General features: G+C 73.3%; 48 protein-coding genes (1 of these 48 only partly in view). 26 read left to right on the top strand and 22 right to left on the bottom strand.

Annotated features, from left to right (window positions below; all coding sequences use genetic code 11):
* Positions 1–481 precede the first annotated feature (481 nt).
* On the bottom strand, positions 482–1,756 hold the full coding sequence (locus tag AB0E02_RS30250; protein WP_362144960.1) for a helix-turn-helix transcriptional regulator: 1,275 nt from the start codon (positions 1,754–1,756) through the stop codon (positions 482–484).
* A 385-nt stretch (positions 1,757–2,141) separates the two neighbouring features.
* Between AB0E02_RS30250 and AB0E02_RS30255 the strand changes: the two genes are divergently transcribed.
* Together AB0E02_RS30255 and AB0E02_RS30260 are read left to right on the top strand one after the other, a co-directional pair.
* Positions 2,142–3,383 (top strand): aldehyde dehydrogenase family protein, encoded by a 1,242-nt coding sequence (locus tag AB0E02_RS30255; protein WP_362144963.1) that lies wholly within the window; start codon positions 2,142–2,144, stop codon positions 3,381–3,383.
* Positions 3,380–5,110, top strand: coding sequence for a thiamine pyrophosphate-binding protein (locus AB0E02_RS30260; RefSeq protein WP_362144965.1), 1,731 nt, complete (start codon positions 3,380–3,382; stop codon positions 5,108–5,110). Before AB0E02_RS30255 ends, AB0E02_RS30260 begins: the two co-directional genes overlap by 4 nt.
* Positions 5,111–5,524: 414 nt before the next feature.
* Here AB0E02_RS30260 and AB0E02_RS30265 read toward each other — a convergent pair whose 3' ends face one another.
* Together AB0E02_RS30265 and AB0E02_RS30270 are read right to left on the bottom strand one after the other, a co-directional pair.
* Positions 5,525–6,367, bottom strand: a complete 843-nt coding sequence (locus AB0E02_RS30265; protein ID WP_362144967.1) for an ABC transporter permease — start codon at positions 6,365–6,367, stop codon at positions 5,525–5,527.
* Positions 6,368–6,381: 14 nt separating this feature from the next.
* Positions 6,382–7,050 (bottom strand): DUF1707 domain-containing protein, encoded by a 669-nt coding sequence (locus tag AB0E02_RS30270; RefSeq protein WP_362144970.1) that lies wholly within the window; start codon positions 7,048–7,050, stop codon positions 6,382–6,384.
* 516 nt (positions 7,051–7,566) lie between these two features.
* On the opposite strand from AB0E02_RS30270, the gene AB0E02_RS30275 reads away from it, so the two are divergent.
* On the top strand, positions 7,567–8,871 hold the full coding sequence (locus tag AB0E02_RS30275; RefSeq protein WP_362144973.1) for a helix-turn-helix transcriptional regulator: 1,305 nt from the start codon (positions 7,567–7,569) through the stop codon (positions 8,869–8,871).
* Between the two features lie 565 nt (positions 8,872–9,436).
* Here AB0E02_RS30275 and AB0E02_RS30280 read toward each other — a convergent pair.
* A complete protein-coding gene (locus tag AB0E02_RS30280) occupies positions 9,437–9,616 on the bottom strand; it encodes a DUF5708 family protein (RefSeq protein ID WP_030411458.1) in 180 nt (59 codons plus the stop codon).
* A gap of 449 nt (positions 9,617–10,065) precedes the next feature.
* Here AB0E02_RS30280 and AB0E02_RS30285 point away from each other — a divergent pair, with 449 nt between their 5' ends.
* The 7 genes from AB0E02_RS30285 to AB0E02_RS30315 all read left to right on the top strand — a co-directional run bounded on the left by AB0E02_RS30285 (position 10,066) and on the right by AB0E02_RS30315 (position 17,146).
* Positions 10,066–11,331 (top strand): beta-ketoacyl-ACP synthase II, encoded by a 1,266-nt coding sequence (locus AB0E02_RS30285; protein WP_310724130.1) that lies wholly within the window; start codon positions 10,066–10,068, stop codon positions 11,329–11,331.
* 80 nt (positions 11,332–11,411) lie between these two features.
* Positions 11,412–12,113 (top strand): GNAT family protein, encoded by a 702-nt coding sequence (locus AB0E02_RS30290; protein WP_362144978.1) that lies wholly within the window; start codon positions 11,412–11,414, stop codon positions 12,111–12,113.
* The gene (gene lanKC, locus AB0E02_RS30295) at positions 12,110–14,791 is read left to right on the top strand and encodes a class III lanthionine synthetase LanKC (RefSeq protein ID WP_362144980.1); all 2,682 of its coding nucleotides are present in this window, start codon (positions 12,110–12,112) and stop codon (positions 14,789–14,791) included. The genes AB0E02_RS30290 and lanKC overlap by 4 nt, the downstream gene beginning before the upstream one ends.
* Before the next feature lie 9 nt (positions 14,792–14,800).
* Positions 14,801–14,878, top strand: coding sequence for a class III lanthipeptide (locus AB0E02_RS30300; protein ID WP_355782455.1), 78 nt, complete (start codon positions 14,801–14,803; stop codon positions 14,876–14,878).
* A gap of 132 nt (positions 14,879–15,010) precedes the next feature.
* Positions 15,011–15,088, top strand: a complete 78-nt coding sequence (locus AB0E02_RS30305) for a hypothetical protein (protein ID WP_236680023.1) — start codon at positions 15,011–15,013, stop codon at positions 15,086–15,088.
* Between the two features lie 11 nt (positions 15,089–15,099).
* Positions 15,100–15,243 carry a class III lanthipeptide gene (locus AB0E02_RS30310; RefSeq protein ID WP_362144983.1) on the top strand — a complete coding sequence of 48 codons (144 nt, stop codon included), beginning with the start codon at positions 15,100–15,102 and terminating at the stop codon, positions 15,241–15,243.
* 88 nt (positions 15,244–15,331) lie between these two features.
* Entirely contained in the window at positions 15,332–17,146 is a 1,815-nt protein-coding gene (locus AB0E02_RS30315; protein WP_362144986.1) for an FAD/NAD(P)-binding protein, read from the top strand.
* Between the two features lie 233 nt (positions 17,147–17,379).
* On the opposite strand, the gene AB0E02_RS30320 is transcribed toward AB0E02_RS30315, so the two are convergent.
* Entirely contained in the window at positions 17,380–18,564 is a 1,185-nt protein-coding gene (locus AB0E02_RS30320; protein WP_362144989.1) for an NAD(P)/FAD-dependent oxidoreductase, read from the bottom strand.
* Positions 18,565–18,751: 187 nt separating this feature from the next.
* On the opposite strand from AB0E02_RS30320, the gene AB0E02_RS30325 reads away from it, so the two are divergent.
* On the top strand, positions 18,752–19,372 hold the full coding sequence (locus tag AB0E02_RS30325) for a helix-turn-helix domain-containing protein (RefSeq protein ID WP_362144992.1): 621 nt from the start codon (positions 18,752–18,754) through the stop codon (positions 19,370–19,372).
* Between the two features lie 21 nt (positions 19,373–19,393).
* Here AB0E02_RS30325 and AB0E02_RS30330 read toward each other — a convergent pair whose 3' ends face one another.
* Positions 19,394–19,936, bottom strand: coding sequence for a flavoprotein (locus tag AB0E02_RS30330; RefSeq protein WP_362144995.1), 543 nt, complete (start codon positions 19,934–19,936; stop codon positions 19,394–19,396).
* A 116-nt stretch (positions 19,937–20,052) separates the two neighbouring features.
* Between AB0E02_RS30330 and AB0E02_RS30335 the strand changes: the two genes are divergently transcribed.
* The 5 genes from AB0E02_RS30335 (at position 20,053) to AB0E02_RS30355 (ending at position 23,811) form a co-directional block, all read left to right on the top strand.
* Positions 20,053–21,240: a helix-turn-helix transcriptional regulator gene (locus tag AB0E02_RS30335; protein WP_362144998.1), complete on the top strand. Its 1,188-nt coding sequence runs from the start codon at positions 20,053–20,055 to the stop codon at positions 21,238–21,240.
* A gap of 186 nt (positions 21,241–21,426) precedes the next feature.
* Positions 21,427–21,720, top strand: a complete 294-nt coding sequence (locus AB0E02_RS30340) for a DUF6415 family natural product biosynthesis protein (protein WP_362145097.1) — start codon at positions 21,427–21,429, stop codon at positions 21,718–21,720.
* On the top strand, positions 21,717–22,121 hold the full coding sequence (locus tag AB0E02_RS30345; protein WP_362145001.1) for a hypothetical protein: 405 nt from the start codon (positions 21,717–21,719) through the stop codon (positions 22,119–22,121). Before AB0E02_RS30340 ends, AB0E02_RS30345 begins: the two co-directional genes overlap by 4 nt.
* A 275-nt stretch (positions 22,122–22,396) precedes the next feature.
* On the top strand, positions 22,397–22,528 hold the full coding sequence (locus AB0E02_RS30350; protein WP_362145003.1) for a hypothetical protein: 132 nt from the start codon (positions 22,397–22,399) through the stop codon (positions 22,526–22,528).
* A gap of 182 nt (positions 22,529–22,710) precedes the next feature.
* A complete protein-coding gene (locus AB0E02_RS30355; protein WP_362145005.1) occupies positions 22,711–23,811 on the top strand; it encodes a methyltransferase in 1,101 nt (366 codons plus the stop codon).
* Positions 23,812–24,084: 273 nt separating this feature from the next.
* On the opposite strand, the gene AB0E02_RS30360 is transcribed toward AB0E02_RS30355, so the two are convergent.
* Both AB0E02_RS30360 and AB0E02_RS30365 read right to left on the bottom strand, forming a co-directional pair.
* The gene (locus AB0E02_RS30360) at positions 24,085–24,780 is read right to left on the bottom strand and encodes a response regulator transcription factor (RefSeq protein WP_362145008.1); all 696 of its coding nucleotides are present in this window, start codon (positions 24,778–24,780) and stop codon (positions 24,085–24,087) included.
* A 79-nt stretch (positions 24,781–24,859) separates the two neighbouring features.
* Complete coding sequence (locus tag AB0E02_RS30365; protein ID WP_362145011.1) at positions 24,860–26,143, bottom strand: histidine kinase; 1,284 nt, start codon at positions 26,141–26,143, stop codon at positions 24,860–24,862.
* A gap of 329 nt (positions 26,144–26,472) precedes the next feature.
* Between AB0E02_RS30365 and AB0E02_RS30370 the strand changes: the two genes are divergently transcribed.
* From AB0E02_RS30370 to AB0E02_RS30380, 3 genes are all read left to right on the top strand, one after another.
* Positions 26,473–27,282: a hypothetical protein gene (locus AB0E02_RS30370; RefSeq protein ID WP_362145014.1), complete on the top strand. Its 810-nt coding sequence runs from the start codon at positions 26,473–26,475 to the stop codon at positions 27,280–27,282.
* 278 nt (positions 27,283–27,560) lie between these two features.
* A complete protein-coding gene (locus tag AB0E02_RS30375) occupies positions 27,561–28,346 on the top strand; it encodes a transglycosylase family protein (RefSeq protein WP_362145017.1) in 786 nt (261 codons plus the stop codon).
* A 163-nt stretch (positions 28,347–28,509) separates the two neighbouring features.
* Positions 28,510–28,896, top strand: a complete 387-nt coding sequence (locus AB0E02_RS30380; RefSeq protein ID WP_362145020.1) for a hypothetical protein — start codon at positions 28,510–28,512, stop codon at positions 28,894–28,896.
* A 71-nt stretch (positions 28,897–28,967) separates the two neighbouring features.
* Here AB0E02_RS30380 and AB0E02_RS30385 read toward each other — a convergent pair whose 3' ends face one another.
* Both AB0E02_RS30385 and AB0E02_RS30390 read right to left on the bottom strand, forming a co-directional pair.
* The gene (locus AB0E02_RS30385) at positions 28,968–29,381 is read right to left on the bottom strand and encodes a hypothetical protein (protein ID WP_362145023.1); all 414 of its coding nucleotides are present in this window, start codon (positions 29,379–29,381) and stop codon (positions 28,968–28,970) included.
* Between the two features lie 254 nt (positions 29,382–29,635).
* Positions 29,636–29,923, bottom strand: a complete 288-nt coding sequence (locus tag AB0E02_RS30390) for a hypothetical protein (protein ID WP_030411441.1) — start codon at positions 29,921–29,923, stop codon at positions 29,636–29,638.
* Positions 29,924–30,060: 137 nt separating this feature from the next.
* Here AB0E02_RS30390 and AB0E02_RS30395 point away from each other — a divergent pair, with 137 nt between their 5' ends.
* From AB0E02_RS30395 to AB0E02_RS30405, 3 genes are all read left to right on the top strand, one after another.
* Positions 30,061–31,197 (top strand): site-2 protease family protein, encoded by a 1,137-nt coding sequence (locus AB0E02_RS30395; RefSeq protein WP_362145026.1) that lies wholly within the window; start codon positions 30,061–30,063, stop codon positions 31,195–31,197.
* Positions 31,198–31,239: 42 nt separating this feature from the next.
* The gene (locus tag AB0E02_RS30400; protein WP_362145028.1) at positions 31,240–31,980 is read left to right on the top strand and encodes a PP2C family serine/threonine-protein phosphatase; all 741 of its coding nucleotides are present in this window, start codon (positions 31,240–31,242) and stop codon (positions 31,978–31,980) included.
* Positions 31,981–32,162: 182 nt separating this feature from the next.
* Positions 32,163–33,689: a protein kinase gene (locus tag AB0E02_RS30405; RefSeq protein ID WP_362145031.1), complete on the top strand. Its 1,527-nt coding sequence runs from the start codon at positions 32,163–32,165 to the stop codon at positions 33,687–33,689.
* A 30-nt stretch (positions 33,690–33,719) separates the two neighbouring features.
* Here the strand turns inward: AB0E02_RS30405 and AB0E02_RS30410 are convergent, their stop codons facing one another.
* From AB0E02_RS30410 to AB0E02_RS30420, 3 genes are all read right to left on the bottom strand, one after another.
* A complete protein-coding gene (locus AB0E02_RS30410) occupies positions 33,720–34,109 on the bottom strand; it encodes a hypothetical protein (RefSeq protein ID WP_362145034.1) in 390 nt (129 codons plus the stop codon).
* Positions 34,106–34,489: a DUF6415 family natural product biosynthesis protein gene (locus AB0E02_RS30415; RefSeq protein ID WP_362145036.1), complete on the bottom strand. Its 384-nt coding sequence runs from the start codon at positions 34,487–34,489 to the stop codon at positions 34,106–34,108. Before AB0E02_RS30415 ends, AB0E02_RS30410 begins: the two co-directional genes overlap by 4 nt.
* Before the next feature lie 73 nt (positions 34,490–34,562).
* Positions 34,563–35,753, bottom strand: coding sequence for a helix-turn-helix transcriptional regulator (locus tag AB0E02_RS30420; protein WP_362145039.1), 1,191 nt, complete (start codon positions 35,751–35,753; stop codon positions 34,563–34,565).
* Between the two features lie 550 nt (positions 35,754–36,303).
* Between AB0E02_RS30420 and AB0E02_RS30425 the strand changes: the two genes are divergently transcribed.
* On the top strand, positions 36,304–37,827 hold the full coding sequence (locus AB0E02_RS30425) for a chitinase (RefSeq protein ID WP_362145041.1): 1,524 nt from the start codon (positions 36,304–36,306) through the stop codon (positions 37,825–37,827).
* A gap of 16 nt (positions 37,828–37,843) precedes the next feature.
* Here the strand turns inward: AB0E02_RS30425 and AB0E02_RS30430 are convergent, their stop codons facing one another.
* The gene (locus tag AB0E02_RS30430) at positions 37,844–38,755 is read right to left on the bottom strand and encodes a hypothetical protein (RefSeq protein WP_362145044.1); all 912 of its coding nucleotides are present in this window, start codon (positions 38,753–38,755) and stop codon (positions 37,844–37,846) included.
* A gap of 289 nt (positions 38,756–39,044) precedes the next feature.
* Here AB0E02_RS30430 and AB0E02_RS30435 point away from each other — a divergent pair, with 289 nt between their 5' ends.
* The gene (locus tag AB0E02_RS30435; protein WP_362145047.1) at positions 39,045–39,542 is read left to right on the top strand and encodes a DUF6153 family protein; all 498 of its coding nucleotides are present in this window, start codon (positions 39,045–39,047) and stop codon (positions 39,540–39,542) included.
* Positions 39,543–39,638: 96 nt separating this feature from the next.
* The gene (locus AB0E02_RS30440) at positions 39,639–40,340 is read left to right on the top strand and encodes a DUF305 domain-containing protein (protein ID WP_362145049.1); all 702 of its coding nucleotides are present in this window, start codon (positions 39,639–39,641) and stop codon (positions 40,338–40,340) included.
* 108 nt (positions 40,341–40,448) lie between these two features.
* On the opposite strand, the gene AB0E02_RS30445 is transcribed toward AB0E02_RS30440, so the two are convergent.
* Positions 40,449–41,555: a TerD family protein gene (locus AB0E02_RS30445; RefSeq protein WP_362145052.1), complete on the bottom strand. Its 1,107-nt coding sequence runs from the start codon at positions 41,553–41,555 to the stop codon at positions 40,449–40,451.
* 275 nt (positions 41,556–41,830) lie between these two features.
* On the opposite strand from AB0E02_RS30445, the gene AB0E02_RS30450 reads away from it, so the two are divergent.
* Positions 41,831–42,067 (top strand): chaplin, encoded by a 237-nt coding sequence (locus AB0E02_RS30450; protein WP_362145055.1) that lies wholly within the window; start codon positions 41,831–41,833, stop codon positions 42,065–42,067.
* A gap of 54 nt (positions 42,068–42,121) precedes the next feature.
* On the opposite strand, the gene AB0E02_RS30455 is transcribed toward AB0E02_RS30450, so the two are convergent.
* The 7 genes from AB0E02_RS30455 to AB0E02_RS30485 form a co-directional block, all read right to left on the bottom strand.
* Positions 42,122–44,443, bottom strand: coding sequence for a hypothetical protein (locus tag AB0E02_RS30455; RefSeq protein WP_362145058.1), 2,322 nt, complete (start codon positions 44,441–44,443; stop codon positions 42,122–42,124).
* Entirely contained in the window at positions 44,440–46,545 is a 2,106-nt protein-coding gene (locus AB0E02_RS30460) for a hypothetical protein (RefSeq protein ID WP_362145061.1), read from the bottom strand. The genes AB0E02_RS30455 and AB0E02_RS30460 overlap by 4 nt, the downstream gene beginning before the upstream one ends.
* Positions 46,542–49,208: a hypothetical protein gene (locus AB0E02_RS30465; RefSeq protein WP_362145064.1), complete on the bottom strand. Its 2,667-nt coding sequence runs from the start codon at positions 49,206–49,208 to the stop codon at positions 46,542–46,544. The genes AB0E02_RS30460 and AB0E02_RS30465 overlap by 4 nt, the downstream gene beginning before the upstream one ends.
* Positions 49,205–52,930, bottom strand: coding sequence for a tubulin-like doman-containing protein (locus AB0E02_RS30470; RefSeq protein ID WP_362145067.1), 3,726 nt, complete (start codon positions 52,928–52,930; stop codon positions 49,205–49,207). Before AB0E02_RS30470 ends, AB0E02_RS30465 begins: the two co-directional genes overlap by 4 nt.
* Before the next feature lie 121 nt (positions 52,931–53,051).
* Positions 53,052–55,385 carry a VWA domain-containing protein gene (locus AB0E02_RS30475; protein WP_362145070.1) on the bottom strand — a complete coding sequence of 778 codons (2,334 nt, stop codon included), beginning with the start codon at positions 55,383–55,385 and terminating at the stop codon, positions 53,052–53,054.
* 76 nt (positions 55,386–55,461) lie between these two features.
* Positions 55,462–56,025: a Pycsar system effector family protein gene (locus AB0E02_RS30480; RefSeq protein ID WP_362145073.1), complete on the bottom strand. Its 564-nt coding sequence runs from the start codon at positions 56,023–56,025 to the stop codon at positions 55,462–55,464.
* Positions 56,025–56,961: the 3' portion of a hypothetical protein gene (locus AB0E02_RS30485; RefSeq protein WP_362145076.1), read on the bottom strand. 143 nt of this gene lie beyond the right edge of the window; 937 of the gene's 1,080 nt are visible here — the last part of the coding sequence; its start codon lies off the right edge, out of view — the gene reads right to left on this strand; it ends in the stop codon at positions 56,025–56,027. Before AB0E02_RS30485 ends, AB0E02_RS30480 begins: the two co-directional genes overlap by 1 nt.

A 56,961-nucleotide genomic window follows, 5' to 3' on the forward strand; every position in this document is an offset into this window, starting at 1 on the left:
TCGTGGACGTAAAGCGTCAGCAGTCCACGAACAAGGCCCCGGAGGTCCGTCACCGCACCCGAAACACCACCCGCCCGCCGCAGGCGCAACGGCGAGAAACCCCACGGCGGGAGGGAGACGGGTACGTGCGGGGCGCCGCAAAGCGCAACGGCGAGCGAGCCCCGCGGCGCAGTAGACGAGTACGTGCGGCGGCGCCGCAAAGCGCAACGGCGAGCGAGCCCCGCGGCGCAGCAGACAAGTCCGTGCGGGGGCGCCGCAAGGCGCAACGGCGAGACGCCCCGCGACGCCGCAGACGGCTACGTGCGGGGGCGCCGCAAAGCGCACAACGGCAACCCCCACGCGGGACAGCCAGCTACGTGCGGGGGCGCCGCAAAGCGCAACGGCGAGACGCCCCGCGGCGGATCAGACGGCTACGTGCGGGGGCGCCGCAAAGCGCACAACGGCGAGCCCCGTGGCGGGACGGCCAAGTACGTGGGGAGGATTACGGCATCAGCACCGCATGCGGATCCGTGCCCTCCGTGCGGCCCGTGCCCGCGGTGAGTTCGCGCCAGGTTTCCAGGGCCAGGCGGAAGGCGCCGGCCTGTTCGTAGCCTTCGGCGGCCAGTTTGAAGTCGGCCTCGGCGGCCTCTTCGTGGTGGTCCGCGCGGTGGGCGCGGGCCAGGTGGAGCAGGCAGCGGGCCCGGTCGAGGGGCGACAGGTCTCCGGCCGTGAGGTCGATCTTCGCGGCGTGCTCGGCGGCCGCCGGCCCGTCGTCGTGGCGCAGTGCCGCGGCGGTCTCCAGCACGGCCAGCCAGGTCCGGGACGAAGGGGTGCCGACCAGTGCCGTGGCCTGCCGGGCGCGGGTGAGCAGGGCGTCCGCCTCGTCCGCCGGGCCCGCCGCGAGGGCGAGCAGCGTGCGGGCGCGGGCCAGCCGGAGGCGGAGCCGTACGCCGTCGGTGGTGGCGAGCTGGTCCTCGGCCTCGGTGAGGAGTTCCAGGGCCTCGTCCGGGTGACCGGACAGATATTGCGCACCGGCCACCGCCCACAGGGCGCCGGCCCGCAGTTCGCCGGCCGGGAGCGGTGTGGCCTCGGCGCGCAGCTCCGTGCCGAGCTGTTCGGCGCGGCTCCACTCGCCGCTGTCGACGGACGCGGACAGCAGCGCCATCCGGGCCTGGGCCCGCTCCGGGCGGCCGGGCTCCAGGTCGACGGTGACCCGTACGGCCTCCTCGGCGAAGCGGACGCCCTCGGGGAGGCGGCCCTCGGTGCGCAGCAGCTGGGCGAGTTCGATGGCGACCCGGGCGTGCAGCACCGGCGCGGTGCGGGTGAGCGGGTCGTCGAGCAGCCGGCGCAGTGCGACCTCATGGCGGGCCGGATCGTCCAGTCGCCCGAGGACGGTGGCCAGCTCCCAGTGCGCCTCCCAGCGCACCTCGTCCTGGTCGGCGCCGCCGGCCTGCTCCACCACGGCCTCCAGCTGGCGGCGCGCCGCCGCCCAGTCGCCGGCCAGCTGGCTGGCGCGGGCCGCCACCAACTGGCCGACCAGGCCGAGGCGTTCGGACAGCCGGGCGCCGGGCTCCTCGGTGGCGCTCAGCGCCTCGACGGTGGTGCCGAGCCGTTCGGCGATCGACCGGGCGATCTTGGCGCTCGGGATCCGGCGGCCGTTCTCGACCAGCGAGACGTAACTGGGCGAGAGATCGCCCCCGGCGAGGTCCCCCTGGGACAGGCCCTGCGCGCGGCGGACCTCCCGCACTCGCTTCCCGAAAACAGGCTGCTCAATCACCAAGGAATCGCTCGCAGTTGAGTTGGGTGGACGGACAGTGACGGTGTACGGACGGCGCCGGACGGTGGAACGTGATGACGGGGAGTCTACTCACCGGACGCCCGCCCGGGGGCCCCTGTGGACGACCTTCGTTCCGCCGGGGAGTCATTTTTTGTCACTTACGGAGGTAGGTATTCCTCTTGCTGGCGCGACGGGTATTGCGACAGTTCGGAGGCGTGTTCGGGCCCGTGGGGCGGGGATCGGCGGGTCCGTGGCAGGGGTTGCGGACGGGGTGTGGCGAGGGGCGCTTGTCACAATGGGCAGTCGAGTACAATGACTTTACTTGACAATAAATGACAATTGGCTGACGCTGACCCTCCATGGACTACGCCCCGAGGAGGGACATATGAGCTCCGCTCCCGCATGGCCGACCGTGGCCGCCGAGCCGGAGGACCGTGTCGACGGCCGACGCGCGGCGGCCGTGCACCGGGTCCGGGACTTTCTGGTGGACAACGCCGACACCGTGCACGCGCTGCTGTGCGAGATCTCCACCCACCGCGCCGCGCGCTACGAGATCGAGTCCACCATCGCCACCCTCGACGGGGCCCTGGACGAGGTGGCCACCCACCGGCCCGGTCGCGTCCCCCGGCTGGCCGCCTTCATGCCGTCGAACGTCATCCTCTACTCCTACGCCCTCTACCTCCTGGTCCCCGCCCTCTACACCGAGCGGCTGGTCTTCCGCCCCTCCAGCCGCGTCAAGGACCAGATGTGCCGGCTGCACGCCCTGCTCGCCGAGCAGCACCGCCTGCCCATCACCCTCAGCACCGCCAGCCAGCGCGAGTTCCTCCAGGACCACGTCAGCCCGGCCGATGTCGTCGTCTTCACCGGCGCCTACGCCAACGCCGAGCAGATCCGCGCCCGGCTCTCCCCCGGGCAGCTGTTCCTCTTCCTCGGCTCCGGCGTCAACCCGTTCGTGGTCGCCCCCGGCGCCGACGTCGAGCGGGCCGCCCGCGACGCGCTCGCCATCCGCGTGCTCAACACCGGCCAGGACTGCCTGGGTCCGGACCTCTTCAGCGTCCACGAGTCGCTGCTCGACCCGTTCGTGGACGCCCTGGTAGGCGAATTGAAGGGGCTGCGCTACGGCCCGTACACCGACCCGGACGCCGACTTCGGGCCGATCTTCTACGAGAACGCGCTGGAGGACGGCGCACAGTTCCTCGCCCGCAACCGGGGCGGCATCGTGCACGGCGGACATGTCGACTTCCGGGCCCGCCGCCTCGACCCCACCGTCGTCGTCGGTGACGAGGTCACCCCGCGTACCCACGTGCCGGAGTTCTTCGCCCCGATCTTCAACGTCGCCTCCTACCGCGACGAGGACGCGCTCGCCGCGACCCTGACCACCGGCACCTTCACCGAACGCGCCCTCGGCTCCAGCGTCTACGGCCACGCCCCCGCCCTCGTCCAGGCGCTGCGCCGCCGCACCACCGTCACCCTCGACACCACCCTGCTGTCCATCGACGACGGCAACGCCCCCTTCGGCGGCTACGGCCGGATGGCCAACTACATCTCCGACGGCCAGGAGGTGCGCGCCGAGCCCGTCCTGGTCTCCAAGGCCGTCGCCGCCTACCGCCCGGGCGGTGACCGATGAGCCAGGACACCGCGGCCCACCCGTCCGCCTGGGCGGCGATCGCCGACCACCTCCACCACCTGGGCACCACCGCGGTCTTCGGGCTGCCCGGTGACGACATGGCGCCGCTCGGCGCGCTGGAACACTCCGACATCCGGGTGGTGCTCTGCCGCGACCAGCGCAACGCCGTTTTCATGGCGACCGGTTACGCGCTCGCCTCGGGCCGCCCCGGGGTCTGCGTGATCGGCAAGGGCCCGGCGGTGACCAATGCGCTCACCGGCCTGCTGGAGGCGCGCTCCGCCGCCGTACCGCTGATCCTCATCGCCGACGGCACCCGGCTGGACCGGGTCGGCACCGGCGCCTTCCAGGAGCTGGACCAGCTGGCCGCGGTCCGCCCGTACGTGAAGTGGGCGGTCCGCGTCGACCACGCCGAGCGGCTGCCGGGCGCCCTGGAGAAGGCCGCCGCGCTCGCCGTCAACGGCACGCCCGGCCCGGTCTACGTCGAACTCGCCGAGCAGATCGCCGGCGAACCCGTCCCCCGTACCGGCGCCTGGCGCCCGGCCGTGCCCCAGCGGCCGGCCCCCGACCCCGCCGCGCTGGCCGCGACCGCCGCCCGGATCGCCGCGGCGGAACGGCCGTTGCTGCTGGTCGGCGGGGGCGCCCGGCACCGGAACGCGGACCGCCGGATCGAACGGTTCGCCGAGCGGCTGGGCGCCGGTATCTTCACCACCGCCTCCGGCCGCGGCACCGTCGCCGAGGACCACCCGCTGCACTGCGGCGTCAGCGGCCTCTACACCGTCGCGCCCGTGGACGCCCTGTGGCGCGAGGCGGACCTGGTCGTCGCGCTGGGCAGCCGCCTGGAGGAGACGGCAACCTTCGGCTGGCCGGAGGGCGCGGACCAACTCCCCGTCGTCCAGGCCGTCCTGGGCGAGGAGAGCCTGGTCCTGGACCGTCCGGGGAGTTACGTCCTGGCGGACGTGGCGGCGACCGTGGACGGCTGGGCCGGGCTGCTCGACGGGCACCGGCCGGACGGGGCCTGGGCCGAGCGGGTCCGCTCCGTGCGGGCGGCGTTGGCGCAGCGGGCCGCGGACCGGGCCGAGGAGGCCGGGAAGCGGGCGCCGGACGGCACCGTCCCGGTCGCCCGGGTGCTGGCCGAGCTGGAGCGGGCCGTCCCCGCCGGCCGGGTCCTCGTCCAGGAGAACGGCCTGCAGGACATGTGGTCGTACTTCTTCCCGCACTACGCGCTCGGTGCCGGCGGCGGTTCCGTCGTCCCCAGCGAGCAGACACCGCTGGGCTTCGGCGCGGCGGCCGCGGTGGGCGTACGGCTGGCCGAGCCGGCCGGGCGCCCCGTGGTCGCGGTGGTGGGCGACGGCGCCTTCCACCTCTTCCGCGCCGAACTGCCGACGGTCGCGGACGCCGGCGCGGCCGTGCTCTACGTCGTCCTGGACAACGGCGGCTACGGCTGGCTGCAGTCCAACCTCGACCGGATCTCCGGCCCGGACTCCCGCTTCGCCTTCACCCGCCCCCGGCCCACCGGCACCGACGGCCTGACCAGCGCCTACGGCCTGAACCACCGCCGGGTGACGGACCCCGACCGGCTGCCCGAGGCACTGGCCGCGGCCTGGCGCGAGGTCGCCGCCGGCACCACGTCCGTCGTCGAGGTGGCGGTCGCGCTGGCGGACACCCCACCGGGGATGACGGGCGCGGCGGGCGACTTCCCGGAACGGGCGGAGGAGGCGGAAGCCTAGCCACCGGCCGGAACCCGGCACCCGGTACGCATCTGGGGGCCGCGCTGCCATCGGCGGCGCGGCCCCTGCGTGCGTAACGGGGGCCTGTACGGGACGGCGCCCAGGCACCTACGGGCGAGCACCTACGGCCGGGCATCTACGGGCTGGGCACCTACAGCCGGGCATCTACGGCCGGGGGTCTACGGGGTGAGCATCCATGGCCCGGCATCTCCCGAGCGGGCATCTACGGCCGGGCATCCATGGAGCGGACATCTACGCCGGGCATCTACGGCGCGCAAGGCCGGAAGGGCGTGCGTGGGCCGGCCCCTTCCCCGGCTCGGGGGTTGCCGGGGGCGGGGCCGGTCCACGTCTTCTTCGTACGGGGAGCCACGCCGAGGCGTGACGGGGATGCGCTCCCTTTCGTACGGATCGGTGTCAGCTCGTGGTCTTGCGGCGGAACTTGGTGACGGCCAGCGGGGCGGTGAGCGCGGTCAGGCCCACCGACCACACCACCGTCCAGAGCACCGGGCCGGCCACCGGCCCCTCGCCCAGGGCGAGGCCGCGGGCCGCGTCGGCCATGTGGGTCAGGGGGTTGACGCGGGTGAAGGCGGCCAGCCAGTCCGGCATCGTCGTGGGCGAGACGAAGATCGAGGAGGCGAACTGCAGCGGGGTCAGCACGACCCCCGAGAGCCCCTGGATGGCCTGTGCGGTGCGCAGGGTCAGGCCGAGGAGCATGAAGATCCAGATCAGCGACGTGCCGAAGAGGGTGGTCAGACCGATGGCCGCGGCTATACCGGGCCAGCGGCCGGAGAAGTCGAACCCGAGCAGCGCGGCGACGATCAGCAGGACCGTGATGGCGACCAGCATCCGGCCCGTCTCCACCACGACCTTGGCCAGGAGTATCGAGGAGCGGGCGATCGGCATCGTACGGAAGCGGTCCATCACACCGCTGCGGAAGTCGTCGTTGACGCCGGTGCCGACGGCCATGGCGATGGTCATGCCGAGGATGACCATCAGGCCCGGCACGAGGAAGGCGGTGTACTGCGCGCGGCTGCCACCGCGGCCGATCACCCCGCCGAAGACGTAGACGAACAGCAGCGTCAGCACGATCGGCATCAGCAGGGCGTCGGTCATCGACTCCGGGTTCTGCCGGATCTGGAGGAGGTTGCGGCGGACCAGCGCGCCGGTGTGCCGGGCCGTCGCGCGCAGCCCGATCCGGCCCTCGTCGAGGAGGGCGGCGGGCGCCTCGGGACGGGGCGCGGCCTGAAGGGTCGTCACGGCTGCTCCTCCGGTCAGGCCCGGCCGCGGCGTTCGTCCAGCCACTTCTGCCAGTACGAGCGGCGGTCGCTGCTGGGGTGCGCGACGATGATGTCGCCGAAGACGGCGGAGCCGTTCACGCGGACGCGCGGGGTGACGGATTCGGGCCCGGAGTGCGCCCGGGTCAGATCGCGGAGGTCGCCGAAGACCTTGCTGCAGTTCATCTCCACCCGGACGCCCTCGGGGAGCAGCAGATGCACATCGCCGACCAGCGCCTTGGCGACGATGGTGAGCTCACCGGTCGGCGGTGCGGGGGAGGAGCACAGGTCGAGGGTGATGTCGCCGAGGACCGCGGTGGCCTCGATGCCGTGTTCCAGTGCGGGGCTCTGGTGGACGAGGTCGCCGACGAGGGCGCGGAAGGAGCGCTGTCCGGAGCCGGCGGTCGGCGGGGCCGTGACATGGGGGAGGTCCTCGCCCACGGACGCCAACTCCTCACGCGTCCGGGCGAGATACGCCGCCTCGGAGCGCTCGGCGAGCTCTTCGAGGGTTAACCGCCCTTCCGCGGTGGCTTCCCTGAGCCGCTCGACCATGGCCTCCCGCTCGGCGTCCGACGCCAGCACCGAGCGCGCGGCCGCGGAGGGGGCGGGGGAGGCGGATGCGGAGGCCACATCCTTGGTGAGGTCGGGACGATGGGGCTGGGTCATGGATGGTGCCTCCGCGGAGTCCGGCGGTGGTGGGGCGTGTGCGTGCTCATCGCACCACGTCGCGCGGGGCGCGGGCATCGCCGCGGGGTACTACATCGAAAGGTTGACCCGCGGACCCGGCCACACAGTTCGGCGTACGCGGCGGACCCGGGGCGTACTCGTGGCGTACCCATGGCGTACGCGCTGTACGCGGCATGCGCGGGTCGGCAGGGTTCCCCGGTGCAAGCGGCGGGGTCTCCCGTGAGGAGGGGCGGCCGGTCGCGGCGGTGCCGGGAGATCGGCGGACCGGCGGACGCGGACTTCCCCGGCTTTGCTGTACTCGGCGGCCGGTTTTCCGCTCCCGTAGTCACGCGGGAAATGATCTCGGTGACCCCCGGTGAAGAACGGTGAAGGAATCCGAATATCGGTCGACTTCTTCTTGACTACTTGGTAAAGTACCCAGCACTCATTGTGACTCGGCGATTTGATCCGACCGGCCGGAGTCATCCACTGTTCGAAATCCGGAGGGTTTGTCGAATGCCTGAGCTGGCGGACACCGGGCGGCGAATCAAAGAGCTTCGGGTCAGCGCGGGAATGACACAGCACGACCTCGCCGGGTCCGAAATGTCGTCCAGCTACATCTCGCTGGTCGAGCGCGGGAAGCGCATTCCCAGTGGCCGGGCGCTCAAGATCCTCGCGGCCCGCCTCGGCGTCGGCGTGGACGAAATCTCCAGCAGCCCCCAGCCGGCCGAAAGTCCGGGCCTGGCCCGCCGCCTGGACCTGGTCGGACGATTGGTCGCGGCCCGCCGGCAATGGGAGGGCGGCGACGCCGAGGGAGCGCTCTCAGAATTCCGCGCACTGGCCTCGATGGAGCCCGCCGGCCGGCAGGACGACGTATTTACCGAGGCGCAGCTCGCCATTGCCGAAATACTGGGCTCGCTCGGCCGCGCCGACGAGGGCGCCGACGTCCTGCTGCGGATGCTGGACACCCTCGCCCCCGCGCCGTACGCCGAGGCCCGGCTGCGCGCCCTGATCGCCCTCGCCGACCTGCTGGAATCGGCCGGCCGGGTGCAGGACGGACTGCGCTACGCCCTCACCGGCTACCTCGAATGCACCGACCGCCGGACCGCCCAGGGCCCCGGCACCGGCCCGGCCACCGGCCCCGGCACCGGCTTCCACCTGCTGCTCGTCCTCGACGTGCTCACCCGCTGCGCCTACTGGAGCGGCTGCCCGGACTGGGCCCCCGAGCCCGAGCACCCCCGCCCGCCGGCCGACGGCATCCTTCCCGGGCCGCGCGCCACCATCGATCTGCACCGGGCACTCGCGCTGCGCGACCGCGGCGAGTGGGAGCGCGCCGCCGAATTGCTGGGCGCCTGCGCGCGCCGGGTCACCCCGGCCGCCGGATTCCCGCTGTGGGAGAAGGTCAACGGCCAGTACGCCCTGCTCTTGCTGCACCGCGGTGAGCCGGCGGCGGCGCGCAGCATCGTCGAACGCGGGCTGGTGGTCGCCTCGGTGGCGCAAGAGCCGGAATTCCCGCTCTGGCTCACCACCGCGGACGCGGTCTGCGCGGAGGCGGCCGGCGACCGGGACCGGCTGATCGCCCTGGGCGAGGAGCTGGCCGCGCTACCCGAGACCGGCCGCAGCCATGAGAAGGCCGCCGCGCTCCAGGAGATCGCGGCGGCGTGCGAGCGGGTGGGGGACCGTGAGCGGGCGGCCGGGCACTACCGGCAGGCCGCCGACCTGTTCCGCCGGGCCCAGGCGTACCGGCACGCCGAGCGGGCCCGGGAACGGCTCGTCCAGCTCGCCGAAAGCCGTGACCGGCAGCCGCAAGAGCAGCTCTGAGAAGGCCCTGGAGCGGCCCTGAAGCAGCTCTGGATCAGCTCCGAAGCAGCCCTCGCGCGGCTCGCTCGGTGACTCTCTCCGTAGCCCTCACTCAGCTCTATCCGCCCGCCCTCGCACAGCTCTCTCCGTAGCCCTCTCCGCAGCCAAGCAGCTGGCCCCGTCGCCGGCTCTGCGGCAGCTGTGATGTCACTCAGGAGTCGCTCCGACGTCCTTCCGAAGCCGCTCTGACGTCGCTCCGAGGAGGGCGTGAGAGGGCCGGTCGAAGACGTCCGGCGAGGGCGAAAGCGGCCCGGCGCGGGCACCCGGCGAATGCGAAAGCAAACCCGGCAATCGCAGATGCGCGGCCGGCGGCCGGAAAAGCCCGGCGGACGGCCGCATCGGCACCACGGTGGTTGAGCGCAAAAGCAAGGCCGCGTCCCACATATGCGTGGCCGGTGAACGGAATTTGCGGTGCGACCGGTCGCAAAAGTGGCCCGGCGACCGCCGGGACGGAAAGACGCCGCGGCGGCGCTATGGGCCCTGGGCCGTTATGCCCTTATGTCGTTATTGCGGGTAATTGACGCATTCATTTATTAGCTTTCTTTCCCAATCCGAGCAGTGCGAACAGTGCCTCCGCGCCGCCCACGATCGCCAGGATGAGTCCCGCCTTGGACAGGGAGAAGATCGGCGTCTCGACTTCCTTTGTGGTCAGCCACAGGACCAGCCCGATGACCGCCAGAACAATGCCTACCGCAAAACCCTTCATCGGTTCCCTCGTCTCCTCGCCCGGTGATGGTCCGGTGTTGGCGCCCCGGCCGGTCGGCGCGGGGCGGTGGTAGTCACCAGCGTCCCGTCGCGAGGCAGCCTCCGGATCGTCCGCAGGTAGGCACTTTCCCGCCCGCGGTCTGTCACTTTCTATGTACGCCGGGCCCTACCCGGGGGCCGCGGGGCGTGCGCCCCCACGTAGCCCGCCCACCGCGACCCGGCCCCCTTCCGCCCCCTCGAACCGCCGCCCTAGTCAATTTTCCTGACTCGCTCTGTCATGACTCTGAGAGCGTTTCCGCTGGTGCGAGGCCTGATGGCCCGTCTCGCCCGCGAGTCATGACTGACCGCCTTCCGCGCAACCTGTTGACAAGCCGATGACTCGGCTGTCATGTTTCTGGTCATGAGGACGCCCCGAGCGTGACAACGGGGCAGAAAAACAGGAGGCGTTTCATGGAGTTACGCACGGATCGGCGGCGCGTCGTCGTCACCGGCTGCGGGGTGGTGTCCCCCGTGGGAAACACCACCGAAGACTTCTGGACCGCCCTCCTCGCCGGCCGTAGCGGTGTCACCGCGCTCACCCGCTTCGACACCTCCGGACTTCCGGTCCGGATCGGCGGCGACCTCACCGGTTTCGACCCGGCCGGCTCCGGCTTCCTCACCCCGCAGGAGGTCCGGCGCACCGACCTCTTCACGCAGTACGCGGTGGTCGCCGCCGGCCAGGCGATGCGGGCCGCCGGCCTCGAACCCAGGGCCGACGTCGACCCGTACCGCTTCGCCGCGGTGATCGGCTCCGGCTACGGCGCCGCCCACGCCATCCAGCAGCAGTACGACGTGCTCAAGAACCAGGGCGCGCGGCGGGTCTCCCCGTACCACTCGGTCCTCACCGCCATCGACCACCCGGCCGGCCTGCTGTCCATCAAGTACGGCATCAGCGGCCCCAGTTGCGCGGTCTCCGCGGCCTGCGCGACCGGCGCGGTGGCCCTCGGCGAGGCGGCCGAACTGATCCGCCACGGCCGGGCCGACGTGGTCCTGGCCGGCGGCACGGACGACTCCCTGACCGCCGCCGACCTGGCCGGTACCGCCAACGCCCGGGCGCTGTCCCGCCGCAACGACGATCCCGAAGGCGCCAGCCGGCCCTTCGACCGGGACCGCGACGGCTTCGTGATGGCCGTCGGCGCCACCGTCCTGACCCTGGAGGAGGCCGGCCACGCGGAACGCCGCGGTGCCACGATCCTCGCCGAGGTCGCCGGTTACGCCGCCACCACCGACGCCCACCACGCCACCGCCCCCGACCCGACCGGTGCCGGCGCGGTCCGCGCGATGCGCGGGGCGCTCACCGACGCGGGCCTGACCCCCGGCGACGTCGGGCAGGTCAGCGCCCACGGCACCGGCACCGTCCTCAACGACCGCATCGAAGCGGCCGCGCTGCGCGAAGTGCTCGGCCCCGACCAGCTGCGCCGTACGCCGGTCACCGCGGTCAAGAGCATGACCGGGCACATGCTCGGCGCGTCCGGGGCCGCCGAGGCAGCCGCCGCGGCGCTCTCGCTGCGGGACCGCACGATCCCACCGATCCGCAACTGCGACCACCCCGAGGACGACGACCTCGACCTGGTCGTCAAGGGCCCCCGGGAGTGGGACGGCGACGTGGTGCTGAGCAATTCGTTCGGCTTCGGCGGCCACAACGCCGTCCTCGTCCTGAAGCGCTACCGCACATGACCCCGTACGCGCCCCCGGGCACCGCACCCGTGACGACCGCACCCGCTGACCCACGAGACCACTGAAGGAGGAGACGCACCATGCAGGGACGACTGGTGACCTTGGAATGGCCCGGCGACGACGACTGGGCCGCGATCGCCTCCTGGCTGCGCCCCGGCTCGCCGGCGGCCGTGCTCAGCGGTGACTGGGAGCTGCTGGGCGCCACCGAGGTCGAGCAGGCCAACCGCTCCGGCCGGGTCCACCACCTGGTGATCCGCACCAAGGACGGCACCCGCATCGGCACCGTCAGCTACCAGCGCTCGGGCCGGATCGGCGGCTGGACCGTCGGCGGCGCGATCGGCTCGCCCGAACTGTGGCGCCGCGGCTACGGCGCGGAGGCCGTCGTCCTGCTCGTCGACTACCTCTTCCACCAGCTCGACGCCCACCGCGTGCAGGTCACCACCGCCGGCTACAACAAGGGCATCATCCGGCTGATGACCAAGACCCCGTTCGTGGTCGAAGGCATCCTGCGGGACCACTGTTACCTCGACGGCGAGTACCACGACGCCATCGTGTGGGGCCTGCTGCGCGAGGAGCACTACGCCTCGCTCAAGCCCAGCGAGGACAACCGCGTACTGGCCGTCGGGCTGGCGGACTTCGTGTCCGAGGACGACAAGGTGCAGGCCCGGGCGGTGCTCGCCGCGCACCTCGCCACGGCCGGCCGCACCGCGCTCACGCCCTACCTGGAACCGGACGCCGAAACCCTCGGCGAGGTCGTGCCGGCCGAGCGGGGTGCCGCATGAGAGACGGCGCCGAGAGCTTCGCCCTGGCCGACCGCACCTTCTTCGACTGGCCCGGCAACTGGGACCTGGAGGCCACCCGCTTCCCCGCCCCGCCGCTGCCCGACGGCTGGACCCGCGACGACAACGAGGCCTGGACCTTCTGCCGTCCGCCCCAGGACCGGCTCCCCGACCAGGGCTGGAAGATCCACGTCAGCGCGTCCCCCGACGACGCGCCCCGCACCATCGCCGACGTCGCCGACTACTGCGCCCGGCACGGCATCGCCTTCAAGTACCTCAAGAGCGCCAACGTCCTGCGCGCCCTGAGCCGCAAGTACGCCCAGCGCTCCTCCGCCGGCAAGCTGCTGACCGTCTACCCCGCGGACGACGCCGAACTGGCCCGCACGCTCGAAGGACTGGACGCGCTGATCGGCGGCCGCCCCGGCCCGTACGTCCTGACCGACCTGCGCTTCCGCCAGGGCCCGCTGTACGTCCGCTACGGCGGATTCCGCACCCGCTACGTGGAGGACGCCGACGGCGAGCTGGTCACGGCCTTCCGGCGCCCCGACGGGACGCTCGAACCGGACCGCCGCACCCCGGTCTTCCACACCCCCGACTGGGTCACCGTCCCCGACGTCCTCAAGGACTCGCTGGCCGCCCGGCAGGCCGTGGACGACTTCCCGTACCGGATCACCGGCGCGCTGCACTTCTCGCACGGCGGCGGCGTCTACCGCGCCGAACCGGTCGGCGAACAGGCCCTCGGCGCCGGACGGCGCAGCGTCGTCCTCAAGGAGGGCCGGCCGTACTCGGGCACCGACGGCGTCGGCCGGGACGCGATCGCCCGGCTCGCCCACGAGCACCGGATCCTGACCCGCCTGGCCGGACTGCCCGGCATCCCCCGCACCTTCGGCACCTTCCAGGCCGGCGAGCACCTCTTCCTGGTCCTGGAGGACATCGAGGGGCAGGACTTCCAGTCCTGGCTCGCCGGGATCTACCCGCTGACCGTCCCCGAACCCGACGAGGCGGCGGTGGCCGCCCACCGGGACCGCGCCCTGGCCCTCTTCGGCCGGATCGAGCAGCTGATCGCCTCGGTGCACGACCGCGGGGTCCGCATCGGTGACCTGCACCCGGGCAACTTCATCATCCAGCCCGGCGACGTCCCGGTCCTCCTGGACTTCGAGGTGGCCGACGGGATCGACCTGGCCACCCCCAGCAGCCTCGGCGCCCCCGGCTTCCACCGGGCCGACGCCACCGGCGCGGACGGCGACCACTACGCACTGGCCGCGATCGCCCTGTGGCTCTTCCTGCCGCTCGCCGCGCTCGGCGGTCTGGCCCCCGACAAGGCGTCGGCACTGCTCGACACCGCGGCCCGCAGGTTCGGCCTCCCCGGCCACCTGGTGTCCCGGCTCGCTCCCCAGCTCGCCCCCAACGACAACACCACGTCGCCGCTGCGCAGCCTGCCGGAGACCTTCCCGCCCTCCGACATCCTGACCTCGATCGGCCGGGGCCTGCGCGACAGCGCCACCCCGCACCGCACCGACCGGCTCCACCCCGGCGACTTCGCGCAGTTCGCCGAGGGCGGCGCGGGCTTCGCACACGGCGCCGCCGGCGTCCTGTGGGCCCGCCACACCGCCCTCGGGGAACGCGACGAGGAGGGCGCGGCCTGGCTGCGCGCCGCCGTCGACCGGGTCCCCGCCGAACGCATCGGCTTCTACGACGGCCTGCACGGAATCGCCTACGTACTAAGGGAGTTGGGCGACCACGAAGGAGCCCTCAAGGCCCTCGACCGGGCCGCCGACCGGCTCTCCGTACGCCACTGTCCCAGCCTCTACCGCGGTCTGTCCGGCGTCGGCCTGAACCTCCTGCACTTCGCCGACGCGCTGGACGACGACGCCCTGCGGCAGCAGGCCCTCGGCCTCGCCGACCGCGTCACCGCGCGGCTCGCCACGGCCCGCACCGAACCCGTCGAGCACAAGCGCCGGCGCGGCTCCACCCACGCCGCCGGCCTGATGTACGGCTGGTCGGGCCCCGCGCTCTTCCTGCTCCGCGCCCACCGGGCGACCGGCGATGCCGCCCTGCTCGACGAGGCGGTCCGCGCGGTCCACCGCGACCTCGACCGCTGTGGCACCGGCCCGCAGGACACCCTCCAGGTCGACGAGGGATTCCGCCTGCTGCCCTACCTCGACAACGGCAGCGCGGGCATCGCCCTGGTGGCGGCCGAACTCCTCCGCCACCGCGACGACGCCCGGCTCCGCGAGGCCCTACCGGGTCTGCTCCGGGCCTGCTCCTCCGACTTCGTCATCGAGTCGGGCCTGTGGGGCGGCCGCGCCGGTCTCATCGGCACCCTCGCCACCCTCCGCGCGCAGGCCCCCTGGCCGCCGGAGACCGCCGAGCGGTACCTGGGCCGCCATCTGACCAATCTCCACCAGCACGCCATGACGCTGAACGGCGCAACGGTCTTCCCCTGTGACGGCCGGGCCCGGATCTCCATGGACGTGGCCACCGGCGGGGCCGGCGTACTGCTGGCGCTCTCCGCCGCCGAACGGGGCACACCACTGCTCCCGTTCCTCCCTGACCCGCGGTCCGCCGCGGCCGGTTCACCGGCCGTCCCGGAGCGCGCCCGTGGTGCCCACGGCACCACGACCCCCACCGTCCCGACCGGGTCGGCGGGCACTGCGGACAACGGAAGGGAGGTGTCGTAAATGACCATCATGGATCTTCAGGGTCTGGAGGTGCCGGGCGAGCGTGAGGCCCAGGCGCTCGGCTCCACCGTCAGCACCGGCTGCTGAATGACGCCGACGGGCCGTGCACCGTCATTGCACGGCCCGTCGGGTCCAGGTGTCCCGCAATGGCACCTGATACGTCAGTAGCGCTGTCCACCACTCCTGCTCACCCCCCGGAGGGAGGTTCACATGTCGGTCATGGATCTTCAGGGTCTGGAGGTGCCGGGCGAGCGTGACGCTCAGGCGCTCGGCTCCACCGTCAGCGGCGGCTGCTGACACCGAGTTCGGTGTCGTCCTACGCACTGTACGCATCCGGAACGGACAACGGAAGGGAGGGGTTCGAGATGACTGTCATGGATCTTCAGGGTCTGGAGGTGCCGGGCGAGCGTGAGGCCCAGGCGCTCGGCTCCACCGTCAGCACCGGCTGCTGACCCGATGCCCGGTGGTCCCGTGCTCCCGGCACGGGGCCACCGGGTGTCCTTTTTCCGCGAAGCCCAACTCCTCGGGGGGAGAGCCGAGTTGAACGACCGCACGGGTCCGGCGGCCCGCTCCCTCTGCATCATCGGCTGCGGCCCCCGCGGCACCTCCCTCGTCGAGCGGATCCTCGCCAACGTCCCCGCCCTGTACGGCGACCGGCCCCTGGACCTGCACCTCGTCGACCCGTACCCGCCGGGCGCCGGCCGCACCTGGCGCACCGACCAGCCCGGCCTGCTGTGGATGAACTCCGCCGCCGAGCACGTCACCCTCTACCCCGACCCGAGCGTCTCCTGCGCCGGCCCGCCGCGCCCCGGCCCCACCACCGCCGACTGGCTGACCGGCCCGCTGCACGACGGCGGTTACGCCGCCCGCCGCGACCAGGGCCGCTATCTGCGCCACTTCTTCGAGACGGTGACGGCCGGGCGGCCCTCCTCGGTCCGCCTGTACGTCCACCGGGCGCGGGCGATCGACCTGCGCCGGACACCCGTGGACGGTGCGGCACCGGGCACCCGCCAGCAAGTGGTCCTCGACTCCGCCGAACCACCCTTCCTCGCCGACCGGGTGGTCCTCGCGCAAGGACATCCGGACGTGCGTACCGAGCCCGCACCGTCCGGGCTGACCCGCATCGGGCCGGGCCCCGCCGACCCCGCCGCCCTGGCCGCGATCCCGCCCGGCGCGCCGGTCGTCGTCCGCGGCCTCGGCCTGGTCTTCATCGACTGCCTGGCCCTGCTGACGGAGGGCCGCGGCGGCCGCTTCGACCGTACGCCGGACGGCCGGCTCCGCTACCTGCCCTCCGGTCGCGAGCCCCGCCTGTACGCGGGCTCCCGCCGCGGTGTCCCGCTCCCGCCGAAGCCGGCCCGCGCCGCCGCACCGGCCCGCCCCGCCGCGCCGCGCTTCGCCACTGCGGAGGCCTGCCGCGCCCGGCTGTCCCGGCCCGGCGCCACCTTCGGCCGCGACGTCTGGCCGCTGGTCCTGGCCGAGCTGGGCTGGTGCCACTACCGCGCGCTCTTCGCCGAACAGCCCGACCGCACCCGGATGACGTGGGACGACTTCGACGCCCAGTACGCGCTGCTGCTCACCGACGCCGACCGCCTCGCCAAGCTCGCCCGCGAGGCCGTTCCGGACCCCGCCGACCGCCTCGACCTCGACCGCCTGTCCGCCCCGCTCGCCGGCCGCCGCTTCCCCGACACCGACGGCCTCCAGCGCTGGCTGCACACGCACCTCGCCGAGACCCACCACCACCGCACCGGCCCGGCCCGGGCCGTCACCACCGCCCTGGTGGACGGCCTCCAGCGCACCGGCGCGGTCATCGAGGACCTGTGGCGCTCCGGCGACCTGGCCGGTGACCAGCTGACGGACGCGCTCACCCGGTTCGCCCTCGGCACATACCTCAGCTCCGGTCCGCCGCCCCTGCGCGCCGAGCAACTGCTCGCCCTGGCCGAGGCGGGGGTGGTGGTGTTCGTGGGCCCGGAGATGCGGGTGGAGACCACGACGTCGGCCACGGACGCCACCGTCCCGGTCTTCCGCGCCACCAGCCCCGCCGTGCCCGGCGCCGCCCACGAGGCCGCCCTCCTCCTCGACGCCCGGTTGTCGGCCCCCACCCCGGACCGCATCGCGGACCCCCTGCTCCGCGCCCTCCTCTCCCGCGGCGAACTCACCGAGGCCCGTGCGGAGGACGGCACCCCGACCGGCGAACTGCGCCTGTCCGGCCCCGACCTGCACCCGGTCGATGCCCACGGCACCACCCACCACGACCGCGTCATCGTCGGCCCGGCCCAGTTCCCCCGGCCGGGCACGGACGCGATCTTCTTCCGGCAGAACGATGCGGTGGCGCGGCGCTTGCTGGCGGATGCCTGATTCCCCACGTACCCGTCTGCGGCGCCGCGGGGCTCGCTCGCCGTTGCTCCCCCACTGCCTAAAGGGCGTGGGAGGTACCCCCAGCGGCGGGCTGGGTGGTGTCGGGTGCGGTGACGGGCCTCCGGGGCCGGTGGTGTGGACTGCTGACGCTTTACGTCCACACAACCGGCCCCTCCGGCCCGTCCCCTCCCGTTGAGGGGGAAGGTAAGACCGGTGGGGCGCCCGTGATCCGCTTACCGCGTGGGCGTGGAGCCGGTACCGGACGGCCATTGGGTGCCGGGGAAGGCGGCGTCGTCGGAGTCGGTGTCGGGCATGAGGCTGGTGAGCATCTGCTGGGCGGTCTTCGCTTCCTCGGCGGCGCGCGGCAGCATGACGTTCTCGTAGGCGTCGAGGGCCTGGTCGAGGGTGGGGTGGCCGATGACGGCCCCGGCGAGTTCGGCGCCGTCGAGCAGGGCGAGGTTGGCGCCGACGCCCGCGGGCGGCATCAGGTGGGCGGCGTCGCCGAGCAGGGTGATGCCGGGGACGCGCTGCCAGGTGTGGGGAACGGGAAGGACGAACATCGGGCGGTTGACGAAAGCGCCCTCGTTGTCGCGCAGGATGTCCAGCAAGCTCTCGTCCCAGCCCTGGTACTGGGCGAGGAGGCGGGCGCGTACGGCGTCGGCGTCGGCGAGGTCGAGGCCGGTGTGCCAGTCCTGGGGCCCGCGGAAGATGACGTAGCCGCGGACGTGCCCGTTGCTGTTGCGCTGCAGCACCAGACTGCGGCGGCCCGCCTTGGCCGACATCGTGCCGGCGCCGACCAGGCGGGCGATGCCGGGGTGCCGGTGGTCGACGTCGTCGAAGTGGAGCTCCACCATCGTGATCCCGGCGTAGGAGGGCTGGGCGCCGGAGAGCGCGGGGCGTACCCGGGACCAGGCGCCGTCGGCGCCGACGACCAGGTCGAAGTCCTCGGTGGTGTGGTCGTGGTGGTGCAGGCGGGCGGTGCCGTCGGGCAGCGGGGTGACGGCGCTTACCCCGTGGCCCCAGCGGACGGTGCCGGGGGCGAGGGAGGCCAACAGGAGGGCGCGCAGCCGGCCGCGGTCGATCTCGGGCCTGCTCAGATCGCCCTCGCCGGCCAGGTCGTGACGTATCAGCGCCGCGTGCCGGTCGTACAGCCGCCACCGCTGGCCTTCGGGCCGGGACAACGCGAGGAACCGGTCGAACAGTCCGGCTGAGCGCAGGGCGGCCTGGCCGGTCTCTTCGTGGATGTCGAGGGTGCCGCCCTGGGAGCGGGAGTGGGGGTCGTTCTCGCGCTCGAAGACCGTGACCGGCACGCCGTGTTGCTGCAGGACACGCGCGCAGACGAGACCACCGGGACCGGCGCCGACGATCGCGATGCGGGGGGTGGTGGACGTGGTGGACGTAGAGGACTTGCTGGACATGAGGGCCAAGCTCCGTTCCACGGATCGAGAGAGTGCGTGCTGCCAGCCCCGGGCTCCGGCAGTGAGGTGCGTTCCGGTGGCTCACCCCACCCACAGAAGCACAGCAACTACAAAAGTACAACCGATCCGATTTCCAATCGGAACGCCTTTCCAATCGAATCCCCTTAGGTGGGGTAGGGTGGGGGCCATGGCCGAGACGACGACCGGGCGCCGTGAGCGCAAGAAGGCCCGGACCAGGCAGGCGCTGGCGGATGCCGCACTGCGGCTGTTCACGGAACGCGGCTACGACAACGTCGGCGTCCGCGAGGTGGCCGAGGCGGCCGACGTCTCGCTGAGCACGCTCTTCAAGCACTTCCCCAGCAAGGAAGCCCTCGTCTTCGACCTGGACGCGGACATCGAGAGCGCCCTGGTCGCCGCGGTCCGCGACCGGGCCCCCGGCCGGCCCGCCCTGCACGCCCTGCGCGACCACCTGGTACAGACCCGTACGGCGCTGCGGACCGACGACCCCATGTTCGTCCTCGTCGAATCCACCCCCGCCTTGCGGGATGCCGCCCGGCGCATGTGGTCGCGCCACGAGAAGGCACTGGCCGCCGCTCTCGCCGACGCCACCGGGCTGCCCCCGGACGACCTCGCCATCACCGCCCTCGCCCGCTTCGCCCTCGAAATCCCCAGCCTCGCCAGCACCAGCGCCGACCCGGCCCAGGCCGTACGCGACCTGTTCGCCCTACTGGAACGGGGCTGGGGTGCTACTCCGCTGGCGCGCGGGGGAGGGAGCGAGGGGGAGCGGGGCGGGGAGCGGGACGGGTAAGGGCGGCCGGAATCACCAGAATTACGGCTGACCGCTGACGATCCCCGCGATCTCGCTGAACGCCGCGTCCCACGGGTAGGGGCGGCGCTGACCGGGCTGATTCGGTTCAAAGCCGCCGGGCCCGTAGAGCACGGTCACCCCGGCTCCCCGCAGTGTGGACACGGACAGCTCGAACTGCGGGTGCTGAACGTATGCCGCGTTCACGCAGGGCATGGCCACCGTCGGGATCCGTTTGCCGATGCCCTCGGCCACCACCCCGACGACGAAGTGACCGGTGAGCCCGAGCGCCCACTGATTCACCGAGTTGAACGTGGCCGGGGCGAAGAGGATGACGTCGGCCGGCGGCCAGACGTCAGGCTCGCCGGGGTTCTTGTACGTGGACCGTACGGGCCGGCCCGTCAGCTCCTCCAGCGCGGCACGGTCGCCGGCAAGCCAGCGGGCCGCCGTCGGCGTCAGCCCCACGCACACGTCGTATCCCTCGGCGAGCGCGCGTCGCACCATGGCGGGGAACTCGTGCACGGGTGGTGCTGCGGAGCCGAACAAGTACAGGACCGGGCGCGTCATGCGGGCCATCCCACCACACGTAACTGTCCCCTATCCCTCGCTGTTCGGGGCAGAGGGTCACCCGCCCGGTGTGTGGCGGGTATGTTCCAAGGGGCTGCGAGGAACTGGAGACCAGTATGTCTTCACACGACGAAGACCACACCGGCGCACGCATCAAAGAGCAGCGCAGATTGGCCCACCTCACGCAGAAGCAACTCGCCGCGCTTCTCCCGTACTCGTACAGCCTCGTGAACCAGGTCGAGTGCGGGGCGCGGGCCGCCACGCCGGATTTCGTGGCCGCGGTGGCGAGGGTGCTCCGGATCGACGTCACCGTACTGACCGGACAGCCGTACGTGACCGAACTCCAGAAGGACCGCCTGGCCGCCCTCGTACGGCCGATCCGTGAGGCACTGGACACCTACGATCTCGGCGCCGACCCTGCCGTGCGCCCTCGGCCGACCGCACAACTCGTGGAAGCGGCCGACCTGCTGTGCCGGGCTGTCCGTGCGACACGTCTACGGAAGGCGGCCACCGAACTGCCGTCGCTGATCACCGAGATGACCTCGGCAGCGTGGACTGCTCCCACCACCGAACTGTGGCAGGCGCTGGCGTCGACCTATCGAACCGCCCACGACATCTCCGTCAAGCTGGGCTACTACGACCTGTCCAGCGTGGCCCTGGACCGCATGGCCTGGGCGTCCGAGCGGGCTTCTGACCCCTGTCTGTCCGCGGTCCGCCAGTACATGAGGGCCCTGGTGTACTTCCGCGAGGGCGAGTACACGATCGGCCAACGACTCATCCGTGCCGGACGCGGGCTGATCGACGACCTGGGCACCCGCGAGTCGATCGCCGTCAATGGGCAACTGCACTTGGGGGCCGCCGTCATTGCCGCCCGCGCCGGAGCCCGTAATCGCGCGGTCGTGGAAGGGCACCTGGAGCAGGCGTCCGTCTGCGCTGAACGGACCGGCGATGCCAGCGAAGTGCACTGGCTGTCCTTCGGCCCGACCAACGTGGAACTGCACTCGATGTCCGCGTCGGTCGAGATGCGCCTGTACGACGACGCCCTGAGCCAAGCCCGAGAGGTCAGGCTGCCAGCCGGTCTTGCCACGTCTCGGCGTGCGCACTACCTGATCGACCGGGCCCGCTCGGAGATGGAGACGGGACGTCCAACCGCCGCGCTGTGCAGTCTTGTTGCGGCACGGAAGGCCGCCCCGGAGCAGACCAGGTATCACCCTGGTGCGCGGGAGACCATCAGCGGCCTGGTGCATCAGGCCCGTCGCACCCCGGACACGTTGGGCCACCTGGCCGCCTGGATCGGCATGTAGCCGGCACGGAATGCTGTTGACGCTCACATGTCTGTGAGCGTTGTGGATATCCGCGCGCGGCACCGTTGCCCTGTGGCTGAGCGGACAGCGTGGGAGGCAACGGCTGTGCGAACCGAGAATCGGGGCTCTGACGATGTCAATGCGTCCCTGCACGGGAGGCCGATCGGCCCGGAGGCGATCGGCGCAATGATCGGGCGCGCCTTGTGCCCCGGTCCGCCCCCGCCTTATGACGAGTTGGTGTTGCTGGAGCAGGCGCTGCTCCACGTCATCACCGCCCTCTGGGCGGCTGCGCACGAGACCGAGCGGCGGAGCCTTGGCAGCCCGGACCGGGAGCTGCGGCGTGCCCGGCTGGAGGCGATCCGCTACCAGACCGCTGTCGGTCTCGGTGACGGGCTGATGTCCGCGCAGATGCAGGTGCGTGCTCTCGCTCGCGAGTGTCAGTGGTTGCTCGACCAGTGCCCGGCGGAGGTCGGCCGATGAGCGCGGTGGTCCCACTGGCGTTCGTCTACGACCGGTGCGCGAGTCGTGGGTTGCGGGCCCGCAGTCAGCTGGAGATGCGAATGACGGGGTGTCACGCCTACGCGGACGGGATGGGCTGGGCGCTGGCGGGCGGCGCGTGGATCGACCGTGGTGCCGACGCCCTGAGCCCGTACCGGCCGTGCCTGTCCGCGCTGGTGGACACCATGCGGGCGGAGGCGTGCCGGCGCGAGGTGCTGTGTCTGGTCCACAACTGGGGTCGGCTTGCCACGGACACCACGCACCGCCTTGTCTTCCAGCGGCGCATCGTCGAGGCCGGCGGCTGGACGGTCACCACGTTCGGCGAGACGGATCGTCGGGCCCGCGCCGCCCTGGCGGTCGGCTGCGCAGGAGGTGACCGGTGACCGCCTCCACGCGCTGCGGCTGCGGCAGCACGCTGATGCTGCGGGATGTGCTCCTCGACTCGGCGTCGGGGCCGCTGAGAACGGTGACGTGTTGCGTCCGATGCGCTCCTGGAGTCGAGCTCCTCCTCCCCGAAGGTGTCGCTCGCATCCTTGGCAGGCGCGTGGGCATCCGCCGTGCCGCGAAGACACCACTGCTCCCGCCGGAAGGGTAGACACCAACAGAGAGCCTGACGCCCGAAAGCTGAGCGGTCAGGCTCCCCGACGAAAGGAACGCCATGGAGTGGACCCGTCCCGAGTACGCCGATCTCGTGGCCGCCATGAGGGCCGCGGAAGCTGTGGTCGGTGGTGAGGATCGGCCACCGTTGCGGGGCTTCCTCGTCGGTGAGTCGGCGTCCGAAGAGGGCTGACAGTCACCCCCACCTGGGGGCAGACGGAGAACGAGAACCCGACCAGTAGGAGGAGACCGTGCTCGTACCGCACATGACGGACGACGACGGTAAGCACGGCGGCGCGCCCTCGGACAAGCCGTGGACCCCTCCGCCGACCCCGCCCTCCCCCGACGGCGACCGTCCCAAGGTGGCGTGAGCCGATGACCGACCCCCAAAGGGGGCACGCCGCGCTCGTTCGGTTTCTGGACGAGCGCGGTCTGTTGAGCCCGGAGTGGCGCGCCGTGTGGGAGCGGACCCCGCGTGCGGCCTATCTGCCCGCGCGGATCTGGCGGCAGGACCCCGACCGGTGCCGCCCGGTCATGACCGCCGAAGAGCGGGCCGCCCTGGTCGCGTCCGATGAACCCGTGATCACGCAGGTCGACGACGGGGCGGAGGACGGCCCCGGCGTCGCCACCTCGTCCAACAGCATGCCGTCCATGGTCGCGCGGATGTTGCACCTGCTCGATGTGTACGACGGCCAGAACGTGCTGGAGATCGGCACCGCCACCGGGTATGTCGCCGCCTTGCTGTCGGCCCGGCTGGGAGCTCGGTACGTGACGAGCGTGGAGATCGACGCGTCCTTGTCGGCACAGGCGGAGCGGTTTCTGTCGGCCGCCGGGCACCGGCCGCGTCTGGTCGTCACCGATGGCGCATACGGCTGGCGGAAGGGAGCACCGTACGACCGGATCATCGTGACCTGTGCCGTGCGCCAGGTTCCGTACGAGCTGGTGACGCAGTTGCGGCGGGGCGGGGTGCTGGTGGCGCCCAGAGTGGGGGACTTCTGGTGCGGGTCCCTGGTGCGCCTCACCCGGGACGAGGACGGGACGGCGTCCGGTCCCTTCGCGGGGACGGCGACCTACATGCCGATGCGCTCGCACCGGGGCACCGGTGGCACTGCTCCCGATACGTCAGCACCTCGCTCGCGCACCACAGCGGTGCCGCCGCAGGAGACGCTCACGCCCGGGTTCGCGCTGTACGCGGGCGCCCGCCTGCCGGGCGTCGCTCTCGTCGAAGGGCGGGAGGGCGGCCGGCTGAGGGTGTGGGTGCAGGACGGCAGAGGGTCGGGAGCCATCGCGGACGCGGACGGCACCGTCACCGAGTTCGGGAGCCGCAGTCTGTGGAGTGGCGTGGAGGCGGCCTGGCGGGAGTGGGACCAGCTGGATCGTCCCCCTGACGCCGAGATGGGGCTGACGGTCAGCAGCACCGGCGAACGGGTGTGGGTGAGAGGGCGAAGCGACGTGGTGAACCCGGCCGCGGGATAGGGCGGGCCCCAGCCCTCACCGGCCTCTCCCCCCACCAACGGGAGGGGACAGACCGGAGGACGAAGTCTGGAGGGCTGGCACCGCACCCGACACCACCCGCCCGCCGCTGGGGGTACTTCCCACGCCCTTTAGGCAGTGGGGGAGCTACGGCGAGACGGCCCGCGGCGGGAAAGGCAGCTACGTACGCGGCGCCGCAAAGCGCGCGACGGCGGCCAAGCCCCGCGGCGGGAAAGCCAGGTACGTGGGGCAGAGGCCGGAGGCCAGCGGCCGCGGCTAGATGCCCTGTTGTTGGGCCAGGATTGCTGCCTGGACCCGGCTGCGGAGGTTCAGTTTGGACAGGATGCGGCTGGTGTGGGTCTTCACCGTGCCCTCGGCGAGGTTGAGGGACGCGGCGATGGCGCTGTTGGGGAGGCCGCGGGCGATGCAGGCGAGGACTTCGCGTTCGCGCTTGGTGAGGGTGTCGAGGGCCTGGGTGGTGCCGTGCGGCAGGGAGGGGCGGGCCGACGGGGGGCGGTGGGCGAATTCGGTGATCAGGCGGCGGGCGATGGCCGGGGTGAGGAAGCCCTCGCCGTGGGCGACCTCGCGTACGGCGCCGACCAGGACGGTCGGTTCGGCGTTCTTGAGGATGAAGCCGCCGGCGCCGGCGCGCAGGGCGCCGAAGATGTACTCGTCGATGTCGAAGGTGGTCAGGACGAGGACCTCGGCGAGTTGTCGTTCGACGATCCGGCGGGTGGCGGCGACGCCGTTGAGCAGGGGCATCTGGATGTCCATCAGCACCACGTCGGGGCGCAGCTCGGCGGCCATGCGGACCGCCGCCTCGCCGTCCCCGGCCTCGCCGACGACGGTGATGCCGGGGTCGGTCTGCAGGACGAGGACGAGGCCGGACCGGACGGCGGCCTGGTCGTCGGCCACCAGGACCCGGATGTGCGACGGCCGCTCGGGCGCTCCGCGCAGTTCCTCCGCTGCCACCAAATCCTCCACTAGATCCTCCACTGTCGGTCCACCTCTCGTCCTCCGGATCTCGCGTGATCGCCCCCGTTGCGGTGCGTTATGTGTTCTGGGTCAGCGGGAGCACGGCGCGTACCCGCCAGCGTCCCGGGGCGGTCCGGTCGGGGCCCGCGTCGAAGATGCCGCCGACGAGGGCGGCCCGCTCGGACATGCCGGTGAGCCCGGCGCCCGCGCCGTTGGTCAGCGGGGCCACCGGGCGCTGCCGGGTGCGTCCGTCGGACTGGACGCCGGGTGGGGCCAGCGGGCTGTCGACGGAGATGGTGAGCTGCTCGGCGCCGGCCTCGCAGCGGATCCGCACCCGGCCCGACGAGGCGTGCTTGAGCACGTTGGTCAGCGCCTCCTGCACGATGCGGTACGCCGTCACCTCGATCACCGACGAGACCTCCGGGAAGGTCTCGGGGAATTCGGTGTGGAGGGTCAGCGCGGCGGCGTCGGCGGCGGGGCGGGCCTGTTCGACCAGTGCGCCCAGGGCGTTGAGCTGCGGCCGGTCCCAGTCGTCGTCGACGCCCCGGTCGGAGCGGAGCAGCACCACCATCCGGCGCATTTCGGCCAGCCCCTGCACGCTGTTCTCACGGATGACGGCGAGGGCGCGCAGGACCGGGTCGTCCTCGGCGGGGGCGGTGGGGGCCGCAGTGGCGGTGGGACCGGCGGTGGCGGTGAGCCCGGCAGGCCCGGCAGATCCGGCCGCCCCGGCGCCCCCCGTTTCGCCGTTCTCCGCCCGTCGGGCCTCGGTCAGGGAGAGCACCGCGCTGGAGTGGATGGCGATCGCGCTGAGGTGGTTGGCCACCAGGTCGTGCAGCTCGCGGGCCATCCGGGTGCGTTCGGTCTGCAGGACGGTCTTGCGGTCCAGTTCCGCGAGCCGGTTGATCTGTGCGGCGCGCTCCCGCTCGGCGTCGGCGCGCTCCTTGTGGTTGCGTATCAGGATGCCGGTCCATACGGGGGAGATGAGCAGCATCGCGACGATGACGCCGGTGGTCACGCCCTCCGAACGGTCGCTGAGCGCGATCAGGGTGATGGTGGTGGCGACGGTGACCGCGACCGTCCCGAACTGCAGCACCCGGCACAGCCAGGGCGCGCCGTACAGCGCCGCGGCGTAGAGCAGGTCGGTGTAGACCAGGACCGGGCCGAGGCCGCCGCTCGACGTCATTTCCACGAGGACGGTGACGGTGCCGACCGAGACCGCGGCCGTCGGCAGGGTGCTGCGGAAGGCGCTCGCGGTGCACAGCACCACCACCGGCAGGACGGCCTGCCAGACGGGGATGTCGCCCATGACCCGGGACCCGCCCAGGACGTAGAGAATCAGACAGGCGGCGAAAAAGCCCACGGCCAGCCTGAGGTCACGGAGCGGCAGGGGAGGGCGGCGGCGCGCGTTCGTACCTCTGAAAAGACGTAACCACACACGAGGACAGTACTTCCGGGCGTTGCCCGTTCTCTTGGCCCTGGCGCCCGAATTTGGGTCGGTCTCCCGTACATCGAAGTATGTAGCCGGACATCAGCAGGAGGGATGACTCGAAGGATCCGGAGGATCTGCAAACCTTGGGCTGTCTGTATCGATCGATGTAGGTGGAATAGGGGGAGACTCCAGCTGTTTGACCGGCTGCCACTCACCCAGGGCAGTCTTGGCACCGCTCACCAGTGGAGGACGGAAAGTACGTGGAAACGAACGCCGCTCTTCTCGAACTCTGTCCGGGACACCTTGACCAGGATGTCCCCGGCCGCCCGCACCACCCCGCCCGGCCCCGCCTGGCGCCCCTCGCCCCCGTCCCCATATTCATCGTCCCGATCGGCGCGGACGGCCCCTCCCCGTCGTCCCCGTCCTCCTTGCGCCCCTCCCCCTCCCTGTCGTACCTGCCGTCCTCCCCCTCCTCCGCCGGCTCGCCCGCCGCCCTCCGCGGCTCGGGCAGCGCGCTGTCCCCGGACAGCTGCCTGGGGCTCAACGGCCATTCCGCGGCCACCCTCGACGACGCCTCCCGCCGCTGGCTGCTGGCCGGGCTCCCCGCCCGGGTGAGCACCGCGATGGCCGAGGCCACCTACTGGGAGCTGTACGGAACCCGCGGCCTGCTGGTCGTGGCCTGCGGGGAGGACGCCCGGCAGATGGGCTTCTCGGTGGAGTCGGTGCGGCGCGGGAGCCCGCCGCCGCCCACCCCGTACGAGGTGCTGACCGCCCGGGAACTGCGCGCCGCGGACCGGTTCCCGGAGGCCGAGCGGGAGCGGATGATCACCCGCTTCTGGGTCCGCAAGGACGCCGCCATGCAGGCCGCCGGCGGGGGGCTGTCCATCGCTCCGGAGCGCATCGAGGCGGGCTTCCCGGCCGATCACGGAACGGTCACCGTGCCCGGCCCCTATGGCGTCGACGTTCCGGTTTCGGTACGGAACTTCACCTTCTCCCCCTCCTACGAGTTCGCGGTGGCCACCCCGGAACCGCTGCCGCTCGCCCCTTCCTTCGCCTATTCGGTCAGCTGAATGCCCGTTCCCACATCGGGGCCGAATCCGGCCGGTGTGGAATTCCGCCACTGGCCGGAATTCGGGCCATAACGCGGGCGGGCGTGGGCGACGGCACCGGTAAGGGAGCGCTACGGCACCGGTATCGGACGGGCAAAGGACCACCCGGGTGAAACTCGCGCATGTCGCACCCGCCGGGCATGCCGAAAACCATATTGCCGGGTTACTTGGTGCGTGCCCACCGGTCGTGGCGAGTACCGCGTCACGGCACAGCCGGAGCACAGCGGAGGAATCCCGTGATGCCGTCGCCCCTCGCCGAGCGGTCCGCTCATACCCTCCTGTCCGTGCTGCTCGCCGTGCTGGCCGTCGTCGGCCTCGCCGTCCACCGGGCCGCCGCGGCCGCGCCGTCCGGGTCGCCGGTGCCCGACTGGGAGCGGATCGCCGACTGCGAGAGCAACGGCCGGTGGCACATCAACACCGGCAACGGCTACCACGGCGGCCTGCAGATCGACCCCGCCACCTGGCGCGCCTACGGCGGCAAGCGCTACGCCCCGCGGGCCGACCTGGCCACCCGCTCCGAGCAGATCGCCGTCGGCCGCCGCATCGTCCGCGACCGCGGCCTCTCCGCCTGGCCGCGCTGCGCCTACACCCAGCAGTCCCCCCGGGCCACCTCCGCGGGCCAGCAGGCCCCGCCGGCCTCCGCCGCGGACCGGGAGTCCCCGCGGGCCTCCGCCGCGGACCGGGAGGCCCCGCGGACCTCCGCGCCGGACCAGGAGGCCCCGCGGACCTCCGCCCCGCCGCAGCAGACGGCCCGGACGACGGTCCCGGACCGGCAAGTGCCCGCCGACACCGGGCAGGAGGTGCAGCAGACCCCGCCGACCCGCCCCCACGCGTCCGCGCGGGCCGCGGCGTACCACCCCAACCGCGCGAGCTACGTCGTCCGCACCGGCGACTGCCTCTCCGTCATCGCCCGGCGGAACCACGTCCCCGGTGGCACCCAGGCCCTCTACGAGCTCAACAGGCACAAGCTTCCGCACGGCCCGGACCACCTCTACCCGGGCCAGCGGCTGCGCCTTCGGGCGTAGCGGTCCGGGACGCGGAGTGCCGGTGGGACGAGGGCCGTCACGGTGAATCCAGTGGTCGGAGAGGGTGAATGCGGGGGACGGGCCGTTGCTCAGGCTTGGTGCAGGCGGGCCCGCCCGGTAGCAAGACCGCGGGTTCATCCACCGCGAAGTGCAGGAGCGCACAGTGAAGAAGAGAACACGTGTCAGCATCGTGATCGCAGGAGCGTGCGGCATGCTCCTGGCCGCCGGCGGGGCCAGCCCCGCCATGGCCTGGGACGGCGGGTACGGGGGTTTCGGAACGGGCGGCAACGTGATCGACAGCGACACCGTGGCCTCCTTCCACTCCATCATCCGCTGCTCGCCGCGGGCCAGGGTCTGCGTCAACGGACCGGTCAACTCGGGTAATACGAAGAACTCGCAGAACGTCCACATGTCCGGCAACAACAGCGACAGCGGCAGCCCGACCAACAGCAACGGCAACACCAACGTCGACAGTGGCGGCACGACGGGTGCCGAGAACCACACCGGTAACGACATCCAGCACAACGGTCCCGGATCGACCAAGATCTGACGGCCAACTGCGGCGGCCCCGCTTCCCGGTACGTACCGGGAAGCGGGGCCGCTGTGTGAGGTGCCGACGGGTCAGGGAATCAGCTTGATGAGCCGCTGGATGTTGTTGCCGCTGCCCTGGGAGGCGCCCGCGACCGAGTCGGCGCTGTTGGTCGAGCCGTTGGTGTTCGCGAAGTTTCCGCTGTTGTTCGGGTTGCCGTGGTTGATGAAGTTCCCGCTGTGCAGGCTGTTGCCGCTGTGGACCGGCCCGTTGATGCAGGGCTGCGGCGACGGCGAGTTGACCCTGGGGGACTTGTAGTGGAAATCGGCGAGGCGGTTGTTGCACACCACCCCCGAAACCATGCCGGTGATGGTGCCGAGGTCGGCCCCGGCCACCGCCGACAGCAGTGATTCACCCGGAATGGTCACGGCCTGGGCGGTGTTGGTGCTGAGCAGCACCAGCCCGCACGCCCCGATGACGGTGCCCGCCTGCGCAAGTCTTCTCACGATGCTCCCTCGCCTGTTCATCGTTCCGATGCCAGACGTATCGTGCTGCGCCCGCCGGTCCGCATCCCCCTTCAACCCGCAGGAGGTAAAACGCTCGTCGGCCAGAATCAGCCGGGTGGCCCAACAACTCGGGCCGGGGTGCCGCCGTTGAGGACGGGCCTTCCCCGGGACCCCGCCCGGGAGCGCCCCACGGGCCGCCCCCGGTACCGGGCCGGCGCGGCCCCCGGGGACGGTCCGCCGAACGCGCCCTGGCTTCAGAGCACCAGCCGCTCCGGCATCGGCTGCTTGACCCCGTCCAGCTCCAGCGTGCAGCGCGGCACGGACGGCACCAGGTGCGGTTGCCGCAGCAGGACCCGGAAGGGGTGGACGGGCTCGTCGGGCAGCTCGCCGGTCAGCACGTTCATCCCCGGCGCGTGGTGCTTGCGGTACGCGACCACCTTGCCGTCGACGAGGAGCTCCAGCTCCCCGTCCCGGCCCGGGCCGACGTTCACGGTGATCGAGTGGCCCCCCTGATCAAGGTGGAAGTGATGGCTGTGCCCCATGGCGCACCTCCGGCAGAGCCCGGTACGGACGGCGCGACCGCGCTCGCGGCCGTACGACCAGCGTAGGACGTCCGTCCGGAGACGTCCGTCCGGCGGGGAACGCGGCCCGCGAGCGACAATGGGCGTGGGAGACGGTGATGAACGGCTCGGTGCGTGTCGGACAGGTAGCCGGGGTACCGCTGCGGATGCACTGGAGCGTGCCCCTGCTGGTGGTGATGTTCGCCTACGGACTCGGCCGGCAGGCCCTGCCCGCCTGGACCCCGGGCCGCCCGGACGCGGTCTACGCCCTCGCCGGGGTCGTCGGTGCCGCGCTGCTCACCGGCAGCCTGCTGCTGCACGAGACGGCCCATGCCGCGACCGCCCGCCGGAAGCAGATCTCCGTCGAGGACGTGACGCTGTGGGCGCTGGGCGGGATGACCCGGATGGGCCGGCCGAAGACCGCCGCGGCGGCCTTCCTGGTCGCCGTCAGCGGCCCGCTCACCAGCCTGCTCATCGGCGGCGCCGCGCTCGGCGCGGGCGTCGGGCTGCACCAGCTCACCGGCTGGGCGGAGGTGCCCGCCGTGGTGCTGATGTGGCTCGGCTGGGCCAACCTCTTCCTCGGCGTCTTCAACCTGCTGCCGGCCGTACCGCTCGACGGCGGGCGGGTCGTCCAGGCCGTCCTGTGGTGGCGGACCGGGGACCGCGAGCGGGCGGACCTGGCGGCCTCCCGGAGCGGCCAGGTGCTCGCCGTCCTGCTGGTGGCCGGCGGCTGGATCTCCGTGCTGCGCGGGGCGCCGGGCGGACTGTGGATCGTCTTCATCGGGCTCTTCGTGATGGTCGTGGCCGGTGCGGAACACCGCCGGGCCGCGCTCCACACCGAGCTGCGGGGCCTGCGGGTCGCGGACGCCATGACGGCCCCGGTGACCAGCGGCGCCGACTGGCTGAGCGTCCAGCGGTTCATCGACGAGGTGGCCGTGCCCGCGCACCACTCCGCGCTGCCGCTGCTGGACTTCGAGGGCCGCCCCAGCGGGCTCGTGCAGCTGCGCCGGCTGGCGGCCGTACCGGTGGCCGAACGGGACGCACTGCGGGTGCGCGAGGTGGCGGTGCCGCTCTCGCAGTGCGCGGTCGCCGCCCCGGACGAGGAGCTGAGCGAGGCGATCGACCGGATCGGTCTGCGCACCGGCCCGCGCATCCTGGTCGTCGACGGCGGCCACCTCGTCGGCATCGTCACCGCCAAGGACATCACCCGGCTCCTGCGGCGCCGCACGCTGGGCGGCACCGTCGGCCAGGGCTGACCACGGCCGGCCCGCGCCGGCCTTCGACAGACGGGACCCGCCATGCCGTACATCACCGTCACCGCCCTCAGCCATCCCGGGCTGCTGCGCGACCACAACGAGGACAGCCTGGTGGCCGGGCCGTGGACGCTGTGCGGCACGGTGACCGAGAACCCGCAGACGCTGGTGTTCCCGCTGGGCACCCCGCTCGTGGTCGCGGTCGCCGACGGCATCGGCGGACAGCCGGCCGGCGAGGTGGCCAGTGCGCTGACCGTCCGGCAACTGGCCGCGGTCGGCCCCGGCCTCGGCAGCGAACAGGCGGTCCGGGAGGCCCTGGACGTCTGCAACCGGGCGGTGTACGCGGCCGCCGGCCGGGACCCGGAGCTCGGCACCATGGGCACGACGGTGGCCGGCGCGGTCGTGCTGCACGAGTCCCTGGTGGTCTTCAACGTCGGCGACAGCCGGGTGCTGTCCGTGACCGAGGAGGGCCTGCACCGGATGAGCGTGGACGACAGCCCGCCGCTCGCCCCGGGCCACCGCACCACCTCCCTGGTCACCCAGGCGCTCGGCGGCACCCGGACGTACAACGAGATCACCCCGCACGTCACCACCGCCCCGCTCACCCCACGCAACCGCTACCTCGTGTGCACCGACGGCCTGACCGACCCGGTCCCCGAGCCCACCCTCGCCGACCTCCTGCGCGCCCACGACACCGGCCGGGCCGCCTTCGAACTGTGGAAGACCGCCATCGAGGCCGGCGGGCCGGACAACATCACCCTGGCGCTGATCGGCATCGGCGACTGACGGCCCGGCGACGGCCCGGACCGCCCCCGGAACCGCCCCCGGAACCGCCGCAAGAGCCGCAGCGGGAGCCGCAGTGGGGGATCCCACACGCCCACCCCGTACGGAACCCGCCCCCGCCCGGTGGCGTCTTCGGCCGTGGTGCAAACGGTGACGGTCCGTGGAGGAACCCGGTGGAGCGCAGGATGTTGGGGCAGCGTTACGAGCTGGGGGAACAGCTCGGGCAGGGCGGGATGGGGACCGTCCACCGGGCCGTCGACCACCGGCTGCGCCGCACCGTCGCGGTCAAGACGCTCTCCGCCGAGCTGGCCCGGCAGCCCGAGTTCCTCAGCCGGTTCCAGCGCGAGGCGCGGGCCGCGGCCGCGCTGAACCACCCCGGCGTGGCCACCGTGCACGATGTCGGCGAGGACACCGCCGACGGGTCCACCGAGCCCTACCTGGTGATGGAGTACGTCGAGGGCCGCACCCTGAGCCGGGTCCTCGACGCCGGCCCGCTGCCCCTGCCGCAGGCCGTCGACCTCACCTGCCAGGTGCTGGACGCCCTCGACCACAGCCACCGGCACGCCATCGTCCACCGCGACATCAAGCCCGCCAACGTGATGCTCACCGACGCCGGCACCGCGAAGGTCGTCGACTTCGGCATCGCCAAGGCGCTCAGCGAGGTGGCCACCCGGCTGACCGGGACGGGGGTGGCGGTCGGCACGCCCGCCTACCTCGCGCCGGAACAGATCAACGGCGCCGAGACCGACCACCGCACCGACCTCTACGCGGTGGCCTGCCTGCTCCACGAACTGCTGACCGGCCGCCCGCCGTACACCGGGGACTCACCGTTCTCCGTCATGCACCAGCACCTGGCGGCCGACCCGGTCCCGCCGTCCCGGCTCCGGCCGGAACTGCCGCCCGCCCTCGACGCGGTGATCGTCCGGGCGCTGCACAAGGACCGCGACGGCCGGTACCCGAGCGCCGCCGCGATGCGCGCCGCCCTCACCGCGGCCGCCGCCCCCGAGCCGGTACCGGCTGCCGCACGCATCCCCGCGCCCGTCCCCGCGGCCGCACCCGCCGCCGTCCCGACCCCCACCGCGCTCGACCCGCGGGCGGCGGCCCCGGCCGGGCCGGCCCCGTCGCAGGAACCGGCCGCCTCGGGTCCGGCCGCCGCGCCGGAGCCCGCAGGGGAGCCCGCCCCGGAGTCCGCAGCGCGGCCGCAGCGCCGCTGGCTGCCCGGCCGGGTGGTCTTCCGGCCCACCGCCGAGGGCGCGGTGGCGCTGCTCGGCTGTGTGCTGTCGCTGGTCATCTCCCGTTCGCAGGTGATCGAGGTCGGACAGTTCTCCCGGGTCGCGCTGCTCGCCGCGGTCGCCGGTGCGGTGCTGCTGCTCTGGTCGGCGCGGCTCGCCTGCGCGGTGGTGTGGGGGCCGGTCGCCGAGGCCGTGGCCGTATGGTCCGAACTGGCCCGCGGCTATCTGGACTGGGACACCCACTACGTCGTCATCGCCCTGCTCCTCGCGGTCGTCGCCGCGCTGTGCCTCGCCGCCGGCTACCGGGACGAACGCTCCGGCGGTTTCGCGCTGGTGGCCTTCTGGTTCACCGCCCTGACCGCCCTCTGGTTCTTCCTCGACGACCTGCGCAAGATAGGCGTCTTCTACGTCCTGCTCCTCGCCGTGACCCTCGCCATCGGCACCCAGGTCCTCAAGTCCCGGACCCGGCCGGCCACCTGACGCCGGCCGGCCCGCCCGGACCGCGTGGCGTCACAGCCGCCTTGCCACCGGTGCGACGCGGGCACCGTGCCGGTCGGTCTCACCGAAGCTGGTGATCGTCCAGCCGCCGGCCTCAACGATGCGCCGCTGGAGCACCTGCCGGTGGGTGTCATCGGTCGCCAGCCGGCCCCAGGTGTGGATCAGGCACAGCACCTCCCGGCGGCCCGCCTCCGCCCGCATCGCGTCCAGCAGGTTGCCGAGCTGCGGGCGGTGGGTGCCCATCGCGTGGTCGCCGAGGTCGAGCCAGTGCCCGGCCAGCACCCACCCCATGCGGTCCACGTAGGCGTGGCAACCGGTCAGCCGCATGTCCAGCTCGCTCCGGGCGCGCAGGCCGCGACTCGTGCACCGGTCGTAGATGAACGCCAGCGGGGCCGGAGTCATCGCCAGTCCGCCGCGGTGTGCGTGGCCAGCAGGTACTGGCAGTCCCGCGTGAGGTGCCCGATCTGTACGTGTGCGGCGAGCACGTCGGGCCGAAGCTCCTGTGCGGCCCGGTGCTCCGTACCGTCGAGGCGGGCCGCGAGCTCACGCGCCTGGGTCTCGTCCCCGCGACGGTGGAGACGGCGGACCTCCTGCCGGGCGAGGGGAATGAGGAGGGCGAGGTGTCCCTTTAACTCCCCCTGGGCCGCTGCCAGCTCGGCAGGATCCGGCCGCCCACTGCCGAGGCGCAGCGCCCGCCGGATCGTCTCGCTGATCGTCTCCACGTCGAACGGGTCGCAGCCGAGGGCGGCAGATGCCGCAAGTTGTTCACGCTCGGTGTCCATGTTGTGACGGTAGAAGCGTGTGACCAGCGCCTCAATGGTAGTTTCTCGGCCCTGGCGCCCGAAGTGCCAGCGCCTACAACGGGACTGACAGGGCGTCTGCCAACTCCCGCATCCGTGGGGTCAGTGTCCGGCGCTTCTGCACCACGTCGCCCAAGATGTCCCGGGCGTATTGCTGGCTGGCCAGCCACTCGGGCGCGTTCGCGTGCACGTCGGCCAGTACGTCGACGGCTTCCCCGTACTGCCTCATCATCGCGTGCGCCTTCGCCACGTCCAGCCTGTGCCGGTGGTACTCCGTCGACACCGCCAGTGCCGGCCGCTGTCGAGCGTGCGTGTGGCGGGCCCGCTTCGCCGCGCGCAAGACCTTGTCCGGCTCGTCAAGGACGATGTGCCGCTCGGCCGCCTTGTAGCGCACGGTGGTGGGGCCCCACGTCGTGAGCCGTTCGGTGCCGCGCGGCAGCTCACGGCCGAGCATGACGGATACCGACTGCGCGAGGCGCATGGTGTCGGCTGCCTCGCCACGCCGGTTGTCTCGCAGGTTCGCGGCCGAGGCCTGCATCAGAAGCCAACCCCACGCTGCCAGTTCCTCCGGCGTCGCCCTCGACATGCGTGGCTCGACGTCATCGGCCCAACGTGTCGCCAGCTCCCGGGCTTCTTGCAGTCGGCCTTGGCGGACGAGAAGCCAACTCCAGGTGGTGACAACCGCCGCTGCGCGCAAGCGGTCAGGCGCGTCGTCCAAGGCGCGCTGCAGTGCGGTCTCCGCGGCGTCGAATTCGCGCACCTGCGTCAGGACCGACCCGGCAATCTGCAGCAGATGGGCACGGACCCCGCGGGCAACGGCCGAGTCCCCCAGCGCATCAGCATCGCGCAATGCCGGCGCCAGGAGTGCCGAGAGGTCGGCGAGACGGTTGCTGAAGTACGCACTGCGCACGCTGGGCAACAGTGCTTCCACGCCCTTCACCGTCGGCGGTTCCAAGGGGTCGCCGGCGCCGAGTTGGACGGCGAGTTGGAGAGAACGCCACTGCTCGGCCGGTTCGACCCGGGGCTGATCGTCGCGCTCCAGCAGCGTCGTGGTGGTGACACGGAGAGCGGCCGCGAGTTTGTGGGCAGTCTCCATGCGTGTGCCTGGTGCCGTGCCCTGTTCCAACTGCCGGATGAGGGATACGGACACCCCGGAGGCACCTGCAAGTTCTCGCTGCGTCAGTCCACGGCGCTTCCGGATCGTGCGGACGCGGGCGCCGATGTGCATGTCGGCGTGCTCGGGCATACGCGACTCCGTTCTGACTCGACACCAGAACGGTACCTCCGGCAGCCGGGGGTGGGCGATCGAACGACCCCCGCCTCGACGGGGGCCGTTCGCTTGACTGCCGTGCGTGGAGGGGCAGTTGCGACACGGCGGCGCGTCAGCTCAGTGGGCCGCTCCGGCCATTGGTGCGCCGTCCTCGCCGTGGGTGACCTCGGGCAGCGGAGTCAGCGGCGACCGGCCAGGGAGCCCTGAACGGCATCCCTCAGGCGGGCTCCGCGCTCGGCGTCGCCGTACTCGGCACCCTGCCCGGACTGCCCGTGGCGGGAGCCGTGCTCCTCGCCGTCGGCCCGCTCGCCGTCGTCCTCCTCGTCCGGGGTGGGCGAGTGGTCCAGGGCGTCGCCCGAAAGCTGGGCAGGAGCGCAGCGCCACCGGCCGCGAATTGGTCTATTCCTGTCTTGGTCCAGTCCATTGACGGACCGTCGTCCACGGGGCTATCCCGTATCCCATGCCAACCACCGTGATGGGAACGGGAGTTGGCGGCGCGTCCCCCTCCTCACCCCCTTGGACGGACATGAGACGTATGCGCTCCTTCCGGGCGGCTCTCGCGGCCGCCGTCACCGCGGTGACCGCGGCCGGCCTGACCGCGCTGGGCGGCGGCACCGCCCACGCGGCGACCCCCCTTCCGCACCGGGTCTTCGCCCCCTACTTCGAGTCGTGGACCGGCGAGAGTCCCGCCGCGCTGGCCGCCGCGTCCGGCGCGAAGCACCTGACCATGGCCTTCCTCCAGACGGAGGCCAAGGGTTCGTGCACGCCCTACTGGAACGGCGACACCGGGAAGCCGGTCTCCCCGGCCGCGTTCGGCGACGACATCAAGACCCTCCAGGCCCGCGGCGGGGACGCCATCCCCTCGTTCGGCGGCTACGCCGCGGACACCACCGGCACCGAGCTCGCCGACAGCTGCACGGACGTGAGCAGGATCGCCGCCGCCTACGAGAAGGTCGTCACCACCTACGACGTGGCCCGGCTCGACATGGACGTCGAGGTCGACTCGCTGGACAACGCCGCCGGCATCGACCGCCGGAACAAGGCCCTCAAGCTGGTCCAGGACTGGGCGGCGGCCAACGGGCGCACCCTGGAGATCTCCTACACCCTGCCGACCACCACCCACGGCCTCGCCGACAGCGGTCTCGCGGTGCTGCGGAACGCGGTGAGCAACGGCACGCGGGTGGACGTCGCCAACATCATGACGTTCGACTACTACGACAACGCCGCCCACGACATGGCGGCGGACACGAAGACCGCCGCCCAGGGCCTGCACGACCAGCTGGCCCGGCTCCACCCGGGCACGCCGGACGCCCAGCTGTGGGGAATGATCGGCGTCACCGAGATGCCCGGCGTCGACGACTTCGGCCCGGCCGAGACCTTCACCCTGGCAGGCGCCACCCAGGTCTACGACTGGGCGGTCGCCAAGGGCCTCAACACCCTGTCGTTCTGGGCGCTCCAGCGGGACAACGGCGGCTGCCCCGGCGGCAAGGCCGCGGACAACTGCTCCGGTATCCAGCAGAACACCTGGGACTTCACCCATGTCTTCGCGCCCTTCACGGGCAGTACGGGCACCCCGGCCGACGACTTCTCGGTGACCGCCGCGCCCGCTGCCGGTTCGGTCGCCGCGGGCAGTACGGCCACCACCACCGTGCGGACCGCGGTGACCGCGGGCGCCGCGCAGCCGGTGAAGCTCACGGTCGACGGCGCCCCCGCGGGCGTCACCGCCTCGCTCAGCCCCGCCTCGGTGACCGCCGGCGGTTCCTCGACGCTCACCCTCGCCACGACCCCGGCGACGGCCTCGGGCACGTACACCCTCACCCTCACCGGCACGGGCACCACCGGCAGCCACACCACGACGTACACCCTGACCGTCACCGGCGGGAGCGGCCATCAGTGCACCGCCGCGGCCTGGTCCGCCGGCGCGGTCTACACCGGCGGCCAGCAGGTCTCCCACCAGGGCCACACCTGGAAGGCCAAGTGGTGGACCACCGGCGAGGAGCCCGGCACCACCGGCGAATGGGGCGTCTGGCAGGACCTCGGGGCCTGCTGAACGACGGCTCCGCCGGTCAGAGGCAGACGACGCCGAGCACGCAGATGTGGGACGGCGAGGTCGGCTCGGTGGACGGCGAACTCGGCGTCGTCGACGGCTGCTGCTGCGTCGGGGTCGTCGAGGACGAGCCCGAGCCCGAGTCGGAGCTGGCGGGCTGCTGCGCCGAGGAGCCGCCCGAGGCCGGGGCGGACTGCCCGGAGGAGGCCGGCGCGGCGGCCGCGGGTGCCGTGTCGGTGTGGGCGGCGTGCCGGGCCGGGGCCGGTGCGGCCGCGGTGTGCGGTGCGGTGCCGGGGGCCGGGGCGGAGTGCGTCGGGGCGGCGGAGGGCTGCTGCGCGGCGGCCGCCGGGGCGGAGGAGTGGCCGACGCCGGCGTCGGGCTTGCGGTGGCGGCCCAGGGGCGCGCGGTCGCCGGGGTGCCGGGAGGCCCGGCCGTCCGGCTCCTCCGAGGCGGTCGGGGTGCCGGGCGCGGAGACGGTCTCCGGGTCCGGTGCCGCGGACGCCTGGGCGTGGGCGGTGGCGGGCCGGTTGTTCTGCAGCAGCGTCGCGGTCACCGTGCCGCCGACCAGCGCGAACGCGGTCGCGGCCACGGCCCGGCGGCGGTACTTCTTCCACCGCGCCAGCTGCCGGCGCCGCGCGGCGCGGCCCTGCCCGGTGCCGGTGGCGGCCGGGACGTCCGTGCCTTCGGAGGCCGCGAGGTCCGCCTCCGGGGCGGTCGCGGCAGCCGTCTCGGCCCGCGCGGGCGGCATGGCGTCCTCGTAGAGGGCGGCCGGGGTTTCCGGCGCCTGCCAGGACTCCCACAGCGCGGCCGCCTCGGCACCCGTGGGGGCCTGGCGGTGGGCGGGCGGGGCTATGTCCGGGGCGTAATCACCACAACCCGGGCACACGAGTGCCCCGTTGAGGTTCCGGCGGCACGAGGAGCAGTAGTCCATCTGCGAGCTTTCTGTGCTGTCGCGCCGCCAGGGACGCCGGAGACCAAATCACCATCGCACTCGGGATCGAGCGACCAGCAACGCTAACGGCACCCCTCGGACGCGATACGAAGAGGTTGTGACGCTTCCGTGCAGATTCCCGGGCTGCGGCCGCCGCATGACCGACAAGCCCTGATGAATCCGGTACGGGCAGGCTGGACTTCACGGCGCCACTGTGCGACGCGGCTCACAATCGGCCCGCGCGGTACCGCCGCAGGACCCGCGTACGGCCTTCCCTACGATGGGGCCCGTGAGCATCCGCGAGCCCGCGTCCGCCCCGCAGCCGAGGCTGCGGCTGAAGGCGCTGCTCGTCCTCACCGTGCTGGCGGGCCTGCTGGGCATGCACGGACTGGCGAACACCGGCGCGCTGCCGACCACCACGGCCCCCGCGCACACCGCCCACCAGATGCGGCCGACAACGGCGATGGCCGCCCCGGCACCGGCCCCGGCGCCCACCTCCGCCCCCGCCTCCGCTTCCCGCGACCACGGACAGCACGGCTGCTGCCCGGACCACGCCGACGGCGCCGACGGCGCCGACGGCACCGGCGGAGGCAACGGGCACGCCCACCACGCCGACCCGACGTGCGCCTCGGGCGCGCTTCCCGGCGCCCCGGCCCTTCCCGCGCTGCCCGCTTCCCTGACCGGCACCTCCGACCGCGCGGTGCTGCTCGCGGACCGGTTGGCGGACGGCACCACCGGGGCCCGCGCCCCGCCTTCCCTCGCCCAGCTCCAGGTCCTGCGGATATAGGACGCGCCCGCCCGGCGCAGCGCCGTACGCCCTCCTGGCCGGTCTGCGCCGCGGACGAGCACGTCTTCCATCCACTGATCACAGGAGTTTTGCGTCATGCACGCGACCCGTAACGCCCGAACCGTTCTGCTCCGTCGCGCCGCGCTGGCGGCGGCCGCCGTGACCGCGGCGGCCCTGACCCTGTCCGCCTGCGGCAGCGGCGGCGGCAAGACCGACGACGCGGCCCCGAGCGGCACGCCGTCCGCGACGGCGGGCGCGTCCGCGGGCAAGCACAATGCCGCCGACGTGACCTTCGCGCAGGAGATGATCCCGCACCACCGCCAGGCCGTGGCCATGGCCGACCTGGCCGCGACCCGGGCCGGCTCGGCGGACGTCAAGGCGCTCGCCGCCACGATCAAGAAGGCCCAGGACCCGGAGATCACGACCATGTCCGGCTGGCTGAAGTCCTGGGGCGAGAAGGTCCCCCAGGACCACGACATGGCCGGGATGCACGGCGGGACACACGGCGGGACCCACGGCATGGAGGGCACGGACGGCATGGCGGGCATGGACCACGGGGGTGCCGAGGCCATGCCCGGCATGATGAGTGCCCAGGAGATGGCGTCGATGAAGAACGCCACCGGGAAGGCGTTCGACGCCCGGTTCCTGAAGCTGATGGTCAAGCACCACCAGGGCGCTGTCGAGATGGCCGGCACCGAGCGGAAGCAGGGCGCGTACGGCCCGGCCAAGAAGCTCGCCGGTGACATCGTCACCGCCCAGAACGCGGAGATCGCCCGGATGCGGAAGCTGCTCGGCTGACGCCTGGTCTTCACGGCACCCACTGAACGGGGCGGGCACCGGGACACCGGTGCCCGCCCCCTTCGCTCACGCCTCCTCGCTCATGCCTCTGCGCTCATGCCCCTGCGCCTATTCCTCGTAGAAGTTGTTCACCACGACGTCCGGTTCGTCGTCGTCGAAGGCTTCGTTGAGGAGGGCGCCGCCGACCAGTCCGGCCGCGCCGGCGCCGATCAGCGCACCGGTGCCGAACCGCCGGCCGCCGCCCTGCTGGTGGTGGTCCGGCTGCTGCGGATAGCCCTGCTGCACGGGCTGCGGGTAGCCCTGCGGGGCCCCTTGCGCGTACGGATCCGGGTAACCGGCCTGGGGCGCGGTGTAGTACGGCGGCGGCGTGGTCCGGACGCGCTGGGCGCAGCCGGGGCACGCCTGGATCTGGCGCGGGACGCCCCACTGCGGGGACCAGGTGACGGGCGTGCTGCCGGGGCCGTGGCCGGGGTCGAAGAAGCACGTCATGGGGGAACTCCCGGTGGGTGACGGGGCGGTGGAGGCGTGCGGCGCCGCGGGAGTGACGGCCGGCGGGGTCTGCGGGGCCGGCGGGAACGGCGCGGCGGCTGCGACCGCTACGCCTGGTGCGCCCGGTGCGGCGGCCGGCGGCCGGGGCCGGAGGACGTCGACGCCGAAGTCCTGTGCGATCCCGGCCAGCCCGGAGGCATAGCCCTGCCCGACGGCCCGGAACTTCCACTCCGCGCCGTGCCGGTACAGCTCGCCGAAGACCATGGCGGTCTCGGTGGCCGCGTCCCCGCGCAGGTCGTAGCGGGCCAGTTCGGCACCGGTGGTCTCGTCGACCACCCGGATGTGGGCGCGCTGGACCTGGCCGAAGCTCTGCCCGCGCTGCTCGGCCTCGTAGAGCGAGACCGGGAAGACGATCTTCTCGACCTCGGGCGGGACCGTGGTCAGGTCGATGTGGATCCGTTCGTCGTCCCCGCCGCTGCCGCCGACCGGTTCACTGCCAAGGTGGCGGACCGATCCGTCCGGGCTGCGGAGGTTGTTGAAGAAGACGAAGTGGTCGTCGGAGAGGACCGTGCCGGACCGGTCGCACAGCAGGGCGCTGGCGTCCAGGTCGAAGCCGGCTCCGCCGCCGGTGCCCACCTGCCAGCCAACTCCGACGACCACGGCGGTCAGGCCGGGCGCCTGTTTGCCGAGCGACACATTGCCGCCCTTGGTCAGGGCCACACTCATCTGCTCCTCCACAACTCTCGGGCGTGCAGCATCCGTCGGCTTCAACGCGGCATGCGCCCCCGAGGTTCCTGAATTGCGCAATCAGTGAAGTGAGCAATCGGTGAAGTGCTGAGCCATATCGCTACGGTGGCGCGCCGGCGTGTACGGCGGAAGGCGATACGCAACGCTCCCACTCGTACAGGGGGTTTCGTTCCCGGCCTTGCGCTATGGGCGTTTTCCGAGCCGGGGCGCGGAGACGTTACCGGGCGAGTGTGCCCTCACCTTCAGGAGGAACCATGCGCATCCGTACCGCAGTTGCCGCCACCGCCCTGACCGCCGCCGCTGTCCTGGGGGGAGCCGGTGTCGCCGCCGCCGACTCCGGAGCAGGGGGCGCTGCCCTGAATTCGCCAGGTGTCATCTCGGGCAACAACATCCAGATCCCGATCCATCTACCGATCAACCTGTGCGGCAACAGCATCGACATCATCGGGCTGATCAACCCGGCCTTCGGGAACACCTGTGTGAGCGACTGACCGGACACGGCAGGGCCCCGGCCGGAAATCCGGCCGGGGCCCTGCCGTTGTCGGCTACGCGAAGATCAGCACGATCGCCAGGAGGACGATGATCACGCCGACGCCGCTGCCCACCACGCAACCCAGGCTGGACGTCAATTCGTTGAACCGGCTCCCGAAGGCGGGTGGGTCCGGTGCGGCCGTGGTGGGAGCCGGGGCGGATGGCTGGGTGGTGGCCGCCGGTGTGGTGGCGGCGGGGGCCAGGCTCTTCTGGTGCACGTCCCGGACGATCTGCTGCCAGAGGTCGGCCGGCAGGTCGGGGGCGACGCCGTTCGCCGGGGCGATGATGCTGTCCCAGAGCCAGTTGCCCGCCGTGGGATGACGGTCCCGGCACATGCGGTGCAGCAGCTCCCGCAGATCGGGCAGGAAGCGTGCGTCCCTGGTCAGCGGGGCGACGGCCCAGAGATAGAGGTCGGCCGCCCGGCGCGCCATGGCCGTCCGGGACGCCGACTCCGGGTCCAGCCCGTTCGGCTCGAAGTACAGCCCGTTGTCGAGCACTTCCCGGCACAGGTCGTGCTGCATCTGCGGCCGGCGCTCCCGCACCCGCAGGGCGTCCCCCAGCTCGTCCAGCAGCATCCCCAGCGGCTCCGGCGGCAGCCCACCGGAACGCAGGACGTCGAAGAGCGCCTCGTCGGGCAGGGCGCGCAGCCGCTCCGTCAGCAGGTCGCGCTGCAGGGCGTTCCGAGGGAGTGGATTGCGCAACTCCTCTCGCACGGAGGCCATTTCGAGGGCGCCGGGTGTCCGGGGGGCGGGGGGCGACGGTTCGTGCCTCGCGGGCGGCTCGTGGGACGCGGGGGGCGCCTGGGGCTGGGGCGCGGCGGGGGGTGGCGTCTCCCGGACCGGGGGTGTTTCCCGGACCGGCGGTGTTTCCCGGAACGGGGGTGCCTCCCGGGCCGCGGGCGACGCTTCCCGGCTCGGCAGCGGGGCTGTCAGGTCCCGCACCGGCGGTGGCGTGTCCCGCTCCCGCGCCGGCGGCTCTTCCCGCACCGGTGGCGTCTCCCGCACCGGTGGCGTCTCCCGTGCCGGCGCCGTCTCCGGTACGGGAGACGTCTCTCGTACGGGCGGCGGAAGGTGCGTCGGTGCGGGTGCGGGCCCCTTCGTCAGGGTGGGTGCGGGCCCCGCCGTCGGTCCGGGGTCCGGCTGGGGGGCCGCGGCGGCCGGCGGGCCCGGCGGCCGGTCGACGGAGAGGAAGTCCTTGAGCAGGGCCTGGCGTCGCGGCCAGTCCAGCGTCGCGCCGTTCCTCAGCCCGTCGATCAGCTGCGGCAGGCCGGGGCTGCCCGGCGGGTGTGCCAGGAGATGCTTGACCAGCCGGTTCGCCGCCTTGTGCTCGACCTGCGGCTGGACCGGTGTGCGGACGTCGACCCGGGCCAGCGGGCCCGGCCCGCCCGCGTCCGGTTCCCAGCGCGGTACGCACATCAGCCGCAGCGGATGGCTGTCGACCGTGTCGTACGTGGCGAACGTCCACTCGCGCCCCAGCCAGGAGCCGAAGAGCAGGAACAGGCCCAGGTAGACCAGTGGCGCGGGGTCCGGGCCCGGCTGGCCGGGAGGTTCCTCCTCTTCCATGAGGAGCGAGATCCGCTGGGCCGGGTCGCGCAGCCACTCCGCGGCGATCAGGATCAGCGGGCGCTGGACCGTCGGCAGCCGCCCCTCCATCTCCGGCAGCCACCGGCGGGCCAGCGCGTCGAGCTCCCCGCACTCCACCGGGCGCAGCTGCCCGGTGGCCTGTTCGGCGGACTCCCGGGGGCTCCAGCCGCCGTACGCGAGGCCGAGGCTCTGACGGGTCTTCAACGTGCCCGGCGCGCCGATCAGGACATGGCTGACCGTGCTGGGGCGGCCGCCCCGGTCGGTGGTGGGCCAGCGCTGGACGAGCATCACGTCGCCGTCGCGGGAGACCGTGCGGACGACGCTCGGCCGGGGCGCGGCCGCACCGGAAACCCACAGCAACGGGCCGAGTTCCCGGCCCAGTTCCTCGGCGCGTTCGGCCGTGCAGGAATGGGCGACGGCCTTCATGCCGGTGCCCTGGCGTCCTTGGTTGCCGTCCCACCGGAAGACCACCTGGTGCACCGTGTCCACGGCGCCACCGCCGCCCGGCCCGCCCGTGAAGCCCGGGCCGCCCGTGAAGCCCGGGCCGCCCGTGAAGCCCGGCCCGCCCGTGAAGCCCGGCCCGCCCGTGAAGCCCGGCCCGCCCGTGAAGCCCGGCCCGCCCGCGGAGGCCGGCCCGCTCGCGTAGGCCGGCCCGCCCGTGAGGCCCGGTCCGCCCGTCAAGCCCGGTCCACCGGTGCCGGTGCCGGTGGCCGTAGGACGGTGCGTCGGTCTCCGCTCCGTGAAGTCGCTCACTCCGCTTCCTCTCCCCCTGATCCGCTGGCTTCCGGCGGGGCCGATGGCCGCGCGGCCGCCCCTCCGACGGCGAACGCCTCGGCGCCGCCCGGCACTTCGATCACCCCGTGCATCGCCAGCAGCGACACCAACGGCGCCAGCACCCGCCGGGGGCCCACCCCGGTCGGATAGCGGCCGTGGTCCTCCTGGCCGCCGGTGGCCGACGCGACGTGCAGGGTGCACCGGCGGATCGCGTCGAACGGGCGCAGCCACGCCTGGCCGGCGTGCCGGCGCAGCAGGCCGTGGACGTCCCGGCTCTCCTCGCGCACCCGCGCGGGGTCGAGGGCGGTGGGCCGTGCCTCGCCCAGCCACCGGTCGACGGGCGGCTGGAACCGCAGCAGGTCGGCCTTGCCGAGCACCATCGTGGCCGCCACGTCCAGATACGGGCCGTTCTTCGGCAGCCGGTCCAGGACCGTGCCGAAGGCGAGATCGCCGTCCCGGTTGACCTCCAGGCCCCAGCGTTCCCTGGCGTGGTCCAGATGCGGCAGCGGGAGCGCCAGCGCCGGGTCGACGACGAAGACCAGGGCGTCGACCCCGAGCAGGAAGCGGAGCGCGGCGTCGGTCCGCACCAGGTCCTCGCCGCCGAGGTCGAAGAAGGCGACCGGGCGCACCTGCCCGCGGGCGTCGGTGATCAGCAGCGACTCCACGAAGCGGGCGAAGCCGTCCAGCCCGATCCCGCCGGTGTGGTCGAGGACCTTGCCGTTGCGCAGCGGCTGCACCCGTTCCCGTACGAACCGGGCGTGCTGCTCGGGGTTGACGGACTGCCACTTCAGACCGAACGGCTCCAGGCCGCCGTCGGTGATCTCGGCGATCATCTGGGTCAGCAGATGGCTCTTGCCGGTGGAGGACTGGCCGACCATCGCGACGGTCAGCGGACGGCCGTAGGTGAGGTAGGGCACCGGGATGAAGTGCTCGGGGAAGTCCGGGTCCGCGGTGCACTTCTGGACGGCGGACCGCATCACGTCCTGCCGCCGCAGGGCGTTGGTGATCCCCTTGACGTCCAGCTGCTGGTACTGCATGCGGCTGTCGGTGACGTACAGCGCGGTGAGGTCGAGTTGGATGGGCTCCAGGCAGTACGGGCAGAGGACTTCTCCGCTGCCCCGCCCGCCGCTGTTCCCTGCCGGGGCTTCGGCGGCGGGGGCCTGCCGTTTGAGGCGCAGGGCCTGGTCGAACGCCTCCTGGTCCGGGCGGTACTCGTCGTCGGCGGGCCCGGTGAGCGTGAGCTGCCGGGCGGCCCCCGGAGCCAGGAGGTCGAGCAGCCCGGCCGGTGTGGGGCGGTCGGCGGCCCGCGGGGCGAAGGCACCGCGCAGCGTCTCGGCGAGCACCCGGTGCGCGGCGAGGTCGTCCGGTGCCCGGTCGGGCGGTCCGGGTCGGCCGGTCACCAGCTGGTAGAGCACCTGGGCGGCGCTCCACACCGCATCCCGGGAGTCCACGAAACCCTCTCCCCGGCGCTGTTCGGGCGGGCAGTAGGGGGCCCGGCCCCACCGGGTCCGTGGCCGCCCGACGTGGGCCACCCCTTCCAGCCCCCAGAGCTGCACCGAGGTGCCGTCCCAGAGCACGGTGGCCGGTGAGATGCCGCGCAGCACCAGGCCCTGGCCGTCCAGCAGGCACAGCGCCCGCAGCAGGTCCCGGGCGAAGACCCGCTGGTCGCTGGCGGACATCACATGGGTGCGGGCGGCCGCGGTGCCGCGTGGCGCGGCGTACAGCAGGAACGGCTCGGCGGTGTCGAGTTCGTAGCCGATGATCTGCGGGAAGAGCGCCGCGTGCTCCGGGTCGTCGAGCACCCGGTGCAGCCGCAGCGCGGTGCCCGCCTCGGCGTCCAGCAGGGCCCGGGCCGCCGAGTTGGCCGCGTCGGCCGCGGTCAGCCGCACCTGGACGCACTGCTGCCCCTCGTCGTCGAGCAGTCCGTTGCGGATGCGCTGCGGCAACTGCGGATCGCGGCGGGACTCGCGGCCGAAGCGGACCGGGGCGACCCGGCGCCGCCCCGAGGGGACGGTGAAGGCGAGCGTGGCCCGCCGGGTACCGTCCGGCTGCACCACGTGGGGGTGCGAGGTGCTGGTCACCAGAGGTCGCCGTCCCTTCCTTCGTACGCGTCGACCTGGGGGGACCCGTCGGAGCCGCCGTACCCGCCGGGGCCGCCGTACCCGCCGGGCGCGCCGTACCCGTCGGGCCCGTCGAAGCCGTCGGGGCCGTCGTCGGTCCCGTCGCCCCCGGGGCTCTCCCGGGGCCGGACGGTGTCGACCACGCCCATCCGCAGCGGGGTGAGCCGGATCAGCCCGGCGTACCGCCCCGACGACGTCCACAGCGCGTCGGCCGGCTGGCCCGTGCCGCCGGTCCGCCAGGCCTTCTCGACCTCGCCGCGCACCGCCTCCGGCGCGAATCTGAGCCACACCGCGGCCGCCGGGTCGCGGTTGAGCAGCGTGCCCTGCTCGGGCGAGGACAGCTGCACCACGGCCCGCCGGTCGGCCTCCGCGCCCACCAGTTCGGCCACCCGCTGCGGGTCGGTCCCCAGGAGGTTCGCCGAGCTGGCGCGGGCGCGGTGGTCGGCGGCGAACGGCGGTGCGGCCAGCACCCCGTTGGTCCGGAGGTGCCGGCGGGCCGCCGAGAGCAGCTCGCGGACCCGTTCCTCGGTGCGCCGGACGGCGAGCGCCCCGGCCTGGCCGCGTTCGACGGCGCCCCAGTACGGCGCCATCGCGACCATCGCGGCGTCCGTCAGGTCCCCGGCCAGGGTGGCGACCAGCTCCGGCCCGCCCTCGCCGCTCTCCCGGTCCAGCCAGCGCGGAGCACCGGCGGCGCGGTCCTCCCAGGTGTCGGCGGGCCCGGCGGGCTGCTGCTCCCCGGCCGGTGCGGCGGGGTCGTCCCAGGAGGGCTCGTCGTCCCAGGCGTAGGCGCTGGCCCAGTCGCTGTCCGCGTCGTCGGCCACCGCGAAGGTGCCCGTCTCCAGGGCCGAGGCGCTGGAGAGCCAGTCGTCCGCGGCCGCCGGCTCGGTGCCGGACGGGCCGGTGCCGGCCGGCCGTTCGGGCTCGGGGGCCGCCTCGGCGTCCGCGGCGGCCGCGGTCGCCCGCAGCATGCCGGCGACGGACCGGGCCGCGTCGGCGCAGTACAGCCGTTCGTCGGCGGCCCAGTGCTCCCGGACCGCCTCGGCCAGCAGCGCGTCCAGCCCGGCCAGGGACCGGCGCAGCGCGAGGGTGCCCTGGTCCGCGCCCCAGGTGTCGGCCGCGGTGCGCCACAGCCGGCGCGCGGTCTCCGCCGCGGCGCCGATGCCCACCAGCGCCGCGGCGGTGCTCAGCCACGGCGGCGGGTCGGTCGCGTACGCCACCGTCACTCCGGCCGCCGCGCCCACGACCGCCGCGACCCGGGCGCCCACGGCCCACCGGCCCGGCCGTCCCGCGCCCCGCAGCCGGGTCGCGCCGAGCGCCGCCAGGCCCTGGAAGACCAGCGGGACGAGCAGCGCCAGGGCCATGAACGGCCACTGCCACAGCCCGCCGAGCAGCCCCGCCGCGCCCGCCGCCAGCACCGCGGCCGGGGTGACCGGCAGCGGGCCCGCCGCCGCCTGGGACCGGGCCGCCGCGTCGGCGACCGGCAGGTCGGCCAGCCGCGGCAGCAGTGCCGAACCCGGCACCGGTTCCACCCGCCCGGCCAGCGCGGTGAACCGCCGAGCCACCGCGCGCAGTGCCAGCCCCTGTCCCAGGAGCTTCCCGGCGAACTCCCGCAGCCCCTCACCGATCCGCTCGCCCACGCCCTCGGCCGAGGGCACCCGCAGACCGAGGGCCGCGAGCCGGGCGGTGGCCTCGGCGGCGGACGGCGCACCCGAACTGCCGCCGCTGTGCAGGGCCCCCGCGACCAGCTCCCGGTAGTCGACCAGCGCCTGGTGGGCCCGGTCGAGCTCGGCCTCGAACGTCCCCCGGTGGACGGGCCGCAGCAGGCCGAGGACGGTCCGCAGGCCCGCCAGTTCCTCCTCCGCGTCGTCCAGCGCCTGCGCGCACGCACGGTAGGCGTCGTCCGCCACCCCGCCGGTCTCGCGGTGCCGCAGGTCGCGGCCGCCGCGGCCGGCCACCAGGCCGCGCAGCGGCTCCGGCAGGTCGACGCCGGACCGGGTGGCCGGCAACTCCGGTACATGGTCGGAGTCCTCGCCGGCGAACCGGCCGAGCGCATCGCGCCAGGCCCGGTCCCGTACCTCGGGCGGCAGGTCCTGCTCCAGCAGCCGTACGCCGGGCGCGGCGACGGTGTCGGGCAGCGACCCGAGGTCGTCGAGCACCCGCTGGAAGACGTCCGGCACCGACAGCAGGTCCACCAGGACCGCCAGCGCCGCCGGGTCGTCGGGCGCCGGCTGCTCCAGCGCGGTCCGGGCGGAGCGCAGATCGCCCGCCCACAGCAGCGCGGTGCCGGAGCCGCGCAGCACCGCGGGCCGCACCAGCCGCCGGTCGGGCGGCAGCACTTCCTCGTCGCCGGCGTACGCCCCGGGTGCGCTGCCCACCAGCAGCACCAGCATCCGGACCTCGCCCAACGCCCGGTAGGCGGCGAGGAGTTCGTACTGCCGCTGGTGCTCGGTCAGTCCCGCCGGGGTGTCCACCACCAGGAACAGCGGGTGGTCGGGCTCGGGCAGCCCGGCCCGGCCGAGCTGCCGGGCGACCGCGGACCGCACGGCCGCGGCGGTGTCGAGCTGCGCCGCCTGTGTCCGCAGGTCCAGGTGGACGACGGCGGTGGCCTCCTCCGTGGTGGTCACTCCGCATCACCGTCCCAGGGGTTGCGGCGCGCACGGTCCCGGCCGCCGTCGTCGGCGCCGCCGGAGGAGCGGTCCTCCCGGGCGTCGTCGTCCCAGGGCGCCCACGGCCGGCCGTCACCGGCGGAGTGCCCGTTGAGCCGGTCGCGGTCACGGCCCTCCTCCCGGTCCCGGTCGCGGTCCCGCTCGCGGTCCCGGTCGCCGTCCTGATCCCGGTCGCGGCTGCGGTCCCGATCCCGGTCCCGTTCCCGTTCCCGGTCCGCGGACGGGCGCCGGTCGCCGGTGCCGTACGAGCCGTCACCGGACGCGTCGCGCCCGTAGGAGTCCCCGTCGCGCCCGTACGAGTCTTCGTCACGCCCGTAGGAGTCCCCGTCGCGCCCGTACGCGTCCTCGCCCCGCCCGTACGAGTCTTCGTCACGCCCGTACGAGCCCTCGCCGCTCCCGTACGGGTCCGCGCCGGACGCGTCGTCGTCCCGGTACGCCCCGCCCGAGGACCGCGGCGCGGTGCCCCAGTCGTCCTCCTCGGTCACCCGGCGCCGGGGCTCGGGGAACTCCTTGCGGGCCCGGGGCTCCGGCGTGCCGCCGCGGACGTGCTCCAGCAGGGTGCGCAGGGTCGGCTGAATGGCGCGCTGGTCCCCGAACTCGGTGTCCAGCGCGGCCGGCAGGGTCTCCGCCCAGAATTCCCACAGCGGCCGGACCCAGCCCTCGACCCGCTCCCCGCCGCGCTCCCGGCGCTCCTCCAGCAGCCTCAGCTGCGCCGGCGCGATCTTCTCGACGAGTTCGACGAAGAGCGGATGCGGATCACTCCCGCTGCGGGCCAGCCCCTGCGGCTGGGCCCCCATCAGCTCACGGCAGTAGTCCTCGACGATCCGCTCGTCGTCGAGGACGGTCCAGCGCTCGTACGAGCGGAGCAGCTCCGCCCAGCTCGACACCCCGCCGGGGAAGTCCCCCAGCCGCAGCCGGACCCCGGGCACGTTCTCGCCCTTCTCGGGGAACAGCCGCAGCCGCACCCGTTCCGGCGAGGACGTGTCGCCGCCCACCACGTCCACCTGGCCGTTCCACATGCAGCACAGCAGCCGGTGCAGGATGGCGCGGCGGTCGTCCTCGCAGCTCACCATCCAGCTGTCCCGGTAGCCGAGCCGCTGCCGCCAGCGCAGCACGTCGTGCGCCTGCTCGTTGTCCTTGGCCCGGGCCCACTGGCGCAGCACCTTGCGGGCCTCCGGCACCTGGGTGAGGCTCATCTCGCTGCGGAACAGCACCACCGTGATCGAGTCGCTCTCCACGCCGCGGTACTCGACCGAGTTCTTGGCGTCGGAGGGCAGTCGCAGCGCCTTGCCGAGGAACTCCTGCACCTCCTCCACGGACTGGACCCGCGGGTAGGTGACCAGCACCCGCAGCGGGCCGGTGCCCTCCGGGGTGAAGCCCACCGGCAGCAGCCCGGTCAGCTTCCGGCCGAACAGCTCCAGCGCCTCCTTGCTGACCTGGTCGGTGGCGTCCGCGTCGCCCGCCGCGGCGGCCAGCAGGGTGCTCATCGGCGGCAGCAGCGGCCGCTCCTCCAGGTGTTCGCCGCTCTCCGCGAACAGCCGGGTGATCCGGCCCTCCAGCTGGGCCTTGACGGCCGCCACCGCACCGTCCGGGTTGCGGCGGCTCTGCGCGTGCACCGAGCGCCAGGTGTCCCCGTCGATCATCTTGAGCAGCAGCGCGGCCTCGTCGTCGTGCTCGCGTAGGCCCTCGCGGCGGACCAGCCGGGTGACCAGGTCCTCGTAGAAGTGGTTGAGGGTGCGCTGCGGCGGCAGCAGGTACGAGATGCCGGTGCGGTCCTCGTACAGTTCGAGGCCCTTCTGCGCGGAGAGCTTCCGCTCCTGCTCGGAGTGCTTGCGGAAGGCGTTCACCAGCCGCCCGAGGTCGGTGCCCGCGGCGTCCGCCTGCGGCTGCCAGCGCTGCTGCTGCTCCCGCCACGCCTCGTGCCACACGATCCGGCTGCGCCACTGGTACCAGGCGTCCTGGGCCTGGAGGGCCGCCTGCACGTCGTCGTCACCCCAGCGGGCCGGTGACATACCGGCCAGCCGGCCCTTGATCCGCGGTGCCTTGGGCGGCTGGTCGGTGACCCCCGCCGGACGCGGGGGCGCGACCGCGCGGCTGTTGAGCATGCCCAGGAACCCGACGCGGGCGATCGGCTCGTCGCTGTCCGGGACCCCGCGCACGACACGTTCGGCGAGGAACGGGTCGACGCTCTGCAGGAGTTTGTCGATGGCGGGCCGCGGCACGAACCGGTCGGCCATCGAGGCGGCCTGGCGGTCGGCGACGGACTGCAGGTCGGCCAGCAGCCGCTGCATGTCCGCGACCCGCTCGCCCAGCGCCGTCTCGATGGCCCGGCTGCCGCGCGGCAGCGGCTCGGGCTCGGGGACCGGCAACTGCCGCCGCTCCCACAGCTCTTCGAGGCCGGAGTCGGCGAACAGCTGCCGGATCATCGGCACCGCGCCGTCCCGCAGCGTGGTCCGAGGGCGCTCGACGAGGTCGGTGACCGCCTCGCGCAGCAGCCGGCCGGCCACCAGGTCGGCCAGCTGGTCCATCGGCGCGGTCATGGAGGCCACCAGGCTGGTGGAGACGCCCTGCCGGCCGATGCCGGTGGGGGACATCGCGCTGCGGTGCACGCCCCGGTTGATGAAGCTCGCGGCGAAGGTCTGGTAGTCGTCGTCGGCCGCGGTCGTCCGGCCCCGGGACCGGCCGTCGCCCAGCTCGGTGCCGATCAGCGACATCACCAGGGAGACGATGGAGCGCCGCAGGTCGTCCTGGCGGATGCCGGCGGTCGGGCTGAACAGGAAGGCGGTGGGCAGGATGCCGGTCCGCAGCCGGATCGGGGTGGTGCCGGGGTAGCGGATGCCGAGCCCGGAGGAGTCGTGGTCCAGGTCGCCGATCTCCGCGCCCTCGGTCGGCGCGTTCTGCCCGTCCACCAGCCGGAACAGGTCGACCAGCGCCCGGGCCGCGTTCAGCTCCGCCTCCCGCCCGCCGCCGGAGGCCGAGGAGAACGAGGACGGCATCACGACCAGCGGGTAGATCTTCACGCCGTCGAACCGGCGCATCTTGAACGCCTGGTTGATCAGGTGCAGGTAGTCCAGGAAGATGCCGGCGCCGGTGCCGCCGGCCACCGAGAAGGCGACGAACACGTCGCAGCCGTTGACCTTGCCGCCGCCCAGTTCGCTCAGCTCACCGGCCGACTTGGCGATCGCGTCGATCGCCTGGAGCAGCGGCTCCAGTACGGGGGCCAGGCTGTGCCGCAGGGTGGCGAACAGGGCGGCGCGGCCGACGGTGGGCAGCTGGCCGGCGCCGTTGTGGAGCGGGGTGACCTTCGGCTCGTCGATGCGCGGCGGCAGCCAGTCGGCGACCTCGTCGCGCAGGCTCGCCCGGAGCATCTTGGTCACTTCCGGTGAACTGTCGAAGTTCGGCAGCAGGTTGTGGGTGGCCCGAGAGGTACGGGCGTACGCGGCCCGCAGCGACGGGTCCACGTTGAACTGCGGCAGGCGCTGGAGGTCGGTCTCGCTGTAGTCGGCGTAGACGAACTGCAGGCAGTCGGGGAGCTGGTAGGGGGCGTGGCCGCTCAGGTGGCTGAGCGCGACGCCGTCCGGACCGCACAGCTCGGCCCGCAGCCGGCGCTCCAGTTCGGCGCCGACCAGGCCACCGGTGCCGCCCAGGCCGACGAAGAGCATCGGCTGGAAGATTTTCATGGGTTCCTCCCGTTGCGGCCGTACCGGCGGCCGGTCGTTCGATCTGTGCGGTGCGCGCGGCCCGGCGGCCGCGGGGCGGTGTGCCGGGGCGGGCCGGTGGTGCACCGGCCCGCCCCGCGCGTCACCGGTACGACTCGTAGGTGCTGGTGCCGTCGTCCTCGGTGGTGACCGTGGGGGTGGTGGAGGTCGTGCCGGTCCGGGTCCGCGCACCCCAAGTGGGCCGGTTGCGGCGGGACTTGGCGGACCGGGTCTCCTCGCCGAGGGAGAGGCTCAGCCCGTCGCTCAGCGGGACGGTGCCGTTCGCCGGCAGCCGGGTCCGCCCGGCGCCCCGCTCGCGCAGCCACGCGCCGCCCTCGGGGCTGCGCTGGATCGCGTAGCGGCCGTGGTTGCGCCGCTCGATGCGCGGGCTGCGGTGCGGTTCGACGACCGCGAACTCGTACCACTGCTTGTGGCCGTGCCCGGCCGGGTGGGTGGCGACCACGTCGCCGTCCTCGGAGACCAGTTGCAGCATCAGGCCGTACGGGTCCCGGCGGCCGCGCCGCTGCCGCAGCCAGGCGAGGACCGCGGCGACGACCGCGGCGAGCACCGCCGCCGCGATGAGGAACGCCCACCAGTACGCGTCCCAGAGGCCGGGCTCCGGCGTCACCGTCACCGACAGCGCGGACCGCACCACCCTCCGGTCGTGGTCGGTGGTGTCGACGGCGGTGACGGTGCCGCCGAGCTTCAGCCCGTCGTCGTCGAGGCGGTCGCCGAAGGCGTCGGCCGGGCCGAGGCGGACCGTCACCGTCTTCGTCCCGGATTCCTGGGGCTTCAGCTCGATCTCGGCCGGGCTGACCGACACCAGCCCCGGCTGGAGGTCGGCGACCGACAGCCGCAGGGTGTGCGGGGTCTTGCCGGTGTTGTGGACGCTCAGGGTGCCGGTGACCTCGTCCCCGGGGTGGGCGTCCGCGTCCGGCAGCCGCAGCGTGCCGGATACCGGCAGCACGTCCGGCGCGACCAGGCCGCTCTCGCTGCGGGTGTCCGCGCTGAGCCCGGAGGCGGTCAGCGTGCCGCTCACCTTCAGTGCCCCGTCGGCGCTGTGCGGGATCGTCACGGAACCGGTGAACGAGCCGTCGCTCGCGGTGGGGTCGGGCCCCTTCCCGTCGTCGGTGAGCTGCACCGGCACCGCGGCGAAGCCGTCCCCGGTCAGCTCGCTGCGGACCCGCAGCCCGGCGTAGTCCCGGGGGTCCTTGATCTGGTAGCCCTCGCGGGTCTGCAGCCGCATGGTCACCGTGGCCTTCTGGCCGGCCTGCGGCGACGGCGGGTCCATGGTGATCGCGCCGCGCAGCTCGCCCTGCCACAGCACGCTGACCCCGACCGGCAGCGAGCGGTGCCCCTCGGGCGCCTCGGCCTTCACCTGCCACACACCGGGCACCGGGTCGACGATCTTCAGCGCCTCGACGGCGTCCCCGGCGCCCGCCAGCTCGAAGTGCGACTTGCGGTACGACCCCGTGGTGGGCACCTGGTGGCCGTTCGGGTCGATGTAGGTGATCGTCACCTTGGGGTCGCTCTTGTCGACCACGATGCTGCCCACGGTCGCCAGCGGCGAGATGCCGACCTCCATGGTGGCCGGCGGCAGTTGGGGGCTGGTGCCCGGCTGGTAGCGCAGGCAGTGCGCCGCGGCGAAGATCTTCTCCAGCTTCGCGCCGAGGTCCTTGGCGCCGGAGACCTTCTCGGCCTTCGGCAGCGCCGAGGGCAGTTCCGTACAGCCCTTCTGGTAGCCGCCGGCGGCCATCCGGTCGAGCTGGTCCTTGTCCGGGTCGGGCCCGAAGCCCAGCGGCCAGATCTGCACCCCCTGCGCCCGGGCGTTCTTCAGCTCCCGGTCCAGCTGCCGCTCGCCCTCGTCCTTGCGGTGCGCGGGGTCGCCGTACTGCGGGCTGCCGGTGACGTCCATCTGCCCGTCGGTGAGCAGGAACAGCACCCGCGGCACGGACGGGTCGGTGCCGGAGCTCAGTTCGTGCACGCCCTGGCGTATCGCGCTCGGGAAGTCGGTGCCGGTGCCCTCGCTCTTCTTGCGGCTGCGCAGCTTGCCCACGCACCCGCCGATCGAGTCCCGCCCGGCCGCGTCCAGGGTGGTCCGCGGGCACACCGGGTCCACCGCACGCTGGTCGTTGGACTCGGCGGCGGCGAAACCGAAGACCGTGACGTGGGACGCCGAGGAGACGTCGCCCAGCGCGATCCGGGCGGCGGCGGCCTTCTCCGCCGTCATGTCGTCGGGCGCCAGGCTGGCCGACTCGTCCACCGCCACCGCGTAGTTGACGGATTTGAAGGCCGGTTTCGACGCGGCCGCCGGCACCGGATCATGGGCGGCGGGCGCCAGCAGGGATATGAGCACCGCGGCGCCGCCCAGCACACGGACCGCGCCGCGCCGCGCCCAGCCCCTTCCGTTCCGCCGTCTTCCCCTCACTGTTCCCACGGCCGTCCCCTTATTTCGTTTCTGCGTCGTGTGCTTGGTGGTGCGCCGCCGGCGGCGGCGCCGGGCCGGCCGCCGGTCAGCGCGCGGTCAGGCTCCAGGCCAGGGCCAGCGCCGCCGAAGGGGCCAGCGCGCCCACCGCCCAGCGGATGGCCCGGTATTTGGCGGACAGGATCGAGCTGACGTCCACGGCCTGGATGAGCAGCCACCCGGCCGGGTCCCGGCCGGCATCGGCGATCTCGGCGGCCAGCCGGGGCAGGTCGTGGGGGGCCAGCAGATCGCCGAAGAAGGTCACCCCGTCCTGCGTGCGGAGCGTGCCGGTACGCGGCATCAGCGCCCGGACCAGCGCGGTCACCGCGACCGCCCAGAGCACCCCGGCGGCGACCAGGGTGAGGTCGGCCGGACCGCGCCAGTCGGGCGCGCCGTGCCACCCGATCAGGAACGCCGGCAGCGCCAGCGCCCCCGAGAGCAGCACGGCCGCCTTGGAGTCGGCCCGGCCGAGGTCCTCCCGGACCGTGTTCAACAGCCGTTCGGCGATGCGTTCCCCCGCCCGGTCGTGGCCGTGCCGACCCCCGTCCGGCACCGGCACGACCGGGTCGGGGGAGTCTGTGGTCCCCCTGGCCGTCCCCCCGTCGGCCGTCATCAGTCCTCCTCCGCCCAGGACCATCCGTCGTCGCGGCTGCGCCGGCGGCGGCGCGGCGGTTCGGGCTCGGCGGCGGTCGCGCCGTCGTCGGCCGGGTCGTCCTTGCCCAGGTGCGACGGGCGCCCGGCCCGGGACGGCGGGTCGTCCGAGACCCAGTCCGGGGTGAACGGCTCGGACGTGCCCGGGCCCAGCTGCGGTGTCTCCCGGCGGGCGGGCAGCGAGCCGATGGGCCCCTGGACGCGGTGGCGGCCGCGGTTGAGGAGCTCCAGCGCCTGGGCCTCCACCTCGTTGGAGTGGATCTGGCCGCTGTCGACCATGGCGAAGAGCCGGTCGATGCGCTCCTTCTCGTCGGCCCGGCCCTCCTGGCGGATCTTCTCCAGGAAGTCCTTGGCCGCCTCGGGCTCGGCCGCCAGCATGTAGCTGAGCTGGTCCAGTTCGCCGCCCTGCAGCATGTCCCGGAACGTGTTCTGGTGGACCCGGGTCACCTCCGCCGAGGCGTGCGCGTCCCGGATGTCGTCCATGTGGTGGATCGTCCGGTCGTCCACCCGCAGCCGTACGTACAGCCGCACCCGCAGCCCGAGATCGGCGCCCAGGTCGTCCCAGCGCCCGCCGGCGCACTGCCGGGTGATGGCGCGGTCGGCCTGCTCGGCCTGGTTCACCGGGAACTCCGCGGAGACGTCCCGGAGCCGCTCCAGCGTCGGCGCGGTGAGCCGCTGGGCGACGTCGGTCACCACCTCGGTGGCGGCCAGATGGGGATCGCTCACCGTCCAGTGGATCTCCACCTCGGCCTTGAAGAACGTGGTGCCCCCGGCGGCCGGCAGCTCCAGCTGCAGCGTCGTGACGAACGTGCCGAGCGCGATCTCGCAGATGGTGTGCGGCCGGGCCAGCGCCCGCTTGTCGTGGTGCTGGATGCCGCGGACGGTGGCCACGCTGTAG

Origin of the sequence: Streptomyces sp. NPDC048196 (assembly GCF_040652715.1) — a bacterium.
In the GTDB taxonomy this organism is placed as follows: domain Bacteria; phylum Actinomycetota; class Actinomycetes; order Streptomycetales; family Streptomycetaceae; genus Streptomyces; species Streptomyces siderophoricus.

Excerpts from the sequence above, each read along its gene's own strand:
- AB0E02_RS30255 (WP_362144963.1), top strand. The coding sequence starts at position 2,142 with ATGAGCTCCGCTCCCGCATGGCCGACCGTGGCCGCCGAGCCGGAGGAC.
- AB0E02_RS30260 (WP_362144965.1), top strand. The coding sequence starts at position 3,380 with ATGAGCCAGGACACCGCGGCCCACCCGTCCGCCTGGGCGGCGATCGCC.
- AB0E02_RS30270 (WP_362144970.1), bottom strand. The coding sequence starts at position 7,050 with ATGACCCAGCCCCATCGTCCCGACCTCACCAAGGATGTGGCCTCCGCA.
- AB0E02_RS30275 (WP_362144973.1), top strand. The coding sequence starts at position 7,567 with ATGCCTGAGCTGGCGGACACCGGGCGGCGAATCAAAGAGCTTCGGGTC.
- AB0E02_RS30280 (WP_030411458.1), bottom strand. The coding sequence starts at position 9,616 with ATGAAGGGTTTTGCGGTAGGCATTGTTCTGGCGGTCATCGGGCTGGTC.
- AB0E02_RS30285 (WP_310724130.1), top strand. The coding sequence starts at position 10,066 with ATGGAGTTACGCACGGATCGGCGGCGCGTCGTCGTCACCGGCTGCGGG.
- AB0E02_RS30290 (WP_362144978.1), top strand. The coding sequence starts at position 11,412 with ATGCAGGGACGACTGGTGACCTTGGAATGGCCCGGCGACGACGACTGG.
- lanKC (WP_362144980.1), top strand. The coding sequence starts at position 12,110 with ATGAGAGACGGCGCCGAGAGCTTCGCCCTGGCCGACCGCACCTTCTTC.
- AB0E02_RS30300 (WP_355782455.1), top strand. The coding sequence starts at position 14,801 with ATGGATCTTCAGGGTCTGGAGGTGCCGGGCGAGCGTGAGGCCCAGGCG.
- AB0E02_RS30305 (WP_236680023.1), top strand. The coding sequence starts at position 15,011 with ATGGATCTTCAGGGTCTGGAGGTGCCGGGCGAGCGTGACGCTCAGGCG.
- AB0E02_RS30320 (WP_362144989.1), bottom strand. The coding sequence starts at position 18,564 with ATGTCCAGCAAGTCCTCTACGTCCACCACGTCCACCACCCCCCGCATC.
- AB0E02_RS30325 (WP_362144992.1), top strand. The coding sequence starts at position 18,752 with ATGGCCGAGACGACGACCGGGCGCCGTGAGCGCAAGAAGGCCCGGACC.
- AB0E02_RS30330 (WP_362144995.1), bottom strand. The coding sequence starts at position 19,936 with ATGACGCGCCCGGTCCTGTACTTGTTCGGCTCCGCAGCACCACCCGTG.
- AB0E02_RS30335 (WP_362144998.1), top strand. The coding sequence starts at position 20,053 with ATGTCTTCACACGACGAAGACCACACCGGCGCACGCATCAAAGAGCAG.
- AB0E02_RS30340 (WP_362145097.1), top strand. The coding sequence starts at position 21,427 with ATGATCGGGCGCGCCTTGTGCCCCGGTCCGCCCCCGCCTTATGACGAG.
- AB0E02_RS30345 (WP_362145001.1), top strand. The coding sequence starts at position 21,717 with ATGAGCGCGGTGGTCCCACTGGCGTTCGTCTACGACCGGTGCGCGAGT.
- AB0E02_RS30350 (WP_362145003.1), top strand. The coding sequence starts at position 22,397 with ATGGAGTGGACCCGTCCCGAGTACGCCGATCTCGTGGCCGCCATGAGG.
- AB0E02_RS30355 (WP_362145005.1), top strand. The coding sequence starts at position 22,711 with ATGACCGACCCCCAAAGGGGGCACGCCGCGCTCGTTCGGTTTCTGGAC.
- AB0E02_RS30375 (WP_362145017.1), top strand. The coding sequence starts at position 27,561 with ATGCCGTCGCCCCTCGCCGAGCGGTCCGCTCATACCCTCCTGTCCGTG.
- AB0E02_RS30390 (WP_030411441.1), bottom strand. The coding sequence starts at position 29,923 with ATGGGGCACAGCCATCACTTCCACCTTGATCAGGGGGGCCACTCGATC.
- AB0E02_RS30395 (WP_362145026.1), top strand. The coding sequence starts at position 30,061 with ATGAACGGCTCGGTGCGTGTCGGACAGGTAGCCGGGGTACCGCTGCGG.
- AB0E02_RS30400 (WP_362145028.1), top strand. The coding sequence starts at position 31,240 with ATGCCGTACATCACCGTCACCGCCCTCAGCCATCCCGGGCTGCTGCGC.
- AB0E02_RS30405 (WP_362145031.1), top strand. The coding sequence starts at position 32,163 with ATGTTGGGGCAGCGTTACGAGCTGGGGGAACAGCTCGGGCAGGGCGGG.
- AB0E02_RS30410 (WP_362145034.1), bottom strand. The coding sequence starts at position 34,109 with ATGACTCCGGCCCCGCTGGCGTTCATCTACGACCGGTGCACGAGTCGC.
- AB0E02_RS30415 (WP_362145036.1), bottom strand. The coding sequence starts at position 34,489 with ATGGACACCGAGCGTGAACAACTTGCGGCATCTGCCGCCCTCGGCTGC.
- AB0E02_RS30420 (WP_362145039.1), bottom strand. The coding sequence starts at position 35,753 with ATGCCCGAGCACGCCGACATGCACATCGGCGCCCGCGTCCGCACGATC.
- AB0E02_RS30425 (WP_362145041.1), top strand. The coding sequence starts at position 36,304 with ATGAGACGTATGCGCTCCTTCCGGGCGGCTCTCGCGGCCGCCGTCACC.
- AB0E02_RS30430 (WP_362145044.1), bottom strand. The coding sequence starts at position 38,755 with ATGGACTACTGCTCCTCGTGCCGCCGGAACCTCAACGGGGCACTCGTG.
- AB0E02_RS30440 (WP_362145049.1), top strand. The coding sequence starts at position 39,639 with ATGCACGCGACCCGTAACGCCCGAACCGTTCTGCTCCGTCGCGCCGCG.
- AB0E02_RS30445 (WP_362145052.1), bottom strand. The coding sequence starts at position 41,555 with ATGAGTGTGGCCCTGACCAAGGGCGGCAATGTGTCGCTCGGCAAACAG.
- AB0E02_RS30450 (WP_362145055.1), top strand. The coding sequence starts at position 41,831 with ATGCGCATCCGTACCGCAGTTGCCGCCACCGCCCTGACCGCCGCCGCT.
- AB0E02_RS30470 (WP_362145067.1), bottom strand. The coding sequence starts at position 52,930 with ATGAAAATCTTCCAGCCGATGCTCTTCGTCGGCCTGGGCGGCACCGGT.
- AB0E02_RS30480 (WP_362145073.1), bottom strand. The coding sequence starts at position 56,025 with ATGACGGCCGACGGGGGGACGGCCAGGGGGACCACAGACTCCCCCGAC.